The 52,977-nt window shown below is 64.7% G+C and carries 63 protein-coding genes and 1 pseudogene (1 of these 64 only partly in view); 25 read left to right on the top strand and 39 right to left on the bottom strand.

The window, feature by feature from the left end; translation table 11 throughout:
* The 5 genes from AC3WT0_RS17060 to AC3WT0_RS17040 form a co-directional block, all read left to right on the top strand.
* Positions 1-807, top strand: the 3' portion of a protein-coding gene (locus tag AC3WT0_RS17060) for a 3-oxoacyl-ACP synthase III family protein (protein ID WP_492754635.1). Its footprint begins 273 nt before the window's first position; only the last 807 of its 1,080 coding nucleotides appear in the window; the start codon falls outside the window, past its left edge; it ends in the stop codon at positions 805-807.
* Positions 794-1,522, top strand: coding sequence for an ABC transporter ATP-binding protein (locus AC3WT0_RS17055; protein ID WP_230189400.1), 729 nt, complete (start codon positions 794-796; stop codon positions 1,520-1,522). The genes AC3WT0_RS17060 and AC3WT0_RS17055 overlap by 14 nt, the downstream gene beginning before the upstream one ends.
* Complete coding sequence (locus AC3WT0_RS17050; RefSeq protein ID WP_492754634.1) at positions 1,519-2,595, top strand: ABC transporter permease; 1,077 nt, start codon at positions 1,519-1,521, stop codon at positions 2,593-2,595. The genes AC3WT0_RS17055 and AC3WT0_RS17050 overlap by 4 nt, the downstream gene beginning before the upstream one ends.
* 92 nt (positions 2,596-2,687) lie before the next feature.
* On the top strand, positions 2,688-3,077 hold the full coding sequence (locus tag AC3WT0_RS17045) for a thioredoxin family protein (RefSeq protein ID WP_492754633.1): 390 nt from the start codon (positions 2,688-2,690) through the stop codon (positions 3,075-3,077).
* 145 nt (positions 3,078-3,222) lie between these two features.
* On the top strand, positions 3,223-3,948 hold the full coding sequence (locus tag AC3WT0_RS17040) for a cytochrome c biogenesis CcdA family protein (protein WP_492754632.1): 726 nt from the start codon (positions 3,223-3,225) through the stop codon (positions 3,946-3,948).
* Positions 3,949-4,003: 55 nt separating this feature from the next.
* Here the strand turns inward: AC3WT0_RS17040 and AC3WT0_RS17035 are convergent, their stop codons facing one another.
* The 4 genes from AC3WT0_RS17035 to AC3WT0_RS17020 are packed head-to-tail and all read right to left on the bottom strand — an operon-like array spanning position 4,004 to position 7,165.
* Complete coding sequence (locus tag AC3WT0_RS17035) at positions 4,004-4,768, bottom strand: HvfC/BufC family peptide modification chaperone (protein WP_492754631.1); 765 nt, start codon at positions 4,766-4,768, stop codon at positions 4,004-4,006.
* Positions 4,765-5,607 carry an MNIO family bufferin maturase gene (bufB, locus tag AC3WT0_RS17030; RefSeq protein WP_492754649.1) on the bottom strand — a complete coding sequence of 281 codons (843 nt, stop codon included), beginning with the start codon at positions 5,605-5,607 and terminating at the stop codon, positions 4,765-4,767. Before bufB (AC3WT0_RS17030) ends, AC3WT0_RS17035 begins: the two co-directional genes overlap by 4 nt.
* Complete coding sequence (locus tag AC3WT0_RS17025; protein WP_492754630.1) at positions 5,607-5,885, bottom strand: BufA1 family periplasmic bufferin-type metallophore; 279 nt, start codon at positions 5,883-5,885, stop codon at positions 5,607-5,609. The genes bufB (AC3WT0_RS17030) and AC3WT0_RS17025 overlap by 1 nt, the downstream gene beginning before the upstream one ends.
* 23 nt (positions 5,886-5,908) lie before the next feature.
* Complete coding sequence (locus AC3WT0_RS17020) at positions 5,909-7,165, bottom strand: hypothetical protein (protein WP_492754629.1); 1,257 nt, start codon at positions 7,163-7,165, stop codon at positions 5,909-5,911.
* Positions 7,166-7,561: 396 nt separating this feature from the next.
* Between AC3WT0_RS17020 and AC3WT0_RS17015 the strand changes: the two genes are divergently transcribed.
* From AC3WT0_RS17015 to AC3WT0_RS17005, 3 genes are all read left to right on the top strand, one after another.
* Positions 7,562-8,500, top strand: a complete 939-nt coding sequence (locus AC3WT0_RS17015; RefSeq protein ID WP_492754628.1) for a helix-turn-helix domain-containing protein — start codon at positions 7,562-7,564, stop codon at positions 8,498-8,500.
* A gap of 168 nt (positions 8,501-8,668) precedes the next feature.
* Positions 8,669-9,205 carry a sigma-70 family RNA polymerase sigma factor gene (locus AC3WT0_RS17010; RefSeq protein ID WP_492754627.1) on the top strand — a complete coding sequence of 179 codons (537 nt, stop codon included), beginning with the start codon at positions 8,669-8,671 and terminating at the stop codon, positions 9,203-9,205.
* A complete protein-coding gene (locus tag AC3WT0_RS17005; RefSeq protein WP_230189390.1) occupies positions 9,195-9,836 on the top strand; it encodes an NrsF family protein in 642 nt (213 codons plus the stop codon). Before AC3WT0_RS17010 ends, AC3WT0_RS17005 begins: the two co-directional genes overlap by 11 nt.
* A 350-nt stretch (positions 9,837-10,186) precedes the next feature.
* Here AC3WT0_RS17005 and bufA2 read toward each other — a convergent pair whose 3' ends face one another.
* A complete protein-coding gene (bufA2, locus tag AC3WT0_RS17000; protein ID WP_230189389.1) occupies positions 10,187-10,462 on the bottom strand; it encodes a BufA2 family periplasmic bufferin-type metallophore in 276 nt (91 codons plus the stop codon).
* A gap of 233 nt (positions 10,463-10,695) precedes the next feature.
* Between bufA2 and AC3WT0_RS16995 the strand changes: the two genes are divergently transcribed.
* The 4 genes from AC3WT0_RS16995 to AC3WT0_RS16980 are packed head-to-tail and all read left to right on the top strand — an operon-like array spanning position 10,696 to position 13,007.
* A complete protein-coding gene (locus tag AC3WT0_RS16995) occupies positions 10,696-10,974 on the top strand; it encodes a BufA1 family periplasmic bufferin-type metallophore (RefSeq protein WP_230189388.1) in 279 nt (92 codons plus the stop codon).
* Positions 10,975-10,985: 11 nt separating this feature from the next.
* Positions 10,986-11,819: an MNIO family bufferin maturase gene (bufB, locus tag AC3WT0_RS16990; protein WP_492754626.1), complete on the top strand. Its 834-nt coding sequence runs from the start codon at positions 10,986-10,988 to the stop codon at positions 11,817-11,819.
* Positions 11,812-12,546, top strand: a complete 735-nt coding sequence (locus AC3WT0_RS16985) for an HvfC/BufC N-terminal domain-containing protein (RefSeq protein ID WP_492754625.1) — start codon at positions 11,812-11,814, stop codon at positions 12,544-12,546. The genes bufB (AC3WT0_RS16990) and AC3WT0_RS16985 overlap by 8 nt, the downstream gene beginning before the upstream one ends.
* Positions 12,543-13,007, top strand: a complete 465-nt coding sequence (locus tag AC3WT0_RS16980; RefSeq protein WP_492754624.1) for a DoxX family protein — start codon at positions 12,543-12,545, stop codon at positions 13,005-13,007. The genes AC3WT0_RS16985 and AC3WT0_RS16980 overlap by 4 nt, the downstream gene beginning before the upstream one ends.
* A gap of 451 nt (positions 13,008-13,458) precedes the next feature.
* On the opposite strand, the gene AC3WT0_RS16975 is transcribed toward AC3WT0_RS16980, so the two are convergent.
* The 6 genes from AC3WT0_RS16975 to AC3WT0_RS16950 all read right to left on the bottom strand — a co-directional run bounded on the left by AC3WT0_RS16975 (position 13,459) and on the right by AC3WT0_RS16950 (position 17,651).
* Positions 13,459-14,436, bottom strand: coding sequence for a gluzincin family metallopeptidase (locus AC3WT0_RS16975; RefSeq protein WP_230189384.1), 978 nt, complete (start codon positions 14,434-14,436; stop codon positions 13,459-13,461).
* Between the two features lie 4 nt (positions 14,437-14,440).
* Positions 14,441-14,827 (bottom strand): thioredoxin family protein, encoded by a 387-nt coding sequence (locus AC3WT0_RS16970; RefSeq protein ID WP_492754623.1) that lies wholly within the window; start codon positions 14,825-14,827, stop codon positions 14,441-14,443.
* 66 nt (positions 14,828-14,893) lie between these two features.
* Positions 14,894-15,616: a DUF1223 domain-containing protein gene (locus AC3WT0_RS16965; protein ID WP_230189382.1), complete on the bottom strand. Its 723-nt coding sequence runs from the start codon at positions 15,614-15,616 to the stop codon at positions 14,894-14,896.
* Between the two features lie 11 nt (positions 15,617-15,627).
* Positions 15,628-15,765 (bottom strand): hypothetical protein, encoded by a 138-nt coding sequence (locus AC3WT0_RS16960; protein ID WP_230189381.1) that lies wholly within the window; start codon positions 15,763-15,765, stop codon positions 15,628-15,630.
* 189 nt (positions 15,766-15,954) lie between these two features.
* Positions 15,955-16,920 carry a carbon-nitrogen hydrolase family protein gene (locus AC3WT0_RS16955; RefSeq protein ID WP_492754622.1) on the bottom strand — a complete coding sequence of 322 codons (966 nt, stop codon included), beginning with the start codon at positions 16,918-16,920 and terminating at the stop codon, positions 15,955-15,957.
* 203 nt (positions 16,921-17,123) lie between these two features.
* Entirely contained in the window at positions 17,124-17,651 is a 528-nt protein-coding gene (locus AC3WT0_RS16950) for a MarR family winged helix-turn-helix transcriptional regulator (protein WP_230189379.1), read from the bottom strand.
* Between the two features lie 235 nt (positions 17,652-17,886).
* Between AC3WT0_RS16950 and AC3WT0_RS16945 the strand changes: the two genes are divergently transcribed.
* The 8 genes from AC3WT0_RS16945 to AC3WT0_RS16910 all read left to right on the top strand — a co-directional run bounded on the left by AC3WT0_RS16945 (position 17,887) and on the right by AC3WT0_RS16910 (position 23,934).
* Positions 17,887-18,372, top strand: coding sequence for a YkgB family protein (locus AC3WT0_RS16945; protein WP_230189378.1), 486 nt, complete (start codon positions 17,887-17,889; stop codon positions 18,370-18,372).
* A 334-nt stretch (positions 18,373-18,706) separates the two neighbouring features.
* On the top strand, positions 18,707-19,354 hold the full coding sequence (locus AC3WT0_RS16940; protein WP_492754621.1) for an NrsF family protein: 648 nt from the start codon (positions 18,707-18,709) through the stop codon (positions 19,352-19,354).
* Positions 19,355-19,507: 153 nt separating this feature from the next.
* A complete protein-coding gene (bufB, locus tag AC3WT0_RS16935; RefSeq protein ID WP_492754620.1) occupies positions 19,508-20,350 on the top strand; it encodes an MNIO family bufferin maturase in 843 nt (280 codons plus the stop codon).
* Complete coding sequence (locus AC3WT0_RS16930; RefSeq protein ID WP_492754619.1) at positions 20,347-21,093, top strand: HvfC/BufC family peptide modification chaperone; 747 nt, start codon at positions 20,347-20,349, stop codon at positions 21,091-21,093. Before bufB (AC3WT0_RS16935) ends, AC3WT0_RS16930 begins: the two co-directional genes overlap by 4 nt.
* A gap of 28 nt (positions 21,094-21,121) precedes the next feature.
* The gene (locus tag AC3WT0_RS16925) at positions 21,122-21,826 is read left to right on the top strand and encodes a glutathione S-transferase family protein (RefSeq protein WP_492754618.1); all 705 of its coding nucleotides are present in this window, start codon (positions 21,122-21,124) and stop codon (positions 21,824-21,826) included.
* A 10-nt stretch (positions 21,827-21,836) separates the two neighbouring features.
* On the top strand, positions 21,837-22,643 hold the full coding sequence (locus AC3WT0_RS16920; protein ID WP_492754617.1) for an SDR family NAD(P)-dependent oxidoreductase: 807 nt from the start codon (positions 21,837-21,839) through the stop codon (positions 22,641-22,643).
* A gap of 17 nt (positions 22,644-22,660) precedes the next feature.
* Positions 22,661-23,503 (top strand): dienelactone hydrolase family protein, encoded by an 843-nt coding sequence (locus tag AC3WT0_RS16915; RefSeq protein ID WP_492754616.1) that lies wholly within the window; start codon positions 22,661-22,663, stop codon positions 23,501-23,503.
* Positions 23,503-23,934 carry a DUF1330 domain-containing protein gene (locus AC3WT0_RS16910; RefSeq protein WP_492754615.1) on the top strand — a complete coding sequence of 144 codons (432 nt, stop codon included), beginning with the start codon at positions 23,503-23,505 and terminating at the stop codon, positions 23,932-23,934. Before AC3WT0_RS16915 ends, AC3WT0_RS16910 begins: the two co-directional genes overlap by 1 nt.
* A gap of 169 nt (positions 23,935-24,103) precedes the next feature.
* Here the strand turns inward: AC3WT0_RS16910 and msrA are convergent, their stop codons facing one another.
* On the bottom strand, positions 24,104-24,625 hold the full coding sequence (msrA, locus tag AC3WT0_RS16905; protein WP_492754648.1) for a peptide-methionine (S)-S-oxide reductase MsrA: 522 nt from the start codon (positions 24,623-24,625) through the stop codon (positions 24,104-24,106).
* A 134-nt stretch (positions 24,626-24,759) separates the two neighbouring features.
* On the opposite strand from msrA, the gene AC3WT0_RS16900 reads away from it, so the two are divergent.
* From AC3WT0_RS16900 to AC3WT0_RS16885, 4 genes are all read left to right on the top strand, one after another.
* Positions 24,760-25,910 (top strand): IS3 family transposase gene (locus AC3WT0_RS16900; protein WP_156001404.1). Its coding sequence is split into 2 segments (ribosomal slippage): positions 24,760-25,012 and positions 25,012-25,910, totalling 1,152 coding nucleotides; the frame shifts between segments, so codons are not numbered across the junction.
* 213 nt (positions 25,911-26,123) lie between these two features.
* Positions 26,124-26,636 carry a peptide-methionine (R)-S-oxide reductase MsrB gene (msrB, locus tag AC3WT0_RS16895; RefSeq protein ID WP_492754614.1) on the top strand — a complete coding sequence of 171 codons (513 nt, stop codon included), beginning with the start codon at positions 26,124-26,126 and terminating at the stop codon, positions 26,634-26,636.
* A gap of 156 nt (positions 26,637-26,792) precedes the next feature.
* Positions 26,793-27,719, top strand: coding sequence for a LysR family transcriptional regulator (locus tag AC3WT0_RS16890; RefSeq protein ID WP_492754613.1), 927 nt, complete (start codon positions 26,793-26,795; stop codon positions 27,717-27,719).
* Between the two features lie 27 nt (positions 27,720-27,746).
* Complete coding sequence (locus AC3WT0_RS16885; protein ID WP_492754612.1) at positions 27,747-28,055, top strand: EexN family lipoprotein; 309 nt, start codon at positions 27,747-27,749, stop codon at positions 28,053-28,055.
* Between the two features lie 15 nt (positions 28,056-28,070).
* Here AC3WT0_RS16885 and AC3WT0_RS16880 read toward each other — a convergent pair whose 3' ends face one another.
* From AC3WT0_RS16880 to AC3WT0_RS16775, 22 genes are all read right to left on the bottom strand, one after another.
* Positions 28,071-28,295 (bottom strand): DUF2274 domain-containing protein, encoded by a 225-nt coding sequence (locus tag AC3WT0_RS16880; protein WP_492754611.1) that lies wholly within the window; start codon positions 28,293-28,295, stop codon positions 28,071-28,073.
* Positions 28,292-29,509, bottom strand: coding sequence for a TraB/TrbI/VirB10 family type IV secretion system protein (locus tag AC3WT0_RS16875; RefSeq protein ID WP_492754610.1), 1,218 nt, complete (start codon positions 29,507-29,509; stop codon positions 28,292-28,294). The genes AC3WT0_RS16880 and AC3WT0_RS16875 overlap by 4 nt, the downstream gene beginning before the upstream one ends.
* The gene (gene trbG / locus AC3WT0_RS16870) at positions 29,506-30,522 is read right to left on the bottom strand and encodes a P-type conjugative transfer protein TrbG (protein ID WP_492754609.1); all 1,017 of its coding nucleotides are present in this window, start codon (positions 30,520-30,522) and stop codon (positions 29,506-29,508) included. Before trbG ends, AC3WT0_RS16875 begins: the two co-directional genes overlap by 4 nt.
* Positions 30,519-31,202, bottom strand: coding sequence for a conjugal transfer protein TrbF (gene trbF, locus AC3WT0_RS16865; protein ID WP_492754608.1), 684 nt, complete (start codon positions 31,200-31,202; stop codon positions 30,519-30,521). The genes trbG and trbF overlap by 4 nt, the downstream gene beginning before the upstream one ends.
* 3 nt (positions 31,203-31,205) lie before the next feature.
* Positions 31,206-32,516, bottom strand: a complete 1,311-nt coding sequence (gene trbL, locus AC3WT0_RS16860; protein ID WP_492754607.1) for a P-type conjugative transfer protein TrbL — start codon at positions 32,514-32,516, stop codon at positions 31,206-31,208.
* A 1-nt stretch (position 32,517) separates the two neighbouring features.
* Positions 32,518-32,823 carry a putative entry exclusion protein TrbK-alt gene (gene trbK-alt / locus AC3WT0_RS16855; protein WP_492754606.1) on the bottom strand — a complete coding sequence of 102 codons (306 nt, stop codon included), beginning with the start codon at positions 32,821-32,823 and terminating at the stop codon, positions 32,518-32,520.
* 4 nt (positions 32,824-32,827) lie between these two features.
* Positions 32,828-33,592: a P-type conjugative transfer protein TrbJ gene (trbJ, locus tag AC3WT0_RS16850; RefSeq protein WP_492754605.1), complete on the bottom strand. Its 765-nt coding sequence runs from the start codon at positions 33,590-33,592 to the stop codon at positions 32,828-32,830.
* Positions 33,589-36,081: a conjugal transfer protein TrbE gene (trbE, locus tag AC3WT0_RS16845; protein ID WP_492754604.1), complete on the bottom strand. Its 2,493-nt coding sequence runs from the start codon at positions 36,079-36,081 to the stop codon at positions 33,589-33,591. Before trbE ends, trbJ begins: the two co-directional genes overlap by 4 nt.
* Entirely contained in the window at positions 36,078-36,359 is a 282-nt protein-coding gene (locus AC3WT0_RS16840; RefSeq protein ID WP_492754603.1) for a VirB3 family type IV secretion system protein, read from the bottom strand. The genes trbE and AC3WT0_RS16840 overlap by 4 nt, the downstream gene beginning before the upstream one ends.
* Positions 36,356-36,691, bottom strand: a complete 336-nt coding sequence (locus AC3WT0_RS16835; RefSeq protein WP_455710764.1) for a TrbC/VirB2 family type IV secretion system protein — start codon at positions 36,689-36,691, stop codon at positions 36,356-36,358. The genes AC3WT0_RS16840 and AC3WT0_RS16835 overlap by 4 nt, the downstream gene beginning before the upstream one ends.
* Complete coding sequence (gene trbB, locus AC3WT0_RS16830) at positions 36,688-37,674, bottom strand: P-type conjugative transfer ATPase TrbB (protein WP_492754602.1); 987 nt, start codon at positions 37,672-37,674, stop codon at positions 36,688-36,690. Before trbB ends, AC3WT0_RS16835 begins: the two co-directional genes overlap by 4 nt.
* A gap of 170 nt (positions 37,675-37,844) precedes the next feature.
* The gene (locus tag AC3WT0_RS16825) at positions 37,845-38,270 is read right to left on the bottom strand and encodes a ribbon-helix-helix domain-containing protein (protein WP_492754601.1); all 426 of its coding nucleotides are present in this window, start codon (positions 38,268-38,270) and stop codon (positions 37,845-37,847) included.
* Between the two features lie 9 nt (positions 38,271-38,279).
* Positions 38,280-40,253, bottom strand: a complete 1,974-nt coding sequence (locus tag AC3WT0_RS16820; RefSeq protein ID WP_492754600.1) for a conjugal transfer protein TraG — start codon at positions 40,251-40,253, stop codon at positions 38,280-38,282.
* Between the two features lie 15 nt (positions 40,254-40,268).
* Positions 40,269-42,026, bottom strand: coding sequence for a relaxase/mobilization nuclease domain-containing protein (locus tag AC3WT0_RS16815; protein ID WP_492754599.1), 1,758 nt, complete (start codon positions 42,024-42,026; stop codon positions 40,269-40,271).
* Between the two features lie 238 nt (positions 42,027-42,264).
* Positions 42,265-42,912, bottom strand: coding sequence for a lytic transglycosylase domain-containing protein (locus tag AC3WT0_RS16810; protein WP_492754598.1), 648 nt, complete (start codon positions 42,910-42,912; stop codon positions 42,265-42,267).
* Positions 42,913-43,180: 268 nt separating this feature from the next.
* Positions 43,181-43,516: a DUF736 domain-containing protein gene (locus AC3WT0_RS16805; protein WP_492754597.1), complete on the bottom strand. Its 336-nt coding sequence runs from the start codon at positions 43,514-43,516 to the stop codon at positions 43,181-43,183.
* A 35-nt stretch (positions 43,517-43,551) separates the two neighbouring features.
* A complete protein-coding gene (locus AC3WT0_RS16800; RefSeq protein WP_492754596.1) occupies positions 43,552-44,097 on the bottom strand; it encodes a S26 family signal peptidase in 546 nt (181 codons plus the stop codon).
* Positions 44,094-44,600, bottom strand: a complete 507-nt coding sequence (locus tag AC3WT0_RS16795) for a DUF2840 domain-containing protein (protein ID WP_492754595.1) — start codon at positions 44,598-44,600, stop codon at positions 44,094-44,096. The genes AC3WT0_RS16800 and AC3WT0_RS16795 overlap by 4 nt, the downstream gene beginning before the upstream one ends.
* Positions 44,597-44,863, bottom strand: a complete 267-nt coding sequence (locus AC3WT0_RS16790; protein ID WP_015459426.1) for a helix-turn-helix transcriptional regulator — start codon at positions 44,861-44,863, stop codon at positions 44,597-44,599. Before AC3WT0_RS16790 ends, AC3WT0_RS16795 begins: the two co-directional genes overlap by 4 nt.
* A gap of 130 nt (positions 44,864-44,993) precedes the next feature.
* Entirely contained in the window at positions 44,994-45,617 is a 624-nt protein-coding gene (locus AC3WT0_RS16785; protein ID WP_492754594.1) for a DUF2285 domain-containing protein, read from the bottom strand.
* On the bottom strand, positions 45,556-45,777 hold the full coding sequence (locus AC3WT0_RS16780) for a transcriptional regulator domain-containing protein (RefSeq protein WP_492754593.1): 222 nt from the start codon (positions 45,775-45,777) through the stop codon (positions 45,556-45,558). The genes AC3WT0_RS16785 and AC3WT0_RS16780 overlap by 62 nt, the downstream gene beginning before the upstream one ends.
* Before the next feature lie 154 nt (positions 45,778-45,931).
* Positions 45,932-46,195 (bottom strand): DNA -binding domain-containing protein, encoded by a 264-nt coding sequence (locus tag AC3WT0_RS16775; RefSeq protein ID WP_492754592.1) that lies wholly within the window; start codon positions 46,193-46,195, stop codon positions 45,932-45,934.
* 175 nt (positions 46,196-46,370) lie between these two features.
* On the opposite strand from AC3WT0_RS16775, the gene AC3WT0_RS16770 reads away from it, so the two are divergent.
* Positions 46,371-46,592, top strand: coding sequence for a helix-turn-helix domain-containing protein (locus AC3WT0_RS16770; protein WP_492754591.1), 222 nt, complete (start codon positions 46,371-46,373; stop codon positions 46,590-46,592).
* 110 nt (positions 46,593-46,702) lie between these two features.
* Here the strand turns inward: AC3WT0_RS16770 and AC3WT0_RS16765 are convergent, their stop codons facing one another.
* The 5 genes and pseudogenes from AC3WT0_RS16765 to AC3WT0_RS16745 all read right to left on the bottom strand — a co-directional run.
* On the bottom strand, positions 46,703-47,107 hold the full coding sequence (locus AC3WT0_RS16765) for a single-stranded DNA-binding protein (protein WP_492754590.1): 405 nt from the start codon (positions 47,105-47,107) through the stop codon (positions 46,703-46,705).
* Between the two features lie 835 nt (positions 47,108-47,942).
* Entirely contained in the window at positions 47,943-48,110 is a 168-nt protein-coding gene (locus AC3WT0_RS16760) for a hypothetical protein (RefSeq protein WP_492754589.1), read from the bottom strand.
* A 326-nt stretch (positions 48,111-48,436) separates the two neighbouring features.
* The gene (locus tag AC3WT0_RS16755) at positions 48,437-49,378 is read right to left on the bottom strand and encodes a DUF2493 domain-containing protein (RefSeq protein ID WP_492754588.1); all 942 of its coding nucleotides are present in this window, start codon (positions 49,376-49,378) and stop codon (positions 48,437-48,439) included.
* 352 nt (positions 49,379-49,730) lie between these two features.
* Positions 49,731-50,795, bottom strand: a complete 1,065-nt coding sequence (locus tag AC3WT0_RS16750) for a DUF7146 domain-containing protein (RefSeq protein ID WP_492754647.1) — start codon at positions 50,793-50,795, stop codon at positions 49,731-49,733.
* Positions 50,795-52,903 (bottom strand): annotated as a pseudogene (locus AC3WT0_RS16745) (strawberry notch C-terminal domain-containing protein); the annotation flags it as partial. The gene AC3WT0_RS16750 and the pseudogene AC3WT0_RS16745, both read right to left, overlap by 1 nt.
* Positions 52,904-52,977: the final 74 nt, after the last annotated feature.

Genomic DNA, 52,977 nt, shown 5'->3' with positions numbered 1-52,977 from the left:
TTGAACGACGCGGGCCTCCAGGTAAGCGATCTCGGCTATCTGATCGGCCACACAGCGACGCCGGCGCAACCTCTACCCGGCAATATCACCTTCGTTGCCGACCGGCTGGGGTATCGCGGGCCACATGTCGAGCTGCGCCAGGCATGTACCGGCTTCGCTAATGCGCTGATGATCGCCATGGGCCTGCTGTCTGCCCCAAATGCCCGGCCCGTCGCAATTGTCGGTTCGGAGACCGGGTCCGTATTCCTCGACCTTACGGCGCTCGCCGATGAAGCTGGCCAGATAGTGAACCTCGTCCAGATGGGCGACGGCGCCGGAGCGATTGTCCTTGGACCGCCAGCGCCTGGTGCCGATCGTCTGAGTGCCGCCTGGTTCGGCACGATCGGGCTCGATCGCAGTCCCGGCCTGCAGATGCGCAACGGCGGCTCGGCCGCGCCCGGCAACAATAGTCGGGGACCACTCGGCTTCGAGCATGACTTCTCGGCCGTGCTACGCGGCGGTGCCGAGCTCTTCGAAGCGGGCATCGCAGCGGCGATTAGCCAAGGGCTCGCGCTTGGCGACGTGGACTGGATCATTCCCCATCAGGCTAGCGGCAAGGTCGGCACGCTTCTGGCGCGCCATCTTGGGCAACCCGAGGAGCGCTTCTTCGTCAATGCCGATCGCCTTGGTAACACGGGATCGGCCGCGATCTGGATCGCGCTTGCCGAATTGAGGGCGAGAGGACTGCCGCGCGGCACCCGAACGCTCGCGCTTGGTGCGGAAGCGACGAAGTACATGTTCGGAGGCTTCGTCCATGAAAGCGCGTGAGGCACCCCTGATTTCTGTCCGCGGGCTTGGAAGGCGTTTCGGCACGCGCTGGGTCGTGCGCGACCTGAGCTTCGTCTTGATGCCCGGCGTTATTCTCGGCCTTGTTGGCGCCAATGGCGGCGGGAAGACCACGACGCTCCGGATGCTCGCGGGCCTGACCCGGCCAAACGAGGGCGAAGGCAGCGTGTGGGGACGCGACATCTATCGCCTCGATCGCCAGGCGCGCCGCGACATCGGCTATATGAGCCAGCGCCTGTCGCTCTATCCCGAACTGACGGTGCGCGAGAATCTTGCCTTTCGGGGAGCCTTGCTACCCCCGCCTTCGCGGCCGACGATTGATCTCGCGATCGAGCGATACGGATTGAGTGAGGTTCTCGACACGCGGTTTGACCTATTGTCCGGCGGCTGGGCACGGCGCGCGCAATTCGCCGCGGTGACACTCCACAGTCCTCGGATCCTCTTGCTGGACGAACCGACGGCTGGCCTCGACGTCCTCACCCGTCAAACGATCTGGCATTGGCTGAGCGAGTTCGCCGACGCCGGCCATGGCGTCATCATCAGCACGCACGATCTCGCCGAGGCGGAGCGCTGCGCGTATATCCTACATTATGCCGATGGCAGGGTGAATGGGCCGATGCCGCCGGCGGCGCTTGTCGTCGAGGCCGGCGCGGCGAGTCTTGAGGACGCGGTGATCCGCCTCGCGACGCGCAGATGAGAGCAAGCCTGCGTGCCACGATCGCGGTCTCGAGAGTCGAGCTGTTGCGCCTGTTGCGCTCGCCGACCAGTTTCACGCTGCTGCTGCTCGTCCCCGCGCTGCAAATCCTGCTGTTCGGTTATGCCATCCGGCCGACGTCAGCCGCCGTCGCGGTTGCGATTGCCGGTCCTCCGGCAGGCCAGGCCGATATCGCGCGCCTCGCCAGGGACGCGCACCTCACGCTTGTGGCGCAGAACCTTCGACCTGGCGGCGCGCGTGCCATGGTGGAGGCAGGCAAAGCCTCGATCGGGATCGAGCTTCCTATCGAGCCATTCGCGCCCGTGCGGGCGGTCATCGACGCGAGCGATCCCAATCTGACCGCCGTCGCGGAGCAAAAGGTCAGCGCCATCTATTGGCAGGCTCTCGCAGAGCGGAATGAGGTCGCCGACATTGGCCCCCGGTTACAGATCGATCGCTTGTTTAACCTCGACGCGCGCCCCGATTGGGCGTTCCTGCCAGCACTGGCAGGGACGATCATCATGATCAGCATGCTTATGTTGGGAACGCTGAGCATGGCGCGCGAGCGGGAGACCGGCACGTGGGAAACGCTCGCTTCGCTCCCTGTTGGCCGCGTGGCTCTTCTCGCCGGAAAAACGCTCCCGCTGGCTTTGGTGGGGACCGCGCAGGGGGTGATTGTGGTGGGGCTCAGCATCCTGCTGTTCGATCTGCCGGTTCGCGGCAGTATCGCAGCCTTGCTCGTTCTATTCCCGATCTTCGCATCCGCCCATCTAATCCTTGGCCAGGCCCTTGCCGCCCGTGCGCGGACCCAACTCGCCGCATTACAAGGCGCAATCGCATTCTATCTGCCGGCGATGTTGCTGTCGGGATTCCTCTATCCGTTTTCGACCTTGCCGGTCTGGGCGCAGTGGTTGGGTAATCTGTTTCCCCTGACCCATCTCATCCGGGCGGCGCGCGAAGCGACATTGCGCGGGGGCGACGCCGGTGCCGTCCTTCTTCAAGGCGCATCAATCGTCATGTTCCTTGCCGTCACCCTGCTGGCGGCACTCGCCCAATATCGGTCAAGGCTCGATTGAACCCGGATTGTAACGATGGCGCAGCCGCCATCGAACTATCGAATGGACCTGCGGGCCATACCTATTCAGACCACGAACTCTACGAGGTTACGATGCGGCGCTTCTTCCTGACTGCCAGCTTATTCTCCGCAGCGATTGCGGCCGCGCCAGCGCAAGCTGCGGAGTTCCGCGATTTCGACCAGGTGGCCTTTGCTGCGGCACAGGCGCAGGGCCGCCCCATTCTGCTCGACGTTCATGCCTGGTGGTGTCCGGTTTGCGCCTCGCAAAACCGCACGATCAAACAGACCGCGATGGCGTCCGCCTATAACAGACTGATCGTTTTTCGGATCAACTACGACAAGCAAAAGCCGGTTTGGCAAAGCTTCGGTGTTCGCAAACAAGCGACTCTGATTGCCTTTCGCGGGCGGCAGGAGGTTGGCCGGATTCAATACATGACCAACAAGGACAAGATCAATGCGCTGCTGGCGTCGACTCTTCACTGATCTCGGCGGTGCCCGGACCGCGATGTCGTTCGGCCTGTAACCAGCGCAAGGGCTGCCCCGAAATCTAACAAAGCCGAGGCGTTCGCGCCGTGATCCATTTGCTCCGGCGCCCAGTCATGGTCGCGATGTCCAGGGAGAAACGACGATGAGCAACGCATTGAACCCGGTGCTCGCCTATGCGGCGGGCGCCCTTACCATCCTTTCTCCCTGCGTACTGCCGCTGGTGCCGATCGTTCTGGGAAGTGCCGCGCAACGGCACCGCTTCGGCCCGCTCGCGCTCGCTACCGGACTCGTAATCTCTTTCTCGCTCACCGGCTTCGCCTTGGCGACCGTCGGCGAGGCGGCCGGCATCGACAGCGATACGGTTCGGCTGATCGGCGCGATCGTGCTCATCTTGATCGGTCTCGCGCTGATCATCCCATATTTTCAGCGATTGTCGGAGCGCCTGGCGTCGCCGCTGGCGGGCTGGGCGGGCGAACGCCAAGCCGGACTTGAGAAATACGGCCTCTGGGGGCAAGCCGGAATCGGAGCCCTACTTGGACTCGTTTGGAGTCCGTGCGTCGGGCCGACGCTGGGTGCAGCGACCATTCTTGCATCCCAGGGACAGAATCTTGCAGGCGTTGCCATCGTGATGGCGGCCTTCGGCCTCGGTATCGCTTCGGTATTACTCGTGCTTGCGCTTGCCGCACGGAGCGTGCTCGCGAAGTGGCGCGGCAAGCTGATGAGCGCGGGCAACAGCGGGAAGAAAGCACTGGGAGTGCTCGTCATGGCGGTTGGGCTGCTGATCATCACAGGCACCGACCGCCTCGTCGAGGGAGCCATTCTCACCGCTTCGCCCGACTGGCTGACCGATCTCACGACGTCCATCTGACGCTGAAGGTTAGCCCGATCCGAGAGTGTGCCTCGATCAACCCCAGCGCCTACGCCTATCGGCTCGACGATCCCAATGCGCGCAGCATCGCCAGCTCCTGAAGGGCCGATGTCAAATCGAATTCCGGATCGTCGTCCAATGCCCGGCTCCAAGATGATCCTAGTGGGACACCCTTGGTCAGCGCGATGAGGAATGTCGCTCGCGCCGCCTCGAAGCGGCTGACTAGCGCCTCGCCGTCCGCTGACCGTGAGACAAGAACGATCTCGTTACCCGGGCCAGGCGGAGTAGCTTTCAATTCCTCAAGGCTGTCAGGCTCCTGATGATCCATCCAGATTCGATAAATCGGAAAGGAGGTCGTGATGGTCGCCGCACACGGATGGAGGTTCACCACCAGCTCCATGAGCGCGTTCGGCGAAAGCAGCGTCAGCGCCCGCAGGTCGATTGCCGGCGCATCATCGGAGAAGGCTGCCCGGATCCGGGCCCATTCCAGTTCGGCGACATCGGCGAGATACGGCAATGTCGATGCGGGCTGATATGCCGAAAGGAATTCCGGGAAGCCGCGGCCATAAGCGGTCAGCCACGATTTGGTCGGCGGAGAATTGCTGACAAAGCAGCCCGCCGCCTCGACAAAAAAGGCATCTCCCACTAGCGCGCGGACCACCGGGAAACTCTGCTCAAGCGCTAAAACTAGCGAATTTCGGACGTTGCGAGCGTGAATGGCATAACCTCGAGTTGCCGTGGACGCGCTGAAGATGGGCGCGTCCGCAAACAGCCTTTCGGCAAAGCGTGACTGAAATTCAGCGAGGCGGCGGTCCGTCATCGCGCTGCCGTCCCGACAATCTTACTGGCGCGGTCTGCTTCCGCCAGCAGCGCGCCAAGCGGCGGCCAATTGCAATCACGCTCGATGATCGTCGGCCGGGGGCCAATGCGCGCGACGAGATCGGCGTAGAGCATCCACACACCCTCTCCGATGTCGCTGCCATGCGTATCGACCAGCAAGCCGCTACCGGCAGCATCCGACTCGTGGCCCGCAAGGTGGATTTCGCCGATTGATTCGAGCGGAACTTCCTCCAGCCAATCAAGCGGAGACCGACCCAGATTGCCGGATGAGACGATCAGATTGTTGAGATCGGCAAGTAATCCGCAGCCGGTCCGCTCGACGAGCCGCTTGAGAAAGGCGCCCTCGCTCATCGTCCCGCCCGGCACATCCAGATATGCGGAAGGATTTTCGATCAGGATGCTTCGGCCGAGTCGGCGCTGCGTGTATTCGACATTGCGCGAGACGACATCAAGCGCCTCCTCGCTCAACGGGAGCGGCAGGAGATCGTTGTAGTAGATTTCTCCAAGCCGGCACCATGCGAGGTGCTCCGAGATCTGGCACGCACCGACACCATCGACGAGCGCGGCGAGACGCTCAAGATGGTCCTCATCGACTGGCCCGGCCGAGCCGAGCGATAGCCCCACACCATGTACGCTGATGGGATAGCGGTCCGCGATCGCTATGAGCGAGCGATAACGGGGGCCAGAGCGATCAAAATAGTTCTCGGCATGAATCTCGAGCCAGTCGACGGCAGGGTCGTTCTCGGGATCGCTGAAAGCAGCATGATAGGGGCCGCGCAATCCGATCCCGACCCAGTCGATGCCTGGTGCCCGATGCATCAAGATTTTACGGGTCCGGTCGATCCTCCGGCGATCTTCTTACATGTCCCCGCCGGCACATAAATCCAGGCATCGGCTTGACGGTCGGCTTTGGACGTTCCGCCGCAGGCGTTCGCCGGCCCGAAACAGTCGTTTTCACCCGCCTTCACGATGCCATAGCATTTTTCGAATTTGTAGGTGGGCTTGGGCACGTTGACCTGGCCGTGCGCGGCATTCGCCGCCATGGTGACCGCGGCGAGAAGCCCGGCGGCACTGACGATAGTGGTTGCCTTGTTCATCGATTGTCTCCCGGTTGAGAAAGTCAGTAGAATGAGAAGCGGGCGCCTGTGAGGAACACCTGACCCGATTGCCGCAACCGATCAGCTGCGCTCACAGTGCTTGCGAACCGATAGAGATAGATGCCGGCGAAGAGTTTTACGTCCGTATGGAACTTCTGCCCCAACAGATCGTGATTGCGATCCAGCAGGTAGGACGCGCCGAGTTCACCGATGTCGACAGTATCGCGAGAGACGATCAGCGTTTGGCTGTCCGCTGTCGCGTGCTGATAATATCCGCCGAAGGTCCAGGGGCCACGCACGTAATCGGCGCTCGCGACAATTCCATAGGGTCTGGTTGCACGGCGCAGGCCGGCGGGCGCGCGCGCGACCCGGGACCAGCCATCATAGGTTCCGCTGATTCCGATCGAGACCGTGTCGCGGAACGTGGCGCTGATGCCCCCGCTCAATGAATCGGACCGCCGGAGCGGCGCGAGTGGAGTTGCGGGCGTGTCAGCAGTGGCGCGCGAATAGGTCCCACCGATCGAGAGATCGAGCAACTCGGTCCTGTGGTTCCAGACAAGCGCCGCCTGAACCACGTCACGGAATCGGCCCTCCGCCATCGAAGGGGCGATCGTGCCACTCTGTGCCGTGGTGCCATTGGCGACTTTGAAGCCCGAAGGCCGCACTGTTTCGGGCGTATACGAAACCGCGCCGTAGAACCCGCCCTTTGAGCGCGGCGAGAGATAGATGATCTTCGGCGACGCATCGCCGTAGAAACGTGCTGCATAGCCCAGGTAAGTGAGCGCATTGACCCGCGATCCCAATCCGCGGGGCAGGAAGCTGGTCGGCAAGCGCCCATTCGGATCGAGGCGCGCGCCCGATTCCGGGCCAAAGCCCGGCGTCGTGAATGCGATCTCGGAGGGAGTAAAGCCGACAAGGCTTTGCGGGAATCCTGCCCGCTCGCCGATCTCGATCCGCCCGAAGTCACCGATGACGAACAGGCTCACCTCCGGGACTGACAGTCGATACGACGAGGAGGTATTGCTTGCCAGCCCTTGCACATTGGCGACGCTGCGAAATGCAAGGACCGTCCCTCCAGTGGTGCGGTATTGGGGTGTGATCTCCGCTTCGGCCTCGGCTAGACCGCCCCCGCCCGCGTCGGGCTGGGCCGTGGCGTCAGCGAGAGTGCCGTTGGCATAGCCACTGACCTTCAGCGCGAACTGTCCGGGGGCAGCGGCTGCCTGCGCGTTTGCACTTGGTGGGACAAGAAAGCCCGCGCAGCCCGCCGCGACAAATCGCACAAGATGCGTGCGCCGACGATGCCGGCCCCGAAAGATACAGAAAACGCGCATGTTCGGATGTTCGGGACAACTGTCAAAAGGTTACAGAAGCCGACGAAAAGCGCTCGTTCGTTGCGCCACTTACGCCATTGACCTTCAACCGCCGAAGGGACCGCCGCCGTAACCAGATGCGTCATCACCGGGCACGATGCCGACACAGCGCGAGGCACGCCGACCTTGGACCAGCCAGCGGCACAAGTAAGTCTCGCCGAGCAGCGAAGGCCGATCGCCAGAAAATGGTTGCTCACGCCATCTGAAGTTGCGGATCATCCGTTAGCGTGCCTGATCGTCCGAAACTTGCCTGCCGTTGCGAATCGTCTGGAATCATTCTGACGATAAGGCACACATGAAGTAGCTATGGAACACTCGGCGCTTGATCAGATTCTGGCCGTCCTCGCGGTGGACGTGAAGGAATTCGCGATATGCGAATTTGCATCGAGCTCGGCGATCGAGATTCCGCCGCTCGAACAGATCGAGGTCCATTTCGTGCTCGCGGGCAGCTTGCACCTCAAGATCGGCGACGACCCGATTATGACGGTTCCGCAAGGCGGGATTGTTTTAGTCCCGCCTTTAATCAGGCAGGTCATTGGCGGTTCGCCAGCACCCTCCAGCATGTTCAGTCCGTCGGAAACCTGTAGTCGGCGGCGCGATGGCTTGATGCACTACGATGCTTCCATGGGCGAGCCTGCGAGCGTGCTGATCGCATGTGGGCAGATAACGGCAGATCTCGCGGGATCGTTCGGCCCGTTTGATGGGCTGAGGGAGCCAATTTATTCGTTGCTCGCTGATGAGCCCTTCGCCCGCAGCGCGTTCGAACGGATATTGCTCGAGACTCGGATCACATCGATCGGGAGCAAGGCGCTCATTGCCTCGCTCATGAAAAGCTGTCTGATTCTCGCGATCCGGCGATTTGCGGAGAAGCAAGGATCGCGGAGGGCGTTGCCTGGATTATTCGAGGGTCCGTCGCTTGCGCGCGCCGTCGCCCAGGTCATGGAAAATCCGGCCGCCAACCACACTCTGGTGGGTCTCGCCCGGAGCGCGGGCATGAGCCGTTCCAAGTTCGCCAAGGTGTTTGCCGAGACCGTCGGATCTCCACCGATGGAATTCGTGGCCCGCACACGCCTCGATCATGCTCGCAATCTGCTGCTTTCCACGCAGCTTCCGGTGTCGATCGTCGCCAATCGCGTCGGATTCATCAGCCGCAGCCATTTCAGTCGCGCTTTCCGGAATACCTTTGGGATGGACCCGACAAAAATGCGGAAAGCCCGAGACCATCAGGAGGTTGTTGATGCGTAAGGGCGTGGCCGGCGCCGCGGTTCGTCCAAGGACTGCCGCGCATTTTTCGCGGAAGCCGAGTGTAACCCGCCAGCTAGTTGTATCGAATACGTATCCGTGCGCCTTGACCCTCGCCCCCAGACCGCCCGCCGGACGGCCGAACTTGCCCGATTCATCCCGGCGCCAGTCATGACCGCAGCCGAGGAAGAATGGGGACGGCTGATGGTTGCGGCCCAGCAGGGAAATGCCGGGGCATATAGGCGGCTCCTCGACGAACTGAGGAAGTGGTTATGCCGGTTCTATGCCCGTCGTCTGCCGCCGGCCATGGTGGATGACGCCGTGCAGGATACGCTGATCGCGATTCACGAAAAGCGCCATACTTATGACTCCGAACGCCCGTTCAAGCCATGGCTCGCTGCGGTCGCCCGTTACAAATGGATCGATCGCCTTCGATCGATGGGTCGAGCGACAATGGAGGAACTGCCTGACGACATCGCCATCGAGGACCATGAGAGCAGCGTGACAAGTTCCGTCATCTTGACTCAGTTGATGACCAAACTGAAACCCGCTCAGGCCGAAGCTATTCGACTGGTGAAGATCGAGGGTTTCTCCGTCGAGGAAGCGTCGGCACGAACTGGCCAGTCCGGGTCGCTGATCAAGGTCAACATCCATCGCGGGCTGGCGCGGTTGGCCACGATCGTTCAGAAGCAGCCCGATGTCGAGTGATCTTCTGCTAGATCGACTGGTTGACGAACTTCGCCCCGTCCGCCCGTCGAATCCGCGTCGCCAGCTGGCGATTTTGCTTTGCCTGGCCGCCGTCGAGCTTGCCGGTTTCCTGGCGCTTGGCACGCTGCGTCCTGACGTGGCGGCAGCGCTTGGTCGCGCAGCATTTTGGTGGAAGATGGGAGGCCTCGCCCTGTTGGCGGCGTTCGGCGTCCACATCGCTCTCGGTTCGTTCAACCCTGTCTCGTCGCCGCGCTCGGGGCTGCGCCGTTGGGCTGTGCTGGTCGCCGGTCTCTTCCTCGTCGGCTGGGTCATCGATGTCGCGGGCCAAGGCACGAGCGCGCTTGTTGCCCGCCTGATGTGGCGCATGGGCGTCGAATGCCTGACGGTGATGACGATCTTGTCGATTCCGCCAATCGTCGCGCTTGGCCTGATGATGCGTCGCGGCGCACCGACGGACAGACAAGCCAGTTCCGTCGCGGTGGGAGTTGCCGCGGCGACATGGGGCGCATTGATCTTCGCCTTCCATTGCCCCAGCGACGATCCCTTCTACATCGTGTTCTGGTATTCGCTCGGCGTGTCAGCGATTACGTTGATGGCGCGGGCGGTGCTGCCACTTGTCTCTCGCTGGTGATCCAATGTGCGAATGCCTTGCCCTAAACGGGTTTCGCAGCCTGTCTAAGACCGGGCGACGTTCGTCGTGGGCACCACGCGCGCGAAAGGTGATCGTCTTTCGCGACTGAACATTCCGGCCGATGCCCATGGATCGCTATAGCCGAGCCGCCGCGAGGAGGCCGACCCTTGATCGATGAACGCGCAACAGTGCGCGCCGCCAGACCTCATCGGGATGGTCGCTCGGCCGGTTTTCCTTCGCCTTCGCGACACACACGAGAATAGGCGGCACAAACAAATGCCGCCCGCCAGCGCGAAACTGACGGGCGGCTGTTGATTGTGCTCGGTTTAACGACCGGGCGGCGCCGACGATTAGCCGGCCTTCGGGGTGAGGCTGCCGCCCTGCGCCTTGCAGGCCTTGGCCGAGAGAGCCTTGAAGCCCTGGCCCTTGCAGCTGTTCTGGCCTTTGCAGTCATTCGTGGCGGTCTTGCAGTCAGACGTGCCCTTGCACGAATTGACGCCATAGCAGTGCTGCACCTTGGCCGCCTTTCCGCCTGCGGCATAAGCCGGAGCGGTAGTCGCGAGGCCCGTCAGCGCGAGCATGGCAGCAGCGGAAGCAATGGCGGCGCCGGTCTTGAAGGTCTTCATGGGATACTCCTGAATAGAGATGATGTTTCGCCAAGTGGCATGGCGGTTTTCGCGTTCGATACGACGCCGGTTACAGACTTCGATAAATTCTATTTTTCCTGAGCAAGTGTAACCGCCGGCCAGCCTTCAGCGGACCCGACATCGTGGTCCGACCTAATCAGCCTCCCGGGCCACCGTGCGGCGATCGCCTTTCCGGAGATCGTCGCACGTGAGGCTGATTGAAGGAGACTGTCATGACCAACCGTAAGACCGCCGCGCTCAGCGCGCTGCTTCTCGCCTCGCTCGCCGCCGGTGCCACCAACGCGGCCCATGCTCAGGCCAAGAAGCCGATGGAAAAATGCTACGGCGTCGCCAAGGCCGGCAAGAACGACTGCAAGGCCGGCGCCGGCACGACCTGCGCGGGAACGTCGAAGATCGACTATCAGCGCGACGCCTGGAAGCTGGTGCCTGCCGGCACCTGCGCCAAGATCAAGACGCCCAAGGGCTACGGCTCGCTGACCCCCAAAGCCTGAGGATCAACGCCATGTCCATAACCGCAGGCCTGGGTTTTAAGCTCGAGCATCTCGATGAAGCGCTGACGGCGCGGAACCCAGGCCTGTGGTTCGAGGTGCACGCCGAGAATTACATGGTGGACGGGGGGCCGCGGCTGCGGGCACTCATGACGCTCGCGGCATGTTTCCCTATTTCACTGCATGGCGTCGGCCTTTCGCTCGCCTCCGTCGAACCCCCTACGCCGGAGCACCTGGCGCTTTTGCGGCGCCTCGTCGATCGTATCCAACCCACCGCTGTTTCCGATCATCTGGCGTGGCAGAAATGGGAAGGAGCGCATCATTCCGACTTCCTGCCATTTCCCCGCACACGCGAAGCGCTCGGCATCACGGCCGACAATGTCGCGCGTGTCCAAGATGCGCTCGGCCGCGCCATCATGGTGGAAAATCCATCGCTTTATGTCGATCTGCCCGGACACGAACTCGATGAGGCGGACTTTCTGTCGCAGCTCGCAGCGCGGACCGGCTGCGGCCTTCTCGTCGACGTGAACAATATCTACGTCAGCGCGGCGAACCTCAATTTTTCGGCAGAGTCCCGCATCGACGCAATTCCGGCGTCGATCGTGGGGGAGATCCACATCGCTGGCCACCGCCCCGATCCCGATCCGGATAGTGGGCTCTTGATCGACAGCCATGACGCTTCGGTGGCTGACCCTGTCTGGCTGCTCTATCGGCGGTTGATCGAGCGGATCGGCCCGCGACCCACTATCGTCGAACGCGACGACGACATCCCCCCGTTCAACGAGCTGATGATGGAGCGCGATCACGCGCACCGGCTTCTCGAACAGCGAATGCCGGCCAATGCTTGATGCCCGCTCATTCCAGCATGGCTTCGGCGCGATGCTTGCCTCGCCGGAACAGGCGCCCGATCCGGCGATCAGACGCGCTCTGGCCGTGCATCGCAACACAGCAACCAAGGCCGCGCGCGATGCCTTGTTCGCCAACTATCCGGTCGCGGCGACCCTCGTCGGCGACGATGCTTTCGCAGCCTGCGCGACGGCCTATGTCGAAATGTCCCCCCCGGCGGAAGCACGCCTCTGCTTTTATGGCTCCAGTTTTCCGGCATTCGTCGGCGCTTGGAGTCCTTTCGCCGAGGCACCCTATCTCGGTGCCGTCGCCGCGCTTGAGCGGTTGGTGACGGAGGCGCTTTTCGCCGCGGACGCAGACGCTCTCGATCCCGAGACACTCGCGGCGGGGATCGATCCAGACGCGCCGCTGAGCTGGCACCCGGCAACACGGATCGGACGGAGCCTGTCGCCCGCAGCAAGCCTATGGCTTGCGCATCAGGCCGCCGCGCCGCCCGAAGCCCTCGATGAGGTGCTCTGGACGCCGGAGCAGTTCCTCATCACGCGGCCGGCCGACGCAATCGAGGTCCGGGTAATCGACGCGCCAATGCGTGCCTTCCTTGCAGGCTCAACGCTTGCGGTCGCGGCGGCGAACGCTGCCGACGAAGACGGCGATGTCGCCACGATCTTCGCAACCTTGCTTTCGGCCGGCGCCTTTGCCGGACACATCCAACAGGGAGAAAATCCATGAACATTTACGCCCGTATCGGCCAAAAACTCGACCAGCTTCCAGGCTCGATCCTCCTTTTGATCGCCCGCCTCGGTGTTGCCGGGGTGTTCTTCATGTCCGGCCGCACCAAGGTCGACGGTATCCTTCATATCACCGACAGCACCTACTCGCTGTTCGAGACCGATTATCGCATCCCCTTGATCCCGCCTCACATCGCGGCCCATCTCGCGACTTATCAGGAACATCTGTTCCCGATCTTGCTGGTGCTCGGGCTGTTCAACCGTGTCGCGGCTCTGGGACTGCTCGGCATGACGACGGTCATCGAGGTGTTCGTGTATCCCGACGCCTGGCCGACGCATTTGAGCTGGGCCGGATTGCTCCTCCCGATCATTTTCCGCGGCGGCGGCAAGTTTTCGCTCGACCATCTGCTCGGGATCGATCCGGCACGCGGAAAGCTGAACAAGGATTTTGCGGCCGATTGATATCGGCTCATCGTCAGTGTTTTTCCTCGTAGTTGAGGCTGGGATCTATCATCGCTTCATCCCGGGCAGCGGAAGTTCAACGCTGCTCAAGATCGGCAAAAAACTTCCGGGGACAGTAACCTGACTATCCGTTCCATCGAATACCATAGTGTCGCGGCCGTAACCCTCCCTTCAGCCGACGACGCCGCTGCCCGATGGGCGGTGACTCCTGTCGCTCAACAGTGGCGGCAGTCCGTAAGACGATGCCGGGCCGGATTGCCCCTGCGGCCCGGCATCGCGATACGCCCCAGAACCGCGCGCTCACTATTTCCCCGGCCGGGCCCACCACACTGCGCCAATCAGATCGACTGTGGATCCGATCCGTTGATGATCGTCACCTGACTCCTCCTCCCGTCAATTATGATTATAGTCGGCAATCCCGGCGAACGTCGGCCAGGGTTCTCGCTCCGGCCTACCGCGGCGGGAGCGTTACCGTTCGCCGCAATTCAGCTAACTGAGCGTGACTATCGAAGGAGATCGCGCCATCGCCGAGCTGGATTATGCCAAGCTGACGGAACAGGTCGGGGAGATCGGGGACCACCCGCGTGTCGGCGAAACGGGTATAGAGGTCGATCAACGAGTTTGCCCCGATCGCCTGGTCGCCGGCCGTCATGAGTTGCTCGGGCGACCAATCCATCGTGTTTCCACCGCTCGCGCGATTGATACGACGAAGCGCATCACGGAGTGAGCGCTTGCCCATGGTATCGCGATAGATGGCGATCTCCGCCAGCAGCCAGAATGCGGCACCGCCCCAATAGAGCCGGCCCCAGGCCCGGGTGCCATCCATACCGCCATCGGCAGGCTGTGGACTGCCCTTCGGCAACCCCGTGACCAGCTGACGCCACACGTCCGCCGCCGGGATCTGGCCTGCCATCACACGCGCGATGGGCTCGACATAGGTTGCGTTTCCTTCCTGCAGCCATAGCGCGCGGCGAGGCAGGTCGGGAAGCGCCGTATGGACCATTTCATGGACCAGCACCCAGTCATTGCGAAAGGCCGTGCTTGTGGCCCCAGTCCCGACATGAATCCTGGTGGCGGAACCGGCGTAGCCGAACGTGGTCGCGTGGCCGACCTTATCGGATGAGTCGGCGATGATGAGCAGACCGAAATCCTCGACGGGGAAGCGTCCGAAATAGGCCGTAACCGCAACGGCTGCCGTCTGTATCCATGCCAGGACCGGGTCGCGAACGAGCCCGGGCGCACCATCGGCGAAAACGACCCGTATCGTCCCGCCACCGATCCTCAGCACCTGCTGAGGTTGGCGGCCGAGCGCGGCATACATGTCGTCCGGGTCTTCATAGCTCGGAGTCGCGATAGCTCCGGCCAAGGAAGTGCCGCCGATCGCGACAGCCCCGAGGCTTGCAATGACGGCGCGGCGATCGAAGCGCATGGCGTCAGCGCAGAGGCTTTGCGGCGAACGCCTTCAGCTGCGCAGGATCCGTAATGCCGACGATCCTGCCGACTTCCCGGTTGCCTTTGTAGGCGATCAGCGTGCTTTGCTTGGTGATGCCGAGCAACTTCTTCTCAGCCCTCTGATTGTCATAGTCGAGGCGAAGGATGATCAGGTTCTTGTACGCGGGATCTTTCGCGAGCTTTTCGATCGTCGGCGCCTGGGCGCGGCAAGTTGGGCACCAAGGCGCAAAGGCGTCCACCAGAACAGGCTTGCCGGCCGCCTGAGCCGCCTTGAGCGCCGCTAGGCTGAATGGTCGAACCGGCTGGGCCTGAACGGGAGCAGCAATAACAATAAGCGCTGCAAGAGGCAGTACGCGAAGAAAGGTCATGATCGCAATTCCATGGTTGATTGGAGACGAGGAGAGCTTCGATCAGACTCTTGAAGAGGTTACAGCTCAGCTTGCCTTGGTTACGGCCAGCACCGGACCACCCCGACCCGCTTGCAGGAAGATGGCTGTAGCCAAACCGGGGGCGGCTGGGGGAAGAGCGAAGCTGATCGCTCTACCATCCCAGTGCCCGATCCTCACCAGCCGACGAACGATGTTGCGATGCGGGAGGGTCCGACCTCCATTCTCACCGGCCCTAATCGGAACCTGAACCGTTCGCGGGTCATAGTTGGCGATCCAGACATCCGCACCGCCGGCCGGCGCGCGGCCGGCGCCAACACTAGCCTTGCCGTTCGCGATGGCGAGCGGAGGTCCGTCGCTGCGCGCTGTGCGGATCGATGCGTCGAGTTCGCTTCGGCTGTTGCCGACGATCGTCTTCGTGCCATTGATCCAGACCTGAGGTGTCGCAACATTGCCAAGACGGTTGTAGCGTGAATAATCCCACTGGCGCTGCGTGAATTGCGGCGTTGCAAAACTGTCGCGCCAGCCGAGATAGTCCCAGTAGGTGACACCGAACGACAGAGCCACGACATCGGGGCGGTCGGCCAGAGCATTCACGTTGGCGTTGGCCGGTGGGCAACTCGAACAACCCTGGCTCTGATAGAGTTCGACCAGAACGGGACCGCCGCGCCGCGCTGGAACCGCCTGAGCATCCCCGCGACCGGACTCGATCAAGCCCATAACGCCCGCGCCAAAGGCGAGCACGCCGAGAATCAGCGCTGGAGCGCGCATCACGGTTCCTTTCAGTAGCCCGGCATCGCGCCCATTATGGCGCCTGCGATTGTGATCGTGCCGATAGTGAGCATGGCGATGAGCGCCACGCCGGAGCCGATGACCGGGAGCGCGCCGGAAAATGCCGCCTGGGTGGTATTGGTCCGCACGATTTCGTTCCTCTGGGACATGTTGCTTGATGATTGGGAATTCGCCGCCATCGGCGCGGTGGTTACAGTTCGCCGACCAAGAAACTCCCTTGGAGCGCGTAATCCGCAACAAAGCAGCGGGCAGCGCGTGTAAAGAACGCAGCCGCGATCGACAGCGCCCGTTCCACCACTCGATCGCGGACGACTGTCTCAGTTAGTGAACCGCACGCCCGAGCGTTCTCGTGCATCGACATGCAGTTCGAAGATATCGGGCCTCGAATAATGGCCAGCGGTATCGAGATAGAGGCGCCCCTCGGCGAGCCTACCCGGATCGATCGTGGCGCTGAGCGTGGAAGGATCGCCGCTGGCCGCAACCTCGATGATCGAGGTATCCGGGCCGATGATGGCGCTACCCCCCGATTTCAGCAGTTCGCGCTCCGCGGGGATCGCCTCCAATATTGAACGCGCGTCGGGTTCCGCAATGTCGAGGCTATCAAACCCGTCGAGCACATCGTCCCTGGTCAAAACCGTGCCCGCGGCCGCGACATAGCATTGGCCTTCGAAGGCATAGTGACGGCTCGCGAGGAGGTGGAGTTCCGTGACGGCGGGCCACAAAGCGAAATGCAACACCTCCCCATGTTGATGCCGCGCCGCTCTGGCGAGCGGCATCCAATGCTCCCAGCAGATAAGCGCACCGACAGGTCCGTGCGTTCCTGGCCAAGGCCTCAAGGTGCTGCCGTCAGCGGCCGCCCAAATCAGCCGCTCGTTATGCGTCGGCATGATCTTGCGGTGGATATCACGCCACCCGCTCGGGGTTGTGCGAACGACACTATTGTAGATGCTTGAGCCGCGTCGCTCCTGAATGCCCATCACGATCTCGACCGAAAGCTCAGCGGAGAGGTCGGCAAGCCGCGCGATTTCTGGCCCCTCCAAATCCGGGCAATTCGCAAACAATATTCGAAACAATGACTCCGCCGGGCGATGTCCCCAAAGCGCCGCGCCAGCGCTCTCATCCAGCCAAACGGGATAGCCGGGTAACCAGGCTTCCGGGAACACGACAATAGCAGCACCGCTTCGGGCCGCATCACGTATCAACACCTCGGCGCGGTCCATGCTGGCCGCAAGATTGAGGAAGACGGGCGGAGCCTGGACGATCGAGATAGAGAAATCCGTCACCGCGTCGCTCCCGTCCGGAAAAATGTGTGTGGCGGGAAGCGGGGGGGCATCTCCCGCCACACAGCGCCGCCTTCTTGACTCTTTTTACACGGCGCATTGGTTCATTCGCCCATAAGCAATCGGGGGTTACAGGAAGTCACGCCCGCCTCTGTGATTTCCTTAAATCAATCTGCTGCCCCACAGTCCCGACGCCTGGTGAAGAATCAGCCAGCGCTCCCTTCAACCCGTTCCTTCAATTCGGCGTCGATCGGACAGTTGGTGCAAGCATCGTGCTGGCACAGGCGGCAGATGCGATATGAATGGTCTGAATCGCGCAGACGGGAGCGGAGGACACGCTGAGACAATTCCGCCAATATAGCGATCTCATCTGCGCTCAGAACGTCAAGGCTGGACGCCAAGACTTCGCCCCTCGCTTCAAGAACGGCGGCGCAGGCCTGCTGCCCCGTTGGGGTTAGATAGAGCGAAACGGCGCGACCGTCGTCGGCATGTCCCCGTCTTTCGATCAGCCCTTCGGAGACGAGTCGATCGACGAGTCGAACAGTGCCTGCATGAGACAGTCCGACACCAGCGGAGAGCGTCCTGATCGAAAGGCCCGGTTCGTGATCCAAAAGAGCCAGCGCCGCGGCCATCGGGCCGGCCTCGGGTGCCTTGGACGCGACTGCACGGGCAATTTCGTCACCGATCATCAAGGCGAAGGCCCCGATCGTGTTCCTGTCACGGTTCGTATGCATCGCCCACATCTATATGCGCGGCGCATATAGACAAGCCTCAATCTGCAATATATGCGCGGCGCATATAATTCACGTACCGGAGCATGAACGCACGAGATCGCTCAATTCCACCGCGCTCCTCATTCGAGCGCCGCGACGAGCGGGATCGATCAATTGAAGCTGGACACCCACGGCGCAGTGGGGACGCGAAATCACACCAAGCACTTTCCAATTCGCATAAAGAAAGGACTGAAATATGAAAATTTTCGACGACTACGGCTTTCGGGTCGCGGAGCATGGCCGGAGTGACCTCGCCCTCCTGCGCTGGGCATTGGTCATTGTCTTCCTCTGGTTTGGCGGAATGAAATTCACCGCCTATGAGGCAAACGGAATCGCACCGTTCATCGACAACAGCCCCATCATGCACTGGCTCAACATGCTCGGCATCCAGGGGCAGAGCTATGCCATTGGCGTGATCGAACTTGCGACGGCGTGTGCCCTTGTTGCTGGAGCTTTCCATCCCACTTTTTCAGCACTCGGCGCGGCGATGTCGATTGCGACCTACGCCATAACGCTGACGTTCTTCGTGAGCACGCCCGGCGTGGCTGAGCAAACCGCCGGCGGTTTTCCCGCAATCTCGGCGGCGCCCGGCCAATTTCTATTGAAAGACGCCGTTCTTCTGGCTGCATCCCTCGTCTTGTTCGTAAACTCGGTCCAGCGGAAGGGATCAAGCGTCGCCTAACCAGGCTGCGGCTTTGCTGCGGCTTTAACGAGAGGCGAACTTGAGGAGACGGCAACATGCCATTTCAGGGCGGTGGCACGGCCACCGCCCTCTCCCGAACCAATAACGGGCCATGACCGGCGCCAAAAGTTCGCGCGAAGGCGTTCGACGGACGTCAGGTGTAACCCTCTCCACCACTCTGCCGAGATTTTTCTCGCGAACATCCTCCGTTGCCTCTTGGATGCACGTCAGCCCCGGACCGACCCCAGCGTAACCGATTGCCTCGCGGTTCCGAATGTAGAGTCAAGACTCGCGGCGTGGAGGCCCGTCGACCGAGTGTTCGACGGAGCATTTGATGAATACCGAAGTGTTGATTGTGGAGCTTTCCAAGAATTTGCAGCCCGTGCCCCTGCATGGTCCGCGCGCCCTTTTGCGCCGGGGTTTAATTCGGGGTGCGGCCGTCGCGATGGTGCTGGTCTTGTTCTGGCCTTCGCTGGCCGTGCGTAGCGATTTGTCCGTAGCGGCCGTGACGATGGGCTTCTGGATGAAGCTGCTCTACACCGCCTCGATCGCGTCGCTCGGCTTTTTCGCTCTCGAACGATTGAGCCGGCCTGGCGCTCGCGACCTTCACTGGACGCGACTCTTGTGGCCACCCATCGCTCTGTTGGCATTGGTCACGTCCATCCAGCTGGCCATCGCCCCCGACGGAAATACTGCCTCCTTCTGGATGGGCTCGAGTTGGTTTCAGTGCCCGCTCTATGTGATGTTGTTATCGGTACCGGTGTTCGTTGGGCTGGTGCGGGCGATGGCCCACCTTGCTCCGACGAGGCTTGAGGCCGCTGGCGCAGCTGCGGGATTGGTTGCTGGCGCCACTGGCGCTTCCATCTACGCTCTACACTGCGCCGAGACATCGCCTGGCTTCGTGCTGCTATGGTACTCGCTCGGCCTTGCCGCAGCGACGTTGGTCGGCGCCGCCGTCGGACCACGGCTCTTACGCTGGTAAGGCGGCGGGCCCGTCTCGCGCGGGCCCCAATCGCATTGCGGCGCGAAACTTTCGGACCAGGTGTAACCGCCAGACGCTACCACTCGTATTCCGTCATGTGCCGGGCTGTCCCTCCGTTCCGTCCGGGCCCGGCACACCGATCGGAGTAAGTCTGTGCCGGAAGAAACAATCGCGCCATTTCACGGCTTCGGGCTCGGCCTGCGGATTCCACACTTCCAGAATTATCTGACCGAGGCCGTTCCTGTCGATTTCATCGAGATCATCTCCGAGAATTTCATGGGGGCCGGCGGGCGCCCGATCCACGTTCTCGATGAGGTGCGCGATCGCTGGCCCGTTGCGATGCATGGCGTTTCAATGTCGATCGGTTCGGCTGACGGCATCCGTTCCGAATATCTTGCGCGCCTGAAAGCGCTGGCTGATCGAATCCAGCCATTATGGGTCTCCGATCATCTGAGCTGGTCGCGCGTCGGGGAGGTCAATTCCCATGATCTGCTCCCGCTGCCCTTCACCGAGGAAGCACTCAACACCGTTTGCGCGAACATCGAGCATGTCCAGGATGCGCTCGAACGTCCGCTGGTCCTCGAAAACCCCTCGACCTATCTGACCTTCGCCGACGACCAGATGACCGAATGGGCCTTCCTTGCCGAGATGACGAAACGGACGGGCTGCTACCTGCTACTCGACGTCAACAACATCTATGTGAGCGGAACGAACAACGGCTTTGACCCCTATGATTATCTGGCGGGCGTGCCGGCGGACCGTGTTCGGCAAATCCACCTCGCGGGCCATAGCCAGGGGCAAGGCCGGCTAATCGATACGCACGACGAGCCAGTTCCCGATCCAGTTTGGGATCTGTTCGCCCGGATTTATCCTCGTCTCGGACCCGTCGCCACCATGATCGAGCGCGATGACAACATTCCTCCGCTTCAGGATATGTTAGACGAGCTGGATGTTGCGCGCCGCATCGCAGGCGACGTCACGGCGGCCGCGGCATGACGCTTCTCGACCTTCAACGCGATTTCCTGGGATTCCTGTTGGATGAACCGAGCGACATTCCGGTTGCCGTTGGCGGGTCCAGCGGGCCGGGCCTTGCCGTCTATCACAACGCCTATGGTGGCCAGCTCGTAGAGTGCCTCAAAGACAGTTACGAACGCCTGTGGGCGTGGCTCGGAGACGAGGCGTTCGAAGCGGCTGCGCGCCGGCATATCGCTGCCCACCCGCCGCATAGCTGGACGCTCGCCGACTACGGCGTCAAATTCTCGGAGACAATGGCCGACCTTTACCCGGACGATCCTGAGGTCGCCGAAATCGCCGCGCTCGACTGGGCTTTGCGGCGCGCGTTCGACGGCCCCGACGCACCGGCCTTCGACCGGCAACAGCTCGCAGCGGTCGATTGGGATGAGGCGGTGATCGCATTCGTGCCGACGCTCACGTTGCTGCCCGTCAAGACCAACTGTGGCGCGATCTGGAACGCGATCGCCGCCGAAGAGGAAGTTCCGGCAGCCGAGTTTCTGCCCGAGCCGGGTTGGGTGCGTGTTTGGCGCGTCGGCCTTCAACCGCACTTCGCCTCGATCGAGACAGCTGAGATGGGCGCGATCCAGCTCGCATCGTCGGGCATGAGCTTTGCTCGCCTGTGCGACCGCCTGTCCGAAGAAATCGGCGTCGAAACGGCGGTCGATGCCGCCGGCCGCTATCTCGCGTCCTGGGTGCAAGACCAGATGATCGCAGACGTCCGGTGAGACTGTTTTGCATGAGGACCAAACCGAGATGATCCGCTTCTATTTTCACCCGACCCCGAACCCCTTGAAGGTCGCCCTGCTGCTCGAAGAGCTCGGCATCGGCTATGAGCTTGTGCCGGTCGATACCTTTAAGGGCGAACAGTGCGCGCCCTCCTTTCTCGCAATCAATCCGAACGGGAAAGTCCCGGCGATCGTCGACACCGAAGGCCCCGGCGGAGTTCCGACGGCGGTCTTCGATTCGACCGCGATCCTGCTCTATCTCGCAGAAAAGCACGGTCAATTTCTTGGATCACCCGAGGATCGAGGGCAATTGCTCTCTTGGCTGTTTTTCGTGGCGTCGGGCCTTGGACCGTTCTCCGGCCAGGCGGTTCATTTCCAGCGCGCCGCGCCAGCGGGTCTGGACTATGCGCTCAACCGCTATCGGCGCGAAGCCGAGCGCCATTACCAGGTTCTCGACGATCACCTGCGCGATCGGACGTACATAGTCGGCGAGACCTACACGGTCGCGGATATGGCGGCCTGGGGATGGATCGAACGCGCCGGCTTTGTTTTCCCCGAATTCGACGAGCCCCTCGGTCGCTATCCCGATTTGGCCCGCTGGCATCGGCTGGTCAATGCGCGGCAGGCGGCGTGGCGTGCTCGCGATGTTGGGAGCGCTCACGAATTCAAGCGCGAGTTCGACGAGCAAACGCTGCGCGCGCTCTTTCCCTCAAACTATGCTGCAGAAGGTTGAGGTGCCGGTCATGGACGTCGAAGGAAAACGGGTTCTCATCACTGGCGGATCAAGCGGGATCGGGCTTGAATTGGCGCGTGGGCTTGCCGCGCGCGGTGCACGTCTGGTCATCGCTGCGCGCGGAGCAGCGCGCGTCGATGAAGCTGTCGGGGCTTTGAACGCATCAGGTGCGGAGGCTGCCGGCATAACTGCCGATGTCGTGACCCAGATAGGTCGCACGGCAGCCTTGCAGGGCGCGATCGAAGCTTTCGGCGGGCTCGATATTCTCGTGAACAACGCGGGCGCGGTTCGCGCCGGTCGCCTTGATGCGATTGATGAAGAGGAGATCCGCGCCATGATCGAGGTGGATCTTGTTGCCCCTATCATGCTGACTCGCGCGGCGTTGCCGTTGTTGCGAGCTGGTTCCGAGAGCATGATCGTTAACGTCTCTTCCGCGATCGCATTGGTCGCGATGCCGTTCTATGCGACCTATGCGGCGGTGAAGGCCGGTCTGTCGAGCTTTGGGGAATCGCTGCGGCGCGAGCTCAATGGAGAAGGTGTTCGTGTGATGACGGTCTACCCCAGCGGCACCGATACTCCGATGATGGCGACGAACCAGGCGGGCCCAGAGATTGGATTCTCGTTGGAGCCAGCCGAAGCTGTCGCTGAAGCGATCATTGCAGGGATCGAGCATGACGCCATCAACGTGGTTCGTGGTGGTCCCGAAAGACAGGCCCTGATCGACCTGAACAGCAAGGATCCGATGGCGATCGACGCCCATTTTCTTGCGATCAAGGACGTCTTTGAGCGAGACGTGCGCTCGCACTGCGCGCTGTGAACCGATTAGGAGCCCCCATGCTGACCAGGCCCGAAGGCTCATTGCCGGAAGACTTCCACCTGACGCGCCGGGCGGCCGCTGGTTTGTTCTTCACCGGTTATGCCCTCGCGGCTTTCTCCGCGGAGGCCGCGCCGATCACGACACCTGAAGACGGGCTGATTATTGAGGGCGTAACGATTCCGAACGGCGCGTCCCAGCACTTACCGGCCTATGTCGCCCGGCCCGCCGGTCAGGCCCGACATGCCGCGATCATCGTCGTGAATGAAATCTTCGGAATCCACGATTATATCAAGGACATCTGCCGACGGTTGGCGCGTCTCGGTTATGTCGCGATCGCGCCCGATTTCTTCTACCGTTCGGGCGTCAATCTCCCGGCTATCGCCAACATCGAGCAGATCATCCCGATCGTCCGACAGGCGACACCCGACCAAGTCGACAACGATGTCGCAGCGACTTCGACGTGGCTGAAGGCTCAAGCGTTCGTCGAAGGCACGCGGATCGCGATCACTGGCTTCTGCTGGGGCGGCGCAGTCGTCTGGCGTGCTGCCATGGAAGATCCCGATATCAAGGCAGGCGTCGCCTGGTATGGACAGCTCAAGCCGCTGATCAGCCGTGCCGCAGAACTGAAGGCCCCGGTGTTAGGCCTGTACGGCGCACTTGATCAGGGCATCCCCCAGGCCGATGTCGAAGCGATGCGCGCTGCGTTGCAAGCCGCCGGGAAAATGGGTTCGAATATCCACGTCTATCCCGACGCCCAGCATGGATTTCACGCCGACTATCGTTCGAGCTACAACAAAGGCGACGCGCGTGACGGATGGTCGCGGATGTTGGCACATTTCAAGGCAAACGGGGTGGTATGATGATCGATCGCTCGATTGACCCGACCGCTGATCAGGTACGCCAGTTGCGTGATGATGGACCGGACGGCCCCGTGACGATGGTCAACCTGCTGAAGTTCAAAGATCGGGCCGTCTATCCCGAAGACAGCGGGGAGCCGGCACGCTCGGGAAGCGAAGCCTATGCCCTGTACGAAAAGGCATTCAGCGTCACCGTCGGCACCGTCAGTCAGGCGAACATCATCTATAATGGCGATGTCGGGCTGGTTTTTATCGGCGAACCCGGCACGGCTCCGACCGACTGGGATCGGGTGCTGATCGTTCGCTATCCTTCGCGCGGGCATTTTCTCGCGATGATGCGCGACGAAACTTATCGCGCCGCGCTTGTTCACCGCTATGCAGCTATTGAACGAACCGTTCTCCTGCAATGCGGCACTGAGATGGCCGCGCTGTAAATCCTTCTCAACATCGTAACTTTCGCAAGAGCGTTCATGGTCTCCGCTGGATTCGCAGCAGCTGGTGATGAAGGGCAAACGCTTGCTATCCGATGTGCGTGCGCCGGCTTCCGACGGAATTGTGGTCAACCGCGTCCTCCCGGTGGACCGGGAGGACGCGGTTCGTGGATCAGGCCTTCCAGTTCTCGGGGAAAATCCGTTTGAGCGCGTCGACCTTCGGCCGATCATTGACAACGATGTAGGGGTAGTTCGGGTTGCGGGCCATAAAGTCCTGGTGGTAGCCCTCCGCCGCGAAGAAGCCCTTCTGCTGCTCGAGGCGCGTGGCGATCGGCGCGGAAAAGACGCGAGCGGCGCTCAGCTGGCTGATGTAGGCACGCGCCACCCTCGTCTGGGCCGCCGATAGCGGGAACAAGGCGGTGCGATATTGGGTGCCTTCATCAGGCCCCTGTCGGTTCACTTGGGTTGGGTCGGCGACCACGGAGAAATAGATACGCAGCAACGTAGCGTAGTTCACCTGCCGAGGGTCGAACACGACCTTGACCGATTCCGCGTGGCCAGTCGCACCGCTCGAAACAGTCTCATATTGCGCGGTCGATGCCGAGCCGCCGGCATATCCCGAAGTCGCGCTAACCACACCCTTCACATGGCTGAAGACACCTTCGACACCCCAAAAGCAGCCCCCGGCAAAGATCGCCGTCTCGCGATTTCCCCCAGGCGCCTCCTTGATGACCGCGACGGGAACCTTGATTGCGCTATTGCGAGTGACGTGCTCCCCTGAAATGTGACCGATTTTGAGTAGAGTCCGACGCGAAGGAGTCGGACAGAATGAAGCGAAGCAGGTTCAGCGAAGAGCAGATCATCGCGATATTGAAGGAGCATGAGGCGGGGATGCCGACGGCGGATGTATGCCGCCGGCACGGGATCAGCTCGGCGACATTCTACAAGTATAAGGCCAAGTTCGGGGGTCTGGACGTGTCGGAAGCGCGGCGGCTTCGGGCGCTCGAGGACGAGAATGCGAAGCTGAAGAAGCTTCTGGCCGAGGCGATGCTCGACAATGCGGTGCTGAAGGATCTGACATCAAAAAAATGGTGACGCCCGGCGCCAAGCGGGAGGCCGTCGCATATGCTCGTGACCATCACGGGCTGAGCGAGCGTCGGGCGTGCAGCCTTGTCGGCGTGAGCCGCCGGGTGATCAGATATGAGCCGACGAGGCCGGATGACGGTGCTCTGCGGCAACGCCTGCGCGAACTGGCGGCCGAGCGCCGCCGGTTCGGCTATCGCCGCCTGGGGTATCTTCTGGCGCGGGAGGGCATGCGCCCGAACCACAAGAAGCTGCTGCGCATCTATCGCGAAGAGGGACTGCGGGTCCGCCGCCGTGGTGGCCGCAAGCGGGCCTTGGGCACGCGGGCGCCAATGGCACTGCCGCAGGGTCCGAACCAGCGCTGGTCGCTCGACTTCGTATCGGACAGTCTGGTGTGCGGTCGGCGGTTCCGCATCCTGTGCATCGTCGATGACTTTACGCGGGAGTGTCTGGCGCTGGTGGCCGATACGTCGCTGTCGGGCATCCGCGTTGCCCGGGAACTGACGACGCTGATCGGCCTGCGGGGGAAGCCTCACATGGTCGTCAGCGACAACGGCACCGAACTGACCTCGTCGGCGATCCTGCGCTGGTCGCAGGAGCGTCAGGTCGAATGGCATTATATCGCGCCGGGGAAGCCGATGCAGAACGGCTTCGTCGAGAGCTTCAATGGTCGCCTGCGCGACGAATGCCTCAACGAGACCCTGTTCACGTCGCTGGCGCATGCCCGCTTCGTGCTCATGGCTTGGCGGCACGATTATAATCACGTCAGGCCGCACTCGAAACTGGGCGGGCAAACCCCCGCCGAGATCGCCGGCCAATGGTCCTGGGGGCATGCCCCCAGGACCATTGCCATCCCATCAACCAACCATCATGAAGGAGCCGGACTCTACCTCTGACTGGTAACAATCAGGGGAGCACGTCACGAGCTTCGCTGGGCCTTATCGCAGCGGTCACGGCGACACCGGCGAACAATGTAACCGCAAGGGCAGTGGAACGTAACATGGACTCAAACTCCGGAAACATGCCTCCAATCCGGCATTCGTTCGTGCCGCGACACAGGTTACACTCCTTCCTGTAACCATCCTGCCTTCGACTACGAATATGTCAGCATGGAACGATCGCTCGCTCAGCTTACTCGCCGCAAGCTCCTTGGGCTTGGCACAACTGCAGCCCTCGGCGCGCTCGCATGGCGGTTGATAGGCGCCGATGATGCCGCGGCTGTGGCGACCGTACCCGCCACATTTCGTCTCACCGACGCGGAATGGCGCAAGAGACTCTCTCCGCAGGCTTACGCCGTGCTCCGACGAGCATCGACCGAATACCCCTATACAAGTCCGCTCGATAAGGAGCACCGCAAAGGCACGTTCGCATGTGCTGGATGTGCGCTCCCGCTCTATTCGTCCGCGACTAAATTCGACAGTGGCACGGGCTGGCCGAGTTTTTACGACCACCTTCCTCACGCCATCGGCGAGCACCGCGACAATAGCCTTGGTGTGGAACGCACCGAGGTTCATTGTACACGATGCGCCGGTCATTTGGGACATGTCTTCAATGATGGCCCGAGACCGACCGGGCTTCGCTATTGCATGAACGGCGTAGCGATGACGTTCAAGCCAGCTTGAGCGGGCCATGACGGGCGCCAAATTAATTGTCGCCGGGCTCAGCCACCGAAGTTACCTCGAAGGCGGCTGCCTCTTCGTGCCTTGGCGAACCGCATTGGGATCGGGACGGCGCGCAATAGCAACAGCAATCTATGCCCCCTCTACGGTTGATTGCTGATGTCATTCAGCATTTGCCAGATACGACACGTCCTCGCCGCGGCCGATCACGGCAGCTTCTACAAAGCTGCCCGCGCATTGGGGATGGAACAGTCCACACTTAGCCGGGACGTTGCCAAACTAGAACGAATGATCGGAGTCCAAATTTTTGTGCGTTCGCGTGCAGGAATAAGTACGACAGGGGCCGGACGCGATTTTATTCGATGCGTTAGGCCAATGCTCGCGAATGCGGACAAGCTCGTAGCCATAATGCGTGCTGCTGGTCAGGGCCGCGCCGGCGACCTCGTTATCGGACATTATTGCTCGCTCTCGGCCGGCAATCTACGCGCGACCATGCTGGGTTGGCGCGGTGCGCATCCAGACGTCAATCTAGACGGGATAGAAGCAAACCGAGGTGCCTTGCTTGCTGGTCTCGATACCGGGGAGATCGACATTGCCATTATGGCGGGCGAAGCTGCCCATGATGGTTATCAGCGCGAAGCGTTCTGGAGCGAGCGCGTGATGGTAGCCCTGTCGTCGAGCCACCCTCTGGCAGAACGCGAGATCATCCACTGGACCGACCTTCGCAGCGAGCGATTCCTGCTCCCCGCCACAGACCCCGGTCCAGAAATTCGTGACATGCTACTCGGCCGCCTGTCGGTGGCGGGAACGCAGCCTGACGTCAGAATGCACCAGTCCGGTCATGGGACAATTCTTAGTGTGCTAGGTGACGGGCGCGGACTCAGCGTTATCTGCGAGGGTGGCTCCGGCGCAATCTATCCCGATGTAGTCTATCGGCCGGTTTATGGTGAACAAGGGCCGGTGTTGATCTGCTATTCCGGATACTGGCGCGACGACAATTGCAATCCCGCTTTGCGGCGATTTCTCCAATTCGTCAAAACACGCTATGCGCTATCCTTCAAAATTTCTGAGAGTTCAGTAGAATAGAGTTAGTTTTCTTCGGAGCGTAATGCCATGTCACAAGGCAAGACACTTATCATTGTTCTGGTCGCGTTGGTCATCGGATTTGCCGGAGGATTCGTCCTTCGGCCGATCATCACGCCAGCGCCGCAAACGGCTGCGGCCGCCAGCCCGGCGCTCGTTGCGCCGACATCGACCGAAGCGCGCGGCACGCAGTATTTCGTGGCGCATATCGAAGAAGCCCGTCAGATCGTCGCCGGATGCCGCGATGGATCGGTGCGGGGCGGCGAATGCGCCACCGCCGAGGAAGCGATCATCAAGGTCGAAGCAGCGGAACGCCGCAAGCGGTTCTTGGGCAACTGATGGCAGCGAGGCGCCTCAGTCCTTCGCGCCCCCCCGAAGCCGCGAAAACCCCCGGTCGCTTGCCATGAACTTCGCCAGCATGGGCGCGACGAGCTTCTCGGGGGCGATGGCTTCCCCTCGGGTTTCGGCGGCGAGCGCTGCGGCGTAGGCGGCGAGATCGCGGTGAACGGCAGCGGGCAGTTCGACTGTCAGCTTCACCGGCCGGTCGTCGGCGAGAGGCCCTAGCTTCAATTTCGTCATCGCGTCACTCCAATCGGTTCAAGCACCAGGTCGCGGGTCAGGATCACGCGCAAAGGGTGCCCCGGCCGAACGGTGAGCGTCGGCTGCACATTGAGCTGCCGCCGCACGATTTGCTGGCCGGTCTGGTTGATGGTGTCCTGCGAGCCCCGCCGTAGGCCACGGATGAGGTCATCCTCGCTATCCGCACCCAACTCGGCGCCGACGCCGAGCAGCGTCGAGACGGCAGCGGCCTTGAGCAGGTTTCCCCAATGCTGGTTCACGCGATCCTGTAGGCCGGCAAACCCCGATCCATCCGCGCCGGGCTGGCGCTCGAGAACGATCGAGCGGCCATCGGGCATGATGAGCCGGTCCCAGGCGAGCAGCACACGGGTCTGCCCTGCGGCGATCTCGCTGTCATATTCGCCGATCAGCCGAGCGCCCTGCGGGATGAGCAGGATGCGCCCGGTCGGGCTGTCATAGACGTTGGCCGTCACCTGTGCGGTGATCTGGCCGGGCAGGTCGGAGCGGACGCCGGTGATGAGCGCGGCGGGAATGATGCTGCCGGCCTGAACGATGTTGGGCGAGGTCGGCGCCGTCAGTCGCTCCACGCTGACCGTGCGCGGGTTGGCCGCCTGCGCCATGAAGGCGCGCTTGGCGGCCTGATCGCTTTGCGCCGCCGTATCCGTTGCCGCTGGTGTCGCCGGGCTTGCCACCGCCAGGCCGGGCAATGCTGGTGCAGCCGATGACGATGTGCCCCCGCCGCTGCCGAGAAAGACCGCGCTGGTGCGGGCCGCGTCGCGCTCCTGAGCGGCGCGCTGACGGGCAGCTTCGGCGGCCTGGGCGCGCGGATCGGGCTGCGCGCCGACCGGCGGCACGGGCACGGCCTCGCCGCGCTGCTGTGCCGAGACGATCGGGCCGCCGAGATCGCCGGGAAGCGGCGGACCGAGACGCGGCGCCTGGCCGTAGTCCTTCGGTCCCGACGTGATGGCCTCAGCCGTGGTCCGGCTGTCCGTATTGTAGAGTTCCTGAGCGGCCTTCTCGCCGGGCGGTCGTAGGGCGTAGATCAGCGAGCCGCCGATGCCGAGACCCGCGGCCACGCCCATCACGGCCAACGCCTTTCGCGACAGGCGCATGACGCGCGGTGGATCGCCTCGGAGCTGGAAGGCTTGAGGATCGGAGCGCGACGCCCGCGTGGCGGGCGCTTCGATCGTGAAAGTGTCGGCAGGATCGCTCACGGCCGCCGCCCCCGTCCATCGTCGCGCACGATGCGGACGCGCTGCTCACTGCGTTTGTCGCCCAGGCGCAGTTCGGCGGCGGCGAACAGGCGATCCACCACCATGTAGCGGCCCTGGACGCGGTAGTTGACCAGCTCGGCATCGCCGGCCGCGCCGGTCACGAAAAACGGCGGCATCTCGCCCTGCGAGATCCCAGCCGGGAACTCGATGAAGACCTGCCGGCCGTCGTCGAACGCGCGGGCGGGACGCCATGGCGCCCGATCGCCCTCGATGCGGTAGCGGAAGTTGAGAGCGGACACGTCCACGCCCGTCGCCACCGGCGCGGCGGATGCGGCGGCGGCGTTCCGTCCCTGCAAGGCGATCAGCGCATCCTGCGGGTAGCTCCAGCTCACCGACGCCATGTAGGTCGCCGCCGTGGCGCGCAGCTCCAGATGATAGGTGCGCCGGTCGGTGTTGATGACGAGGTTCGTTGAAAGATCGGGCCTGGTCGGCTTCACCAGAATATGCACGCGCGCAGAGGGGCCATTGCCGCTCACCGTGTCGCCGATGATCCAGCGCACGGTATCGCCGGCTGCGACCGGACCCGACCCGACGAGCTGTTCGCCTTCCTGCAAGGCGATGTCCGTCACCTGGCCGGGCGCGGAATACACCTGATAGAGCGCGCCATCGGTCCAGGGATATTGCTGGATGGCGTTGAGGAACCCATCGCGCACCGGCTGCACGCGCGCGGCGGCATTCGCCGCGCCGACGCGCTGGCGGGGATCGGACGGCTCCGGCGCGCGCGACGTATCCGTCACCGGCTTTAGCTGGCCGGGAAGCGGCAGCGGTTCGGGAATCGTCACCACCTCGACCGGGCGTGGCGCCTCCGGCGCGGGCGTTGCGGCGATCGGCGCGGGCGGATCGTCATAGGCGATGACCGGCGGCTTTGCCGATGTGGTGGCGCAGCCGGCAAGCGCCGATGCGGAAACGAGCAGCGCAGCGGACGCGGCGCGGCGGAACGGACTCGCGGTCATTGCGACAGCTCCTTCGACCAGTTGAGGGCATTGACGAAGACGCCGAGCGGATTCTTGCGCAGGGCGTCGGGGGTGCGCGGCGGCTGCACGACGACGGTGAGGATCGCCGACCATCGCTCGGTCGCGGCAAGGCTGCCGTCCTGATAGCGGCGCTCGGTCCAGGCGACGCGGAAGCTGTCGGGCGAAGCGCGGATCACACTCGACACGTCCACCGCGACCTGCACCTTGCCGACCTGGGTGAACGGGTCGTTGGCGCGCGCATAGTCGTTGAGGAACAGCGCTCCCTTGTCGGTGGTGAAGTCGTAGGCGCGGAGCCAGTTCTGGCGGACGATGACCGGATCGGCGGGGATCGCGCGGACCTGCTCGATGAAGCGGGCGAGATGGAACGCGACCTGAGGATCGGTCGGGCGGTAGCCGCCCTCGGCTGGCGCGACGGCCTGCGCTTCGCCGAGCCGATCGACCTCGACCACCCAGGGCACGATATGCCCGCGCGCAGACTGCCATACGAGGCCGCCAGCCAGGCCGCTCGATAGCGCCAGCGCGCCGAAGAAGGCGAGCCGCCAGTTCCTCGCCTGAACGCGAGACGAGCCGATCCGGTCGTCCCACACCTGCGCCGCGCGCTGGTACGGGGTCGTCGGCTCCGGGGTTTGTCCGTATCGGATGCTGGGGCGTCGAAACATGGATCAATCCTTCTGGCTGAGATCGACGGACGATCCGCCGCCGCCGCCGTCGCCCGAGCGCAGCGTATGGGCGGCGACGGTCGCGCCGTGGGTCATGGTCTGGCGGCGCTTCATCGCGGCGGCCCAAGCGGGCGAGCCGCCGGAAACCTCGGCCGCAGGTGTGGGGCTGCCACCCGAAATGGTTCCGCCCGTCGCAGTGACGGCGGCACGGCCGCCCGAGCGATAGCTGTCCTTGAGCGAAGCGGCGGCCTTGCGCAGCGGCGACATGGCTGCGCCGGCAGCCGCGCGGCCGACGCCGGCGGCGCCGCCCGCGACGGCTGCGCCGCCGGTCTTGCCGGCCGAGCCGAGCGCGTAGGCGCTGTTCGCAGCGCCAGAGGTGAAGGCCGCACCGCGGGCCGCGCCAGCGACCGCACCAACCGCCGCGCCAGCACCAAGGCGGGCGGCGGCCGCGCCGCCGACCAGCGCGCCGCCAGCCGCAAGCACGGTTCCGGCTGCCGCGCCCGCACCGAGCGCGGGACCGCCAGAGACGATGCCGTTGGCGATGCTCGGGCCAAAGATTCCGAGGCCGAGCAGGCAAAGCGATGCGAGCGCGACCGCCATCGCGTCCTCAATGCTCGGCTGCGCGCCGCCGAAGCCCGCACGGAACTCGTCGAACAGCGTCGAGCCGATGCCGACAATGACGGCGAGCACCAGCACTTTGACGCCCGATGAGATGACCAACCCCAGCACGCGCTCGGCCATGAAGGCGGTCTTGCCGAACAGGCCGAACGGGATGAGCACGAAGCCCGCGAGCGTCGCCAGCTTGAACTCGATCAGGGTGATGAAGAGCTGGATCGACAGGATGAAGAAAGCGAGGATGACCAGCACCCAGGCGAACAGCAGCACCGCGATCTGGATGAAGTTCTCGAAGAACGCGACCCAACCCATCAGGTCGGAAATCGACTGGAGGATGGGTTCGCCAGCTTCGAGGCCGACTTGGGCGACGCGGCCGGGCTGGAGCAGCTCGGCGGCGGTGAACCCGGTGCCTGACGCTTTCAGGCCGAGGCCGGCGAAGCTCTCGAAGACAATCCGCGCCAGGCTGTTCCAGTTGCCGATGATGTAAGCGAAGATGCCTACGAACAGGGTCTTCTTGACGAGACGCGCGATGATGTCGTCGCCTTCGCCCCAGGTCCAGAACAGTGCTGCCAGGGTCACGTCGATGACGATCAGCGTCGTGGCGATAAACGCCACCTCACCGCCGAGCAGGCCGAACCCGCTGTCGATATAGCGGGTGAAGACATCCAGAAAGCGATCGACGACGCCGGTGCCGCCCATGTCAGTTCTCCTTGGTCGACGTGTCGTCGGCAATGCGGGCGGCGGGACGCGCGCCGGGCGCCAGGAACCGCCGACGGTTCTCGGCCCATGCGCGCAGGCAATCGGGGTCACTCGCGCCGGAAGCCCCGAGCGACTGGCAGCGGCGCAGCTCGATCAGTAGAGGGTCGGCCGTCGCCGTGTTGTCGGCGACGGCCGCCGGCTCGTCGCGCGCGGGCTCGGGGGCTTGGCTCATCTCGATCGCCGTCATCGTGATCGCGATAGCGACGAAGATGACGGCGCCGATGCGCGCGAGGAGCTTGGTGTCCATCGGCTCAGTCGTGGAACATGCGGGCGTTGCCCGGCTGATAGCCGGTTGGGCGTGCCAGGAAGCGACGAAGGCGCTCGCGGCTCTCGGCTTCGACAGCCGCGTTCCGCGCGGAATCCAGCGCCTGCGCGCGGCCCTGAGCGGCGAGCAGCGCCGTCAGGTCGGCGAGCTGCTGCGATTGCAGGGCGAGAAGCTGGTTGCCCGCCTGCGCAGCCTGAAGCGCGCCGGTCGCCGATTGGCTGGACGAGACCAGGCCATCCATCGTGGTGCGCGCGCCGTCGATATTGCCGACGACGCCCGCCTGAACGCGCAGCGCGTCCTCGAACGCACCGACGCTATCCTCCCACCGCGCATTGGCGTTGGCGACCATCTGCGCATGAGTGCCGGTGAGCGCCGCGCCCTTGTAGCGGCTGCTGAACACCTGCTGGACGTTTTGCACGTCGTAGGCAATGCGCTGGGCCTCGCCGAGAAGCTGCTGGGTGCGCTGCACCTGCTGCTGCAACTGCTGGAGCGAGCTGAACGGCAGCGAGGTCAGATTGCGTGCCTCGTTGATCAGCGAGGTCGCCTGGTTCTGGATTTGCTGGATCTGGTTGTTGATCTGCTGGAGCGACCGGGCCGCCGTCAGCACGTTCTGCGCATAGTTCGTCGGGTCATAGACGATGCCGCCAAGACCGAATTGGGCGTGGGCCGGCGTCGCGGCGGCGATGCCGAGCACGCTCGACGTGGCAATCGCACCGGCCAGCATGGCGCGGCGCAGGACGGAGTTTTTCATGAGGTTATATCCTTCAAGGCAAGAGGGAGCTGGCCGGCATCTTCCCGGCCTCCGGCCAGCGGATCGGGTTGGGGATCGGGAGGAAGAAGCTCGACGGCCCAGGCGCAGCCGCGATGGCGCAGCCATTCGGCCGCGAAGGCGGATTGCCCGTGGGCGTCGATCAATTCGGCGATGCGGAGCTGGTCGGTCTTTGACGACGCGGCGGCGAACGCCAGCGCCACCTCGCCCAGCCCCAGCTCGAAGAGCCGATTGCCGCGACGCGACTGGCAGTAATAGTCGCGCTTGGGCGTTGCGCGGCTGAGGATTTCGATCTGCCGCGCGTTGAGGCCGAACCGCTCGTAGATCGCCGCGATCTGCGGCTCAGCCGCGCGCTCGTTCGGCAGGAAGATGCGCGTCGGGCAACTCTCGATGATGGCCGGTGCGATGCTCGACGTCTCGATGTCGGCGAGGCTCTGGGTCGCGAACACCACGCTGGCGTTCTTCTTCCGCAAGGTCTTGAGCCATTCGCGGAGCTGCGCGGCGAAGTCAGGGCTGTCGAGGACCAGCCAACCCTCGTCGATGATGATGAGCGTGGGCGAGCCGTCCAATCGGCCTTCGATCCGGTGGAACAGGTAGGACAGGACCGCGGCGGCCGAGCCGGCGCCGACCAGGCCCTCGGTCTCGAACGCCTGAACCGACGCCTCGCCGAGCCGTTCGGTCTCGGCGTCGAGCAGCCGGCCCCACGGCCCGCCGATACAATAGGACGCGAGCGCCTGCTTGAGCTGCTGGCTCTGGAGCAGCACGGCCAACCCGGTCAGCGTGCGCTCGGGCGCCGGGGCGGACGCCAGCGATCCGAGCGCGGACCAGAGATGCTCCTTGGCCTGCGGATCGACCGCGACGCCTTCGGAGGCGAGGATCGCCGCCAGCCATTCGGCCGCCCAGGCGCGCTCGGCGGGATCGTCGATCGCTCCAAGCGGTTGAAGCTGGACGCCTGTCTCGGCTTCGTCGGCGAGCATCCCGCCGAGATCCTGCCAGTCGCCGCCCATGCCGAGCGCGGCGGCGCGGATCGAGCCGCCGAAATCGAAGGCGAAGACCTGAGCATTCTCGTAGCGGCGGAACTGCATCGCCATGAGCGCGAGCAGCACCGACTTGCCGGCGCCGGTCGGGCCGACGATCAGCGTATGGCCGACATCGCCGACGTGAAGGGAAAACCGGAACGGGGTCGAGCCTTCGGTCCTGCCATAAAGCAAGGGGGGTTGTCCGAAGTGCTCGTCCCGTTCCGGCCCCGCCCATACCGCTGACAGGGGGATCAGGTGGGCGAGATTGAGCGTGGAAACCGGGGGCTGACGAACATTGGCGTAGGTGTGGCCAGGAAGGCTCCCCAACCAAGCCTCGATCGCGTTCATGCCCTCTGGAATGACGGTGAAATCGCGGCCCTGGATGACCTTCTCAACCAGCCGCAGCTTCTCGGCGGCTATGGCCGGATCGCGGTCCCACACCGTCACCGTCGCGGTGACATAGGCCATGCCTGCATAGTCGGCGCCCAGCTCCTGCAGGGCGGTGTCGGCGTCGGCGGCCTTGTTCGAGGCGTCGCTGTCGAGCAGCGTCGATGCCTCGTTGGTCATCACCTCTTTCAGGATCGCGGCGACGCTCTTGCGCTTGGCGAACCACTGGCGACGGATACGGGTGAGCAGCTTGGTCGCGTCGGTCTTGTCGAGCATGATCGCGCGGGTGGACCAGCGATACTCGAAGGCGAGCCGGTTCAGCTCATCGAGCAGTCCGGGAAAAGTAACGGACGGGAAGCCGACGATCGTCAGCGTGCGGAGATGATGATCGCCCAGCTTGGGTTCGAGCCCGCCGGTCAACGGCTCGTCGGCCAGCAGCGCGTCGAGATGCATCGGGGTTTCCGGCACGCGGACGCGCTGGCGGCGGGTCGAGATCGTGCTGTGCAGATAGGTCAGCGTCTCGGCGTCATCGAGCCAGCGGACTTCGGGCACGAAACCTTCGACCAGGTTCAGCACGCGGTCGCTGCGATCGGTGAAACCCTTGAGCAGCTCCCAAGGATCGACACCGGATGTCGAACGGCCCTCGTAGAGCCAGCCTTCGGCGCGCGCGACTTCCTCGGCCGGCGGCATCCACAGCAGCGTCAGATAATAGGCGCTCTCGAAATGCGCGCCTTCCTCGCGGAACTGTTCGCGGCGCTCCATATCGACCAGCGCGGAGACCGGATCGGGGAACGTGGATTCGGGATAGTCGAGTGCGGGCGTGCGCTGCGCCTCGACGAAGATCGCCCAGCCCGAACCGAGCCGGCGCAGCGAATTGTTGAGTCGCGCCGTCGTGGCGACCAGCTCGGCCGGCGTGGCGCTATCGAGATCGGGGCCGCGGAAACGCGCCGTGCGTTGAAAGCTGCCGTCCTTGTTGAGCACGACGCCTTCGCCGACCAGCGCGGCCCAGGGCAGGAAGTCGGCAAGGGTAGCGGACTTGTTGCGGTATTCGCGAAGGCTCATCATGGCCGCATCCAGCTCGGGTAGCGGAGGTGGCGGCGGGCCACGTCCACGAATTGCGGGTCACGGCGCGCGGCCCAGACGGAGAGCGCGTGGCCGATGGCCCAGATGACGAGGCCGGCGATCCAGAGGCGCAGGCCAAGGCCGATCGCGCCCGCCAACGTCCCGTTGACGATGGCGAGCGACCGGGGGGCGCCGCCGAGCAGGATCGGCTCAGTCAGCGCCCGGTGGACGGGGGCGTAGAAGCCCGCGATTGGTTCGCCATATTCGGCTGCGCCCGTCATGCGATCAGCGCCCCGCCGCCGAAGCTGAAGAAGGACAGGAAGAAGCTCGACGCAGCGAACGCGATGCTCAGCCCGAACACGATCTGGATCAGCCGGCGGAAGCCGCCCGACGTGTCGCCGAAGGCCAGCGTCAGGCCGGTGACGATGATGATGATCACCGCGACGATCTTGGCCACCGGCCCCTCGATGCTTTCGAGGATCGACTGGAGCGGCGCTTCCCACGGCATCGACGATCCGCCCGCATGGGCCGGGACGGCGAAGGTCAGCGCGATCACGCTGGCGGTGGCGGCAAGCATGGCGCGACGTGCGCCATGCCGGATGGCATGGATCATGGCAGGTCTCCCGGTTGGGTGTTGGAAAGCGGTGTGAGCCGGTAATCGCCGGTCGCGGGGTCGAGCCCTTCGACACGGGCCAGTTCGGCGAGGCGGCGGCCGTGTCCGTCGCGGACCAGCACGGCGATCAAGTCGATGGTCTCGGCGAGCAGCGCGCGCGGGACTGTGATGACGGCCTCCTGGATGAGCTGCTCCATGCGGCGCAGCGCGCCGAGCGCCGTCCCGGCGTGGATCGTGCCGATGCCGCCGGGATGGCCGGTGCCCCAGGCTTTGAGGAGGTCGAGGGCTTCGGCGCCGCGTACCTCGCCGATCGGGATACGGTCGGGGCGCAGGCGCAGCGAGGACCGCACGAGATCGGACAGCGAGATGACGCCATCCTTGGTCCGCATGGCGACCAGATTGGGCGCGGCGCATTGCAGCTCGCGCGTATCTTCTATGAGGACGATGCGGTCGGTGGTCTTGGCGACTTCGGCCAGGAGCGCGTTGACCAGCGTAGTCTTGCCGCTGCCGGTGCCGCCTGCGACGAGGATGTTGGCGCGGGTCTCGACGCCGTGCCGTAGCGCCTCGGCCTGGCGCCCCGACATGATCCCCGCCGCCGCATAGTCGTCGAGCGTGAACACGGCGACGGCGGGCTTGCGGATCGCGAAGGCCGGCGCGGCGACCACGGGTGGCAACAGCCCCTCGAACCGCTCGCCGCCTTCGGGCAGCTCCGCCGAGACGCGCGGAGACTTCGCGTGAACCTCGACGCCGACATGGTGTGCGACGAGGCGAACGATGCGCTCGCCGTCCGCTGCCGCCAGCGTCATGCCGGTGTCGCTGATGCCCTCACCGAGCCGATCGACCCACAGCCGGCCGTCCGGGTTCAGCATCACCTCGATGACGGCGGGGTCTTCGAGCCAGGCCGCGATCGAGGCACCGAGCGCCGTGCGCAGCATCCGCGCGCCACGGGATTTCGCTTCGGATCGGATCGGGTGGACGGTCAAGACTTGGCCCCTGCAATGGACCGGGCGAACCGCCGCCCGGCGTCAGGAGCACATCAAGAGAGCCAGAAATTTATCCGCCGCAACAGCTAGTTGAAGGCGTAGTAGAGACGGCGGCATATACTTGCAGGATGCGGATCGGCCGACCGGCACCCCGCCTGCCGAGACCATGATTATTCCGAATCGGGTGCCTGCTTCGGCCAGACATCCTCGGGGATCTCATCCATCAGGCTCTTGCCGCTCGCGTAGCGGCGGCCGAGTGTTTCAACGAACCCCTCATAGCGCTTGCGGCCCTTCACTTGGGCCGCGGCCTGCTCGTCGTCGGGAAGCGGCGGCGTCACCGCCAGCCAGAAGCGGACGAATAGCGTCAACGCCTCGGTGGTCAGGCCCGTATTGCGCTCAAGCCGTTGAACCTGTCGCGACAGACGGTCGAGCCGCCGCGCGAACGCGGCCTCCATTCGGTCGGCGCCGTCCGGCGACAGATAGGAGGCGACCGCCGCCTCCACGATCGCCGAGCGCGAAATGCGCCGGCGGATGGCCAGCTCGTCGACCTGTTTGGCGAGCGCGGGAGGGAAATAGACATTGAGGCGGGTGCGCATCACGGACTCCTACAGATCGATCCCGTCGCCGGGGTCGAGCGACGCCTGCCGCGCGAGCCCCTGCATCCGGCGCCTCACGGCGGCCTGCCGCGCCGCGTCCTCGGGTTCGTCGTCGACGATCGCGAACTCCTGTGCGGGCGGCGCCGTCGTCTCCGGCGCGATGGCGACATGCTCGGGCAGCTCGGGCTCCCGGCGCAGCCCGCCATTGGCGGCGTCCTCCTGCGCACGAACGATCCGCGCCACATCGGCAGGATCGGCGGCGGCCGCGCGGCCGGTCCAATCGTCTGGCCGGGCCGCGACGGCAGCCGGTTCGGGCGCGGCCATGATCCGCTCGGCGAAACGCGGATCGCGGAAGTAGCGCGCCTTCTTCGCGCGGATCGGATGAACGCCCGCCACCATCACGATCTCATCGTCGGGCGGGAGTTGCATCACCTCGCCCGGCGTGAGGAGCTGGCGGGCGGTCTCGGACCGCGACACCATCAAATGTCCGAGCCAAGGCGAGAGACGGTGCCCGGCATAGTTCTTCATCGCGCGCATCTCGGTCGCGGTGCCGAGCGCGTCCGACACGCGCTTGGCGGTCCGCTCGTCGTTGGTGGCGAAGCTCACGCGCACATGGCAGTTGTCGAGGATCGCGTTGTTGGGGCCGTAAGCCTTTTCGATCTGATTGAGCGACTGTGCGATGAGGAACGCCTTCAGCCCGTAGCCCGCCATGAACGCCAGCGCGGACTCGAAGAAGTCGAGCCGGCCGAGCGCCGGGAACTCGTCGAGCATCAGCAGCACGCGATGCCGGTCGCCCTTCGGCGTCAGCTCCTCGGTCAGCCTCCGTCCGATCTGGTTGAGGATGAGGCGGATCAGCGGCTTGGTCCGCGAGATGTCGCTGGGCGGCACGACGAGGTAGAGCGTCGCCGGCCGGTCGCCCTCGACCAGATCCGATATGCGCCACTGACAGGCCCGCGTGACCTCGGCGACGACCGGATCGCGGTAAAGGCCGAGGAACGACATGGCGGTGCTGAGCACGCCCGATCGCTCGTTATCGGATTTGTTCAGCAGCTCGCGCGCGGCCGAGGCGACCACGGGATGCACGCCGGCCTTGCCCAGGTGCGGCGTCGCCATCATCGCGGCCAGTGTCTGCTCGATCGTGCGCGACGGATCGGACAGGAATCCCGCAACGCCGGCCAGCGTCTTGTCGGGCTCGGCGTAGAGGACGTGGAGGATCGCGCCGACCAGCAGCGAGTGGGAGGTTTTCTCCCAATGATTGCGACGCTCGAGACTGCCTTCGGGATCGACCAGCACGTCGGCGACATTCTGCACGTCGCGCACTTCCCACTGGCCGCGCCGCACTTCCACCAGCGGGTTGTAGGCGGCCGACGCGGCGTTGGTCGGATCGAACAGCAGCACCCGGCCATGCCGCGCGCGGAAGCCCGCGGTGAGCTGCCAGTTCTCGCCCTTGATGTCGTGGACGATCGCCGATGCCGGCCAGGCCAGCAGCGACGGCACGACCAGGCCCACGCCCTTGCCGCTCCTCGTCGGCGCGAAGCACAGCACATGCTCGGGGCCGTCGTGGCGAAGATAGTCGCGCGCGAGTTTGCCGAGCACCACGCCGTTTGGTCCGAGCAGGCCGGCGGCGCGAACCTCCCGCTCGGTCGCCCAACGCGCCGACCCGTAGGTCTCGGCGTTCTTCAGCTCGCGGGCACGCCATACCGACATGCCGATGGCGACGGCGATCGACACGAACCCGCCCGACGCCGCGATATAGGCGCCCGTCAGGAAGATGCCGGGCGCATAGGCGTCGAACGAAAACCACCACCAGAAGAAGGCAGGCGGCGGATAGATGCGCCACTCGCCAAGCATGAACCACGGCGGACCAAGCTCGGGCTGATAGGCGAGCGCGGCGGCGGTCCACTGCGTCGCGCCCCAGACCGCGGAAAGCACGATCAGGAACACGATGATGATCTGGCCCCACAAAATCTTGGTCGCAGACATGAGTTCACTCCTGAATTAGAGGCCGAGGCCGCGCTTGCGGCCCAGCGTCCAGTCGATGCCGCCGCCTGCGCGGACGACGCCCGACACCTGCCGGCCGAGCTGCTGTTCGAGGGTGCTGGCCCAAGGCACGAGCCGGAAACCGAGGCCGTCGTCGATCATGGCGAAGCGGCCGGATGCGAGCGCGAGGCACCGGCGCACGACACCGGCGACCTTCTCGCCGGTTTGCGCCGGCCGATAGGCCAGCCCAGTCTCGCCCGCGATCTTGGCGCCAATCGAGTCCAGCTCGCGCTTGCGCAGTGTGTCGAGCATCCCGCGCTCGAACACCGTGCGCTCGCCGAAGCGGCGCGCCAGTCCTTCGCGGACGAGATGATCGGTGCGGGCGTCCATCGCCCGGCGCACCTCGGCGCCGAACCCGCCGTCCGCGACGCCGGCGCCACGCTCGATCAGGCGATGGTCGAGCCAGGTCGCGCCGGGCGCCTTGATCTGCGCGGGCAAGTCGAGATCCGATCGCGTGGCGAGGATGAGCGTCGGTTTCTCTTCGCCGGGCCTGCCGACGCCGCGCAGCTCGACGATACCGCCGAGCGCCGGGCTATGCTCCAGCGCTTCGAGACCCGGCAGCCGAACATGATGGGTGCGGCCATCCGTGCCGTCGATCACGGCATAGGCCGTCCCGGTCAGCTCGTCGTGCAGCCCCTTGTCGATCAGCCGGCCGGCGATCGGCTTCTCGGGAGCGCCGCTGACGACGGCATAGCTATCGAGCGGCCGATCCTGTCCGCGCTCTTTGAGCGCCGCGCCGATCGTGCGGATGATGTCGCCGCGTGACCCCAACTCCCGCAGCTTCGCCTGCGCACCTTCGGCAACTGCCCATTGACCCGGCTCGCCCTCGGCCGCCAGCCCCATCGTCTCCAGATGCTGCAACCGCCCGATCATCAGCCGGCGGAGCCGCGGATCGTCCGGGCCGGGCCGCTCGGGGCGCAGGTCGATCACGCCCAGCTCGTCGGCGGCGCGCCCGATCTCCCCGTCGAGCCGGGTCCAGCGCTCGGCCGTCACCTCGCGGTCGAGCGCGCGCTGGACTTCATGCTCGGGCTTCGGCCCAAGCTCGGCGAACGCCAACTCCTCGGCGCGCGAGCGCAGGCCGTGGCCGATATAGTCGCGCGCCATGACGAGATCGGCGCCGGTGTCGGTGACGCCGCGCACGAGCAGATGGACGTGCGGATTGTCGGTGTTCCAGTGATCGACCGCGATCCATTCCAGGCGCGTGCCGAGGTCGGCTTCCATCTGGCGGACGAGATCGCGGGTGTATTCGCGCAGGTCGGAGAGATCGGCCGCATCCTCGGGCGAAACGATGATGCGGAAATGATGCCGGTCGTCCTTGCACCGCTCGGCGAAACTACGATCGTCGGCGCGATCCCCCTCGGCGTCGAACATGCGCGCGGGCGAGCCGTCGCGGGTGACGCCCTCGCGCTTCAGATAGGCGATGTGGGCGGACAACGGCGCCATGCGCCGGCCGCCGATGCGGTGGCGGACGGGCAGCGCCTTGACCAGCACGCGCCGGCCCGATCCGAACAGGCGGCTCCGCGCGAACGATGTGCGCCCGCGCCCAAAGCTCGATTGCCCCCGCGAGCGCGATCCGCCCCAACCGGCGCGCTTGCCGCCGCCGCTGCGGGCGGCGACGCGCAGCACCTCGGCCACCAGGCCGCGCGCATTGCGGCCCTGCGCCTTGCTGCGCTTGGCCTTGCCCGGCCGGACGCGGAAATCGCTGTCCTCGCTCATGGCCGGGCTGTTTTCCGCCGATAATGGCGTGTGGTGCCGTTCGGCGTATTGATATTGCTGGCTTTTCTCTTCCGCGCGGCACGCGCGCCGACCGACGCCCCCGCGTGAAGCCTCGGAAAAGCCTCGGCTTTTCGGCAAAACGGGGTGCGGCTTGTATCTTGCCCTCGTCTGTCCCTGCCGTTTTCTCCCTCCCCAGCCTCACTTCTGCTTCGGATGGTCGAGGGTTGCGCGATGCCGATCATTGCGGTCGGCCCGCGCGAGCGCGGGAGACGAACAGCGTGTCGGCCTGCCTCTCCGTTGGCGATGCAATGGCGTTATCCTCGCCGGGTGCTGGTCGGCCCGGCGGTGTTGGCGCTGCACCAGTCGCGCTCCCCGGTTGCACAGGAACCGCATCCGAATCCGCGCTCGCCGTGCGCACGAACAGCGCGGCGCGGCGCCAGGCGAATGGATCGGGCGAAGCGCTCACCACTGTCTCAACCGCATCCGACGTGCCGACTATCGACGTCAGTTTTGCGAGATAGGCGCGCGTCTCGGCGGGCAGCGGACGGCCGCGCGACAGGTAATCTTCGTAGCGTCCCGGCCCCGCATTATACGCCGCCAGCATCGCCGTCGCGCTGCCATAGCGGTCGAACATCGCCCGCAGATAGGCCGCGCCCGCCATGATGTTGTCGCGCACGTCATAGGGATCGCTCCCGAGACCGTGGCGGGCGCGCAGATTGGCCCAGGTCGCGGGCATGATCTGCATCAGGCCCATCGCCCCGGCCGACGAAACGGCGCGGGCATCGCCGTTGCTCTCGACGCGCATCACCGCCCAGATCCACGCCTCGGGAATGCCGAAGCGGCGCGCGGCGTTGGCGACATGCTCTGCATAAGGATGACGCGCCACGGCTCGATCCGTCGCCGCCTCCTGCGCCGACGCCGCTGCCGGGACAGCGCCGGCCCAAAGCAGACCGAGGGCGAGCGCCACCGCCGATCCGACTCCGCTCCGCCGCCAGCCTGCCAGCGTGCTCGCTGCGGTAAAGGGTGCGCGCGGCGCGCCGGCCTTCGGCCGCCCTTGACCTTCGCTGCGCGCCCCGGCCGGCCTTGGGCCGAGCGGGACGGAGGGATGAGACGGCTTTCCCGCGAACAAAGGGATGATAGAGAAGCGCACGATCTCAGTCCTGCTCGCGCGGCTTCTGGGGCCGGTTCCAGCGCAGCGACCATGCCGATGTGTCATTGGTGTTCTGGAACAGCGCGGCGCGGATCGGCTGCGCGAAGGTGGGATCGTCGATGCGCAGCGAGACGTAATCCCCGGCGCGTTCGCCGCTCTCGTTCCAGCCCGCGCCGATCTCCGGCCCATCGCCGTCATCGCCGCGATGGACGCGCCAGTCCGGCGCCTTCTCGGCATCGCTCGGCTCGGCCGGAACGATGGAGATGCGGATGTCGAGCATCGCGCTTTCGAGGATGCCTTCAAAGCCATTGGCGGTGCGGATGAAGCTGCCGATCTGCATGGGAATCTCCTTTGGGTTGGCAGGGAAAAATCGGGTCAGCGCCAGGTGAGCGGCGCGTCGGGGGTCTGGCGGGTGAGGATCGGGATCGCGCGGCCGAGCACGGCGGAGGCGCGGAGCGGCCCGAAATAGCGGCCGTCCAGGCTGTCGGGATGATCGGGATTGAGCAGCAGCAGTTCGCCCGCCGCGAGCGTGCGGCAGCCCTGCCAGACCGGCAGCGGACGGCCGATCCGGTCGCGCATCAGCGCGACAGCGACGGGCCGTCCCTCGACGCTCACCGCGACACCGATCCGGCACACATGCTGCCCGGCCTTGGCGGCGACGTGCTTCAACAACGGCACGTTCCTGCCGAGATAGCCGCGCTCGGCCATCCAGCGCCCAAGCCGCTCGGGCGGCTCGACCGCGACCAACGCGCCGCGCGGCGGGTCGCGGTCCGGCTCGATCCGATAGAGGCCGAGCGGCGCGCTCGCGCTGGCGTTCCAGACAACGCGCGGCAGCGGATCGGTGATCGCGATGACGGCGAACGCGATGACGAAAGCCGACGCGGTGATCGCTGTGGCGCGGACGTAGAAGCGGCGCGTCATCCCTCGATCTCCCGGCGCTTGAGCCAGGCGCGATGACGTTCCAGCGTGTAGAGCCGCGGCTGATGTCCGGCGGCGATGCGGTTGTGGACGTGGCGCCAATGATCGGGTGCGGCGTCGCACGGATCGACGCCCGCCGCTTCGGTCGCGTCGATCGCGGCGAGCACCTGTTGGACCTTGGGCCAGCCCTCGATCTTGAGCAGGATGTCGCCGCCCGGCCGCACGAACGGCAGCGTCGTGAACGGCTCACCGGCGGCGACCGCGCGCACCACGTCGATGCGCGAGATGATCGTCCCGTAGTCATTCGACGCCCAGCGGACGAACGCGAACACGACGCCCGGCCGGAAGCTGACGATGCGGCGGCGGCGATCGACGATCTCGTCCTTGGCGACGCGGCCGAACCTGATCCAGTGCTCGATCCGCTTCCCGATCCAGGTCAGTTCGACGCGGGTCAGGCCGTCGCCGGTGGCGGTCGGCAGGCGCATGGGTGACGGCGGCACGGTCATCGCCGGCTCCGGGCGATGGCCGAATCCGCGCGCGGCATGAGGTCGTCCTGCCCCGGATCGGAGGTCGAATGCTTGATGCCGATGTCGGCCCAGGCGCGCAGGTCATCGACCGAATAGACGACGCGGCCACCGATCCGGCGGTAGGCCGGGCCGGTCCCGAAATAGCGGTGCTTCTCCAGCGTGCGGCCGGAGAGGCCGAGAAAGCGCGCGGCTTCCGGCGTGCGCAGGAAGCGGGGCGGCAGGTTGGTAGGCGTATCGGACAAGTGACGGCTCCTGCGGGCAGTGGCGGCAGGAGACGTAAATGACAGGCCGGACGCGGCCGGGTGGGGTATGAAGATGTGCGGCTGCACGGATGTGACCACCCCCTGCAAGGGCGTCACCGGGGCGGACGGATCAGCGAATGCGGAGCAGTTTGCGGTAGTCGCCGTTCATCATCGCGATGCCGTCGCGGACCAGCCGCACGACGAACGACCGCGAAGCGGACATCTTCCAATCGCTGGCTGACAATCTGGTCGCGTCATCACGTCCGAGCTCGACCGCGATCTCGCGATAGGTTGCGCCGCCGTCACGCAGGTCGAGCGCGCGGAGCATCAGGTCGAGACGCGCCAGCTTATAGGCGGTGAGCGGCCAGCCGCGCGGCAGCGGCCCCGCCGCACGGCCGAACAGGCGGCGGTGGAAGCGCAGCAGACTCGCGATGCGCGTGATGAAATCCTTGTCGAGCGGGATGACGGCGGCGAGCGGCCGACCAGGCTCCGGATCGCGCAGCCAAAGCCGATGCTCGCCGGCCGCATCGGAGACGATGACATGGCGGCCTTCGATACCGGCCGCGTCGGCGAGCAGCGCGCCGAGCGCGCGCGGATCGACCGGCGCGGCGCGCTCGAATCCATCCGGCGCGGCGTCAAGAATGACCGTGACGGCGGTCAGTTCCGGACGCCAGGCGACCGGCTCTGAAAGATCATCCGGCGCCGTGGCGAAAGGACAACCCCCAGCGCCGCGCGAACGCCGCCTCGGCGGCATCCTTCGCGACGGCGCCGCTGGCGATGCGCTTCTGCATCTGCGCATGTTCGGCGCGATAAGTGGGGTTTCGCCGTAAAAACTCGGCGGCGATTTCAGCGCGCCCGCTTGCATCGGACAAGCCGCCGATGCGTTGCTGGCGCCGTCCCGGCGGCATCGGCATTGCATCCTCCCAGCCGCGCATTGCGCGAATTTCGGGAGGGGCAACATTGCCGCGCAGGAAGCCTCACAATAGCGCGAAGGTTGCGCTCAACCATGCTCGGAAGGCTGCGGCCCGAGCCCCGAGGAAGCGCCAAAATGGATGAAATCTTAACGCTTTAGGGACGCTCGCAACCGAGCAGATGGGCATAGCCCACCTCGGTCATCCACCGCGCTCGCGCGAGATGGCTGGCGTGCATGGTCTTCGCCCGATGCGGTTCGGCGATGGCGTCGATGCCGAGAATAAGGGCGGCGGCCTCGCGCCAGTCGGCGCCCTCCTCGGCCGCGTCGAGCAAGCGCAGATAGTCCGCCAAATGGCTTTCGTCATACGCGGTGAGCTGCGATACATCCGGCGCGCGATCTGCGAAATGGCTGGTGCTCATGGCGCCCCCGACATGATCCTCATTAACGAACCTAGACCAAATACATGCGCCGGCTATGTGCAAGTCTCGCATCGTTCGTTGCACCTGTTGCAGCGATGAGCGCCGCCAGACCGGCGATACACCTTATAGGAGATAAACCGGATAGTGTGTATCGTCCAGTTTGCCGCGCATGGATATGCGCCGCCTCGTGGGATTGAACTTCGCCAGATTGAGGAAGGAGAAGGGCTTTACCCAGGAGCGCTTTGCCGAGACGTCGGGCTTTACTCAACAATATGTAAGCGATCTGGAGCGCGGGCGACGCAATCCCACGGTCGTCACCCTGTTTCATTTGGCATCGGCGCTTGGTGCCACGCCGGCCGAACTCCTCGCCAACACCGACTCGTCCGAAGGTGACTAGTGTGGGTTTTGAGGCCGTTGCGGAAGCGGTAGCGCAGAGCGTTCCGACTAAATCTCATGCAAGCCGAAGAGGCCCGGGGGCTTGCGCCGCCGGGCCTCGCCCGCCCCGGATCAGAACGGGATGTCATCATCGAGGTCGTTGTCGGAGGTTTTGCCATCCACTGCGGGTTTGGCCCGGCTCAGGAAGTCCACCGTCTCGGCGATAATCTCACAGCCGTACCGATCGACGCCATCGCGGTCGGTCCACTTGGTGTAGTGGATGCGACCGCGGACCAGCACCTTCATCCCCTTCTCGCAATGCTCCTGGATGGTCTTGCCGAGCCCGTTGAAGGCGGTGATGCGATGCCACTCGGTATCCTGCACGCGATACCCGTTGTCGTCCCGAACGACCTTGCCCTCCAAGTACCGAGGCCGCGAGGTGGCAAGAGTGAAGTTCGTGATCTGGGTGCCGCCCTGCGTGGTGCGGCTCTCGGGGTTCTGGCCGATGTTGCCGGCGAGGATAACGATGTTCTGCATTTCAAGTCTCCGTTGCTTCAAGTCCGAGGGACCGTCCCTCCGACGAGACCCGGCCAAGACCGTCGGGAGGCGCCTGCATCGACGCGCAGCGGAGACCCGACCCCTAAGGCCCGAAGTGGTGCGGGCAGGCGCGGCACGCGCCAACACGGTTCGGAGCCGCGGGGGTTGCTGGCGAAAACCGAACGGGCTTAGGGGATCAGTCAGTCGGAGGGACCGTTTCTTCGGCGAAGCGAAACGGAGCGATACAGAACGGAATTGCTCGGCGTTCTGAACGCCAGGGACGCCCAAGAGGTGCAGGCCAGGTGGTCTCGGGCGCAACACGTCCGTCACTGAGATGGATACGGCCGGCGGGGAATTCGGTCACACCAACCGCAGCGCAGGAGTCCGATAGCGTCTGATCACCGCCGCTCGGGATGCCTGACGGAGGCCGCGAAGGGAGATGTGCTGGTCCGCGAGCGACCTCCCTACAGGACCGACCGCCGCGTCGATTGCGATGCAGAGATTGTCGCAGCGTGGATCACGAGCGCAGGACCGTGGTCGGGGGGCAAGCATTCGGCCGGGGGTGCTCGCCGCCGTCGATCCGGACGCGGGCGAGGTCTGGCGGAGCCCCGGCGGGCCTCTGATTGGCTGCCCTCACGGGCCTGCGCCGCTCAAATTGCGAGCGGGCAATAGGCATTGTAACGCCAGAAAACGGCGCGCCGCTGCCCGCCGAAGAGCTTTATATCTGACATCACACGGCTCTCGTGCTGCCGTTCGCAACGACGACAGCAGCCAAACAAGCACGAACCGCCTTCGGCGCGTCGGATCGCGCCGAAGGCAGATGCGGGTCCGTCGCTCAGCGTGAGAACGGATCGTATTCTTGCACGATGCTGTTCGCGTCGCCGTCAAACTCGCGCGCTTCGAGCACGCCGAAGATGCGATCGCTGATCCTGAAGACGACGATGCAGGTCATCAGCGTCCGGGCGAGGTTCCAGGCGTGGGATTGTGCGATTTCGAGGGACATTGATCCGGCTCCTGTCTTGGGGAGCGGGGACCACCCCCGCTCGACAGGCGCCCGAAGTGTTGGGCGGATGGCCGCAATCACCGTCAAGGCGAAGCCTGACGGCCGCACGCTCGCGTAGCGGACCCTTTACGGGTTGATGGCGCCAGGCCATCCGCTCGACCAAGGATAGCGCCTCAAAGAGCGGGGGTGGTGCGCGCGGAGACGGGAGCTGGATGTCGCTACCGGACCAATCGCCCCGCACGTATGCCAAGCTGGCGGCAGGGTGACTTGGCCGAATGGGGAAGCCTTGATGCGTCCCCACTTCAGCAACGAGAGAAAGGCGGCGCTTACGCGCCGCCCTGTTGCCGGAAGTCCCAGACCTTGATGCCCATCGCCTTGGCCTTGTCGCGGAGATTGTCCTGGATGCCGGTGCCGGGAAGGATAACAACGCCCTTCGGCAGGATCGCCAGCATCTCATCGTTGCGCTTGAACGGCGCAGCCTTCTTGTGCCGGGTCCAGTCGGGCTGGAACGGTATCTGCGTGACGCTGCGATGATCGGCCCAGCGGGCGGCGATGCGCTCACCTCCGCTCGGCGTCGCGCCATGCGCCAGCACCATGTCGGGATGCTTGGCGTGGATCTTGTCGAGCAAGTCCCAGATGAAACGGTGATCGCTGTAGGCCGGCCCCGAGCTGAGCGCGATCAGCGTTCCGGCGGGCACCAGCACCTGCTGTTCGGCGCGCTGTCGCGCATTGATGAAGTCGCGGCTGGACACCACCGCCGAGGTGAGCGCCTTGCGGTTGACCTTCGAGCTGGAGCGCGGAGTCCAGGCTTTCAGGAGGTGGATGCGGAACTGCTCGGCGCAGGCGTCGCGAAAGAACTCCATCGAGTCGCGGCGCTCGATCATGGTCGCGCCCTCGCGCAGCAACCGCTCCAGCTCGACCGACATCACCTCGGAGCCGTCCTGTTCGCGCTGACTGCGTCTTTGGGCGACCTCGTTGTCATCAAGCTCGCGCTCGATCCGCTCGCCGGCGCGGTGGAAGACATTGGTGACGTTCCAGAGCAGGTCTTCAAGGTCGGGTTCGAGCCGTGTGTCGTTCAGGCAGGACACCATCGCATCGAAGATGTCGGCGACTGCGCCTGCCGCTGAGCGGGCCTCGGGCAGCGGTCGTTGGTCGGGCTCGTCGTCGAAGGGTCGGTATCCGTATAGCGCCAATTCCTGAAGCAGGTAGGCGGTGGGGGATTCCTCGTGTTCGGGTTCATGTTCGGAGAGCGGTTCGTCGGTTGACATAATGACGCCTTTCATCGGCTGGCCGCGCCCTTCGCGGCCTTCGCAGGCGTCGAAAGACGGCGGGCGAACCGGGCTTGCACCGCCATCCCGCGCCTCCAGCGCGGGTGGGGGCCGAGCGCAGCGCTGGACGGCAGGGCGGCGGCTAATTTGTCTCGCGATGCAAAGCGGCCCCTCGGGGCCGCGGCGGAAATTAGCCGCCGAACGCCGTTGCCGGGCCGGGGCGGCTGTCGTCCCGAACGCCTCTCAAGAAGGCAGCAAGGGCGCGGGCCTCTCCGATGATCAAAAGCGTCATCACAACCGGCAGACCGAACCTCTCTGAACCCCAAACCGAAACCCCGCCGCCTTTCCGGCCTCAGCCGGCGATGGCCAGGAAACGGCCCGCATCTTCAGCGACGAGTTGCGCCGCCAGCGCCCCCGCCATCCGCTCGGGTCCGACCAGGCGCAGATCCTCGTTGAAATCGCCGAGCATGGGCGAAAGCGGCACGACCTCGATCCCGGCGCCCGAAGCCCGCTCCGTCAGCTTCGCTACCGCCACGCTGCCAGCGGGATCGTCATCGCGGCCGACATAGAGGCGTCTCAGCGCGGGCGGGAACAAGATGGCGCTGAGGTGGGCCGAGGACAGAGCGGCGATCATGGGCATGGCGGGCATGGCCTGGCGTAGCGACAAGATGGTTTCGATGCCTTCGCCTGCCGCCATTACCGCATCTGCCCTGCCGAAACGGACACCGTGCCCGAGAAGGAAACCCATCGCGCGCCGAGGCGTGGCCACCGGCGCCTTCACTGCCGCGGCCGGGTCGAGCCAGGTGCGATGGACGCCGGTGATCGCACCGTCCTGATCGGTGACGGCGGCGATCATGGCGGGCCATGCGCGACGGGTTCCCGGCAAGTCCTTCCGCGATGGAGTGTAGTAGCAGCGCGGATGGAAGCGGAGCGGATCGTCGGCCCGAAGGGCGGTGATCGCCCGCTCCCGCAGATAGGTCTGCACGAGGGAGCCACGGACAGGCGCGGATGCGGCGAACAGGCGCTGAGCGGCTTGCGGCGAGCCGGTCGGCGCTTTCGGCTCCTGTGCATGGCGCGGACCATCGCCGCCGGGTTCGGGATGCGGCAGGCTGAGAAAGTGCCGGGCCTCGTCGAGCGAGTCGCGGAGCTGCGCATGGCCGCAGGCGAGCATGATGATGTCGAGCAGGTCGCCATGCTCGCCGGTCGCGGCGTCGGTCCATTTGCCGGCTGCGCCGCGGCCGTCCTCCGAACCCGAAAGCCGCACATAGAGGCTGCGGCCCGGCGTATTGTGAGCATCCCCGACCAGCCAATAGCGGCCCTCGCGATGCCCCTTCGACAGGTATTGGCGGCACACCGCCTCGGCCCGGTCGCCGAGACGTTGCGCCAATTCGCCTGCCTGATCCGACAGCCGGCCCATCACGCGGCCGTCCGGTCGGCGATACGCTGGAGCGGCCAACGCTTCATGATCCGCTCCAGCACGACGGCGCCGCTGGCATCGACCGGCACGAACATGCGCAGCGTCCACGAGATGATCTCGTGGAACAGGCCGTAAGCGGTCAGCCGCTCGCGCATGGCGTCGGTGAAGCCGGTCAGTTCGATCCGGTAGGCGTTCATGACGCGGACGCGGCGGAGCTGGAGACCTTCGGCCAGATCGAGAACGGTGCGGCCGCCCATCAAGGCGGCGAAGGCGGCGTTCGGCTCCAGGGTCGGAGCGGCATCATTGGCGGTGGCCGTCGCCACCCAGGCCGGCGAGACCCGGCGGCCGATGATCCGCTCGCCGTCATCGGTCTGGAGCCGATAGACGCGCGTGGATTCATTGGGCAGGCGTTTCCAGATCGGCAGCAGCAGGCCGGTGACGATGTGCATGGCGCTGGTGGCGAACTCCGGCACCTCGGCCAGTTCCGCGTCCCAGGCGCGGGCGAAGTCGGCCCGCGATGCTTCGCGCCAATGGGTCTGCGCCATCGTCTCCAGCGGCATAGGCGTCGATTCCATCGGCCGGATCAGCCGCACCCGGCGCTCGACGCTGCCGTCGTCGAGCAGCAGCCCGCGCGTCCTTATCTGCACGGCCGCACGGCCGGATTGGGCGTTGACCAGCAGGACCGTGCGCGGGTCCGAACAATGGTCGAGCGCCTCGTCGAGGGGCAGCGGCCGATTGCGGTCCTTGCGTTCGATGGTCAGCAACCTCGTCTCCGCCGTGGTTCCCGGATGAGTATAGATGGTGCTGCGGCCGGTGATCGTGAAGCTTTCGGCCTGAAGCGTCTCCAGGCCCAGCTCGTAGGTTCCCGAAACGATTGCGCCCTCGATGCGGGCGGTCAGCAAATCCTCGAACGCGCTGAACAGGATGTTCTGCATGTCGATGATGAGCGCGAGCATCCGATTGAGGAAGGTGGTGATCGGCGGCAGTTCGTCCTTGAGGCCGTTGCTGTCGCTGAGGCTCAGCCCGGTCGCCTGCTCGAAGGCGGTGAGCGAGCAGCCTTCGACCTTCCCTGCATAGAGCAGCCGGTAGAGCTGGCGCAGCGCGTCGCGCGCATATTGCGATTCCAGATTATCCTCCGGCCGGAACAGTCCCTGGCCGCCGGTCTGCCGCTGGCCGCGCGTGATCGCGCCCAGCGTGTCGAGGCGGCGCGCGATGGTCGAGATGAAGCGCTTCTGCGCCTTCACATCGGTCGTGACGGGCCGGAACAGCGGTGGCTGCTTCTGATTGGTGCGGTTGGTGCGGCCGAAGCCCTGGATGGCGTTGTCGGCTTTCCAGCCAGCCTCCAGCAGATAATGGACGCGCAGCCGCTGGTTCCTAGCGCCGAGGTCAGCGTGATAGCTGCGGCCGGTCCCGCCGGCATCGGAAAAGATCAGGATGCGCTTGGCGTCGCTCTGGAACGCATCGGTCTCGCCGACATTGGCCGAGCCCGGCCGGCTCTCGACGACATAGCGGTCGATGCCGTCCGATCCGCGGCGTTTGACGATGCGCCGCGAGCGTCCCGTCACCTCCGCGACCATATCGGTCCCGAAATGGTGGATGATCTGGTCGAGCGCGGCCGGCACCGGCGCCAGCGAAGCGAGGCGCTCGATCAGCCGGTCGCGGCGCAGGGCGGCTTCGCGGGACTCGACGGGATTGCCGTCCGCGTCGGTGACGGGCCGCGAGGACAGGTTGCCCTCGCTGTCCGTGAACGGCTCGTAGAGCTGCACCGGGAAGCTGTGTTCGAGATACGACAGCACATATTCGCGAGGCGTCACGTCCACCCGAACGTCGTCCCATTCCTCAGTGGGAATGTCGGCCAGGCGCCGCTCCTGCAACGCCTCGCCGGTCGAGACGATCTGGACGACGGCACTGTGGCCGGCTTCCAGATCGCGCTCGATGCTGGCGATCATCGAGGGCGTCTGCATCGCCGTGATGAGGTGATTGAAGAAACGCTGCTTCGCCGACTCGAATGCGCTGCGCGCCGCCGACTTGGCCTGGGCATTGAGCGTGCCCGTCGCCCCGGTGATGTTCGCGGCCTGCATCGCCGCGTCCAGATTGTTGTGAATGATCTGTTATCGCGAGGTCGCGATAATGCGCAGGAACGTGGCGAAGGCCCGCAAAGCTGCTGAGCATTTCGCCACGT

It is taken from the genome of Sphingomonas sp. EU05-FHT14C10, assembly GCF_058790595.1.
This window is presented reverse-complemented; position numbering and strand designations above follow the sequence as displayed.

Excerpts from the sequence above, each read along its gene's own strand:
- AC3WT0_RS16755 (WP_492754588.1), bottom strand. The coding sequence starts at position 49,378 with ATGTCAACCGACGAACCGCTCTCCGAACATGAACCCGAACACGAGGAA.
- AC3WT0_RS16775 (WP_492754592.1), bottom strand. The coding sequence starts at position 46,195 with ATGAGCACCAGCCATTTCGCAGATCGCGCGCCGGATGTATCGCAGCTC.
- AC3WT0_RS16950 (WP_230189379.1), bottom strand. The coding sequence starts at position 17,651 with ATGCATACGAACCGTGACAGGAACACGATCGGGGCCTTCGCCTTGATG.
- trbG (WP_492754609.1), bottom strand. The coding sequence starts at position 30,522 with ATGACCGCGAGTCCGTTCCGCCGCGCCGCGTCCGCTGCGCTGCTCGTT.
- AC3WT0_RS16930 (WP_492754619.1), top strand. The coding sequence starts at position 20,347 with ATGACGCTTCTCGACCTTCAACGCGATTTCCTGGGATTCCTGTTGGAT.
- AC3WT0_RS16925 (WP_492754618.1), top strand. The coding sequence starts at position 21,122 with ATGATCCGCTTCTATTTTCACCCGACCCCGAACCCCTTGAAGGTCGCC.
- AC3WT0_RS16970 (WP_492754623.1), bottom strand. The coding sequence starts at position 14,827 with ATGACCTTTCTTCGCGTACTGCCTCTTGCAGCGCTTATTGTTATTGCT.
- AC3WT0_RS16785 (WP_492754594.1), bottom strand. The coding sequence starts at position 45,617 with ATGCCGCCGAGGCGGCGTTCGCGCGGCGCTGGGGGTTGTCCTTTCGCC.
- AC3WT0_RS16910 (WP_492754615.1), top strand. The coding sequence starts at position 23,503 with ATGATCGATCGCTCGATTGACCCGACCGCTGATCAGGTACGCCAGTTG.
- AC3WT0_RS17015 (WP_492754628.1), top strand. The coding sequence starts at position 7,562 with ATGGAACACTCGGCGCTTGATCAGATTCTGGCCGTCCTCGCGGTGGAC.
- AC3WT0_RS16770 (WP_492754591.1), top strand. The coding sequence starts at position 46,371 with ATGCGCCGCCTCGTGGGATTGAACTTCGCCAGATTGAGGAAGGAGAAG.
- AC3WT0_RS16995 (WP_230189388.1), top strand. The coding sequence starts at position 10,696 with ATGACCAACCGTAAGACCGCCGCGCTCAGCGCGCTGCTTCTCGCCTCG.
- AC3WT0_RS17050 (WP_492754634.1), top strand. The coding sequence starts at position 1,519 with ATGAGAGCAAGCCTGCGTGCCACGATCGCGGTCTCGAGAGTCGAGCTG.
- AC3WT0_RS16965 (WP_230189382.1), bottom strand. The coding sequence starts at position 15,616 with ATGCGCGCTCCAGCGCTGATTCTCGGCGTGCTCGCCTTTGGCGCGGGC.
- trbF (WP_492754608.1), bottom strand. The coding sequence starts at position 31,202 with ATGTTTCGACGCCCCAGCATCCGATACGGACAAACCCCGGAGCCGACG.
- AC3WT0_RS16945 (WP_230189378.1), top strand. The coding sequence starts at position 17,887 with ATGAAAATTTTCGACGACTACGGCTTTCGGGTCGCGGAGCATGGCCGG.
- AC3WT0_RS17045 (WP_492754633.1), top strand. The coding sequence starts at position 2,688 with ATGCGGCGCTTCTTCCTGACTGCCAGCTTATTCTCCGCAGCGATTGCG.
- AC3WT0_RS16880 (WP_492754611.1), bottom strand. The coding sequence starts at position 28,295 with ATGACGAAATTGAAGCTAGGGCCTCTCGCCGACGACCGGCCGGTGAAG.
- msrB (WP_492754614.1), top strand. The coding sequence starts at position 26,124 with ATGGAACGATCGCTCGCTCAGCTTACTCGCCGCAAGCTCCTTGGGCTT.
- AC3WT0_RS16940 (WP_492754621.1), top strand. The coding sequence starts at position 18,707 with ATGAATACCGAAGTGTTGATTGTGGAGCTTTCCAAGAATTTGCAGCCC.
- AC3WT0_RS17035 (WP_492754631.1), bottom strand. The coding sequence starts at position 4,768 with ATGACGGACCGCCGCCTCGCTGAATTTCAGTCACGCTTTGCCGAAAGG.
- AC3WT0_RS17040 (WP_492754632.1), top strand. The coding sequence starts at position 3,223 with ATGAGCAACGCATTGAACCCGGTGCTCGCCTATGCGGCGGGCGCCCTT.
- AC3WT0_RS16885 (WP_492754612.1), top strand. The coding sequence starts at position 27,747 with ATGTCACAAGGCAAGACACTTATCATTGTTCTGGTCGCGTTGGTCATC.
- AC3WT0_RS16750 (WP_492754647.1), bottom strand. The coding sequence starts at position 50,795 with ATGGGCCGGCTGTCGGATCAGGCAGGCGAATTGGCGCAACGTCTCGGC.
- AC3WT0_RS16760 (WP_492754589.1), bottom strand. The coding sequence starts at position 48,110 with ATGTCCCTCGAAATCGCACAATCCCACGCCTGGAACCTCGCCCGGACG.
- AC3WT0_RS17055 (WP_230189400.1), top strand. The coding sequence starts at position 794 with ATGAAAGCGCGTGAGGCACCCCTGATTTCTGTCCGCGGGCTTGGAAGG.
- AC3WT0_RS17005 (WP_230189390.1), top strand. The coding sequence starts at position 9,195 with ATGTCGAGTGATCTTCTGCTAGATCGACTGGTTGACGAACTTCGCCCC.
- AC3WT0_RS16795 (WP_492754595.1), bottom strand. The coding sequence starts at position 44,600 with ATGACCGTGCCGCCGTCACCCATGCGCCTGCCGACCGCCACCGGCGAC.
- AC3WT0_RS17025 (WP_492754630.1), bottom strand. The coding sequence starts at position 5,885 with ATGAACAAGGCAACCACTATCGTCAGTGCCGCCGGGCTTCTCGCCGCG.
- AC3WT0_RS16815 (WP_492754599.1), bottom strand. The coding sequence starts at position 42,026 with ATGAGCGAGGACAGCGATTTCCGCGTCCGGCCGGGCAAGGCCAAGCGC.
- trbE (WP_492754604.1), bottom strand. The coding sequence starts at position 36,081 with ATGATGAGCCTTCGCGAATACCGCAACAAGTCCGCTACCCTTGCCGAC.
- AC3WT0_RS16835 (WP_455710764.1), bottom strand. The coding sequence starts at position 36,691 with ATGATCCATGCCATCCGGCATGGCGCACGTCGCGCCATGCTTGCCGCC.
- AC3WT0_RS16805 (WP_492754597.1), bottom strand. The coding sequence starts at position 43,516 with ATGCAGATCGGCAGCTTCATCCGCACCGCCAATGGCTTTGAAGGCATC.
- AC3WT0_RS16800 (WP_492754596.1), bottom strand. The coding sequence starts at position 44,097 with ATGACGCGCCGCTTCTACGTCCGCGCCACAGCGATCACCGCGTCGGCT.
- AC3WT0_RS16825 (WP_492754601.1), bottom strand. The coding sequence starts at position 38,270 with ATGCGCACCCGCCTCAATGTCTATTTCCCTCCCGCGCTCGCCAAACAG.
- trbK-alt (WP_492754606.1), bottom strand. The coding sequence starts at position 32,823 with ATGGACACCAAGCTCCTCGCGCGCATCGGCGCCGTCATCTTCGTCGCT.
- AC3WT0_RS16980 (WP_492754624.1), top strand. The coding sequence starts at position 12,543 with ATGAACATTTACGCCCGTATCGGCCAAAAACTCGACCAGCTTCCAGGC.
- AC3WT0_RS16780 (WP_492754593.1), bottom strand. The coding sequence starts at position 45,777 with ATGCCGATGCCGCCGGGACGGCGCCAGCAACGCATCGGCGGCTTGTCC.
- trbL (WP_492754607.1), bottom strand. The coding sequence starts at position 32,516 with ATGGGCGGCACCGGCGTCGTCGATCGCTTTCTGGATGTCTTCACCCGC.
- AC3WT0_RS16975 (WP_230189384.1), bottom strand. The coding sequence starts at position 14,436 with ATGCGCTTCGATCGCCGCGCCGTCATTGCAAGCCTCGGGGCTGTCGCG.
- AC3WT0_RS16915 (WP_492754616.1), top strand. The coding sequence starts at position 22,661 with ATGCTGACCAGGCCCGAAGGCTCATTGCCGGAAGACTTCCACCTGACG.
- AC3WT0_RS16890 (WP_492754613.1), top strand. The coding sequence starts at position 26,793 with ATGTCATTCAGCATTTGCCAGATACGACACGTCCTCGCCGCGGCCGAT.
- AC3WT0_RS16840 (WP_492754603.1), bottom strand. The coding sequence starts at position 36,359 with ATGACGGGCGCAGCCGAATATGGCGAACCAATCGCGGGCTTCTACGCC.
- bufB (WP_492754626.1), top strand. The coding sequence starts at position 10,986 with ATGTCCATAACCGCAGGCCTGGGTTTTAAGCTCGAGCATCTCGATGAA.
- AC3WT0_RS16765 (WP_492754590.1), bottom strand. The coding sequence starts at position 47,107 with ATGCAGAACATCGTTATCCTCGCCGGCAACATCGGCCAGAACCCCGAG.
- bufA2 (WP_230189389.1), bottom strand. The coding sequence starts at position 10,462 with ATGAAGACCTTCAAGACCGGCGCCGCCATTGCTTCCGCTGCTGCCATG.
- bufB (WP_492754649.1), bottom strand. The coding sequence starts at position 5,607 with ATGCATCGGGCACCAGGCATCGACTGGGTCGGGATCGGATTGCGCGGC.
- AC3WT0_RS16820 (WP_492754600.1), bottom strand. The coding sequence starts at position 40,253 with ATGTCTGCGACCAAGATTTTGTGGGGCCAGATCATCATCGTGTTCCTG.
- AC3WT0_RS16920 (WP_492754617.1), top strand. The coding sequence starts at position 21,837 with ATGGACGTCGAAGGAAAACGGGTTCTCATCACTGGCGGATCAAGCGGG.
- trbJ (WP_492754605.1), bottom strand. The coding sequence starts at position 33,592 with ATGAAAAACTCCGTCCTGCGCCGCGCCATGCTGGCCGGTGCGATTGCC.
- AC3WT0_RS16985 (WP_492754625.1), top strand. The coding sequence starts at position 11,812 with ATGCTTGATGCCCGCTCATTCCAGCATGGCTTCGGCGCGATGCTTGCC.
- AC3WT0_RS17010 (WP_492754627.1), top strand. The coding sequence starts at position 8,669 with ATGACCGCAGCCGAGGAAGAATGGGGACGGCTGATGGTTGCGGCCCAG.